Below are 56,145 nucleotides of genomic sequence, written 5' to 3' on the forward strand. Positions count from 1 at the left end.
TTCGGCCCGGTCGAGCAGCTCGTGGTACGTCAGCTCGACGCCGTTCTCGTCGATGACCGCCGGCCGGCCGGGGTCCCGGGCGGCTGCCTGGCGCAACTCGCCGCCCAGGCTCCATCCCCACGTCCGCAACGCGTTGAGCTGCGCGGCGACCCGGACGGGGCTGCCGGGGGTGAGCAGTCCACGACGGGTCAGCGTGGCGATGATGAACGGCAGGTCCATGCCGCAGACCTCCTCGGGGTGGTGCGCGGACGGGGCAGCGGATCTCCCCGTCCAGCAGGGCGTCTTCCTTGATCATGCACTGGGTGCGGCGGAAGGCCCAGTTCACGTCCGCGCGGGGTGATGAACACGGCACAGATCGTGGAATCCGGTGGCGGCGCGGTATGCGTGTGCCGCGGCCTCCTCGCCCGGCTCCGCCGAGGCGGGCCGGGCGAGCTGCGGGCCGGTCAGCGGATCTGCATCCCGGAGATCGCGCGGGAGATGACGAGTCGTTGGATCTCGGAGGTGCCCTCGAAGATGGTGTAGATCTTGGCGTCGCGGTACCAGCGCTCGACCGGGTGGTCCCGCAGGAAACCCGCACCGCCGAGCAGTTGCACCGCCTTCTCGGTGACCGACACCGCCACCTCGCCGGCCTTGAGCTTGGACATCGATCCCTCGCCCGCGGTGAACGGGCGGTTGTTGCGGCCCATCCACGAGGCGCGCCAGACCAGCAGTCGCGCCGCGTCGATCTCCATTCGCATGTCGGCGAGCGCGAACGCCACCGCCTGGTTCTCGATGATCGGCCGTCCGAACTGGACCCGGTCCTTCGCGTAGTCCAGGGCGTACTCGTAGGCGGCCCGCGCCACGCCGAGCGCCTGCGCGCCGACGGTGGGTCGGGTCAGCTCGAAGGTGCGCATCGCGGCCTGCCCGGTGGCCCGCTGACCGCTGCGGGCCCGGTCCAGGCGTGTCAGCAGGGCGTCCCGTCCGCCGAGCAGGCAGCGGCCGGGCACGCGTACCCCGTCGAGGAAGACGTCGGCGGTGTGGGACGCGCGGAGGCCGAGTTTGCGCAGCTTGCGGGTCGCGGCCAGGCCGGGGGTGCCGGGGGGTACGACGAACGCCGCCTGCCCCCGGGAGCCGAGCGTGGGGTCGACCGAGGCGGTGACCACGTGCACTCCGGCGATCCCGCCGTTCGTGGCGTACGCCTTCTGCCCGTTGAGCACCCACTCGTCGGTGGCCTCGTCGTAGACGGCCCGGGTGCGCATGGCGCCGACGTCGGACCCCGCCTCCGGCTCGCTCGAGCAGAACGCGGCGACGGCGGGCGAGTCGACGTCGCCGAAGCACTGCGGCACCCACTCGACCAGTTGGTCCGGGGTGCCCGCGCCGTAGATGGCGGCGACGGCGAGCGAGGTGCCGAAGATGGAGAGGCCGATGCCGGCGTCACCCCAGAAGAGTTCCTCGCTGGCGATCGGCAGCGAGAGCCCGGTCGGGTCGGCCCAGCAGGTGGCGAGGAACTCGAAGCCGTAGAGGCCGACCTTGGCGGCTTCCTTGATCACCGGCCACGGGGTTTCCTCGCGCTCGTCCCACTCGGCGGCGGCCGGGCGCACGACCTCGGCCGCGAAGCCGTGCACCCAGTCGCGTAGATCCCGCTGTTCCTCGTTCAGGTCGAGCGAGAACTCGGCCATGTCAGGCCTTGGGGATGTCGAACAGGTTGGCGATGTTGGCGGCGAGGCCGAGGTCGCCCTTCGCCTTCAGCTTGCCGGTCATGAACATCATCACCGGGTTGGCGCCACCGGAGACGATCTTCAGGAACTCGACCGGGCCCATGGTCAGGCTCAGCTTCGGGTCGTGCTGCGGGGTCTCGTTCACCACGCACTTGCCGTCGGCGATGGCCACCTCGTAGGTGTCGCTGCCGCCATCCGACCGACCGGTGATGATCCAGTGGATGACCGCGTTCGTGGAGCCGGCCCGGTCCGCGCGGAACAGCGACGGCATCCGGCCGAACACCTCGCCCAGGACCTTGCCACGCAGGTCACCGGACATCACCTGGGCGATCTTGTCGTCCGGGGTGGACTTGACCAGCTGGGCGAACTCCTTGGGGCCGACGTTGGCGAAGTTGGCCGGGTCGAAGTCAGTCATCAGGTGCGCCTTCCGGAAGATATGGCTACTCGTGCGTAACCCTACGCACGAGTAGGTATGCTCGCAAGGTGTCCACGCCGCCCGCCTTCAAGCGCCTGCCACGTGCCGTTCGTGAGCAGCAGATGCTTGACGCGGCCGTCAAGGTCTTCTCCCGGCGCGGCTACCACGCCGCCAGCATGGACGAGATCGCCGAGGATGCCGGCATCTCCAAGCCCATGGTGTACGCGTACCTCGGCACCAAGGAGGAACTCTTCGTGGCGTGTCTGCACCGGGAGGGCACCCGGATGATGCAGGCCATCGCCGGTGCCGCCGCCCCCGACCTGCCGGCAGACGTTCGACTCTGGCGCGGGTTGAAGGCGTTCTTCGGCTTCGTGGGCGCGTACCGCGACGGCTGGGCGGTGCTCTACCGGCAGGCGCGGGGTGAGCAGCCGTTCGCCGGTGAACTGGCCACCATGCGGGCCCGGTTGGTCGAGGTCGTCGCCGGGATGCTCGACCACGCCCTGCGCGCCGAGGGCCGGGAGATCACCGCCGTCGACCTGGAAGTCGTCGCGTACGCCCTGGTCGGCGCGACCGAGTCGCTTGCCGACTGGCTCGCGGACCACCCGGAGGCCGATCCGGAGAAGACCGCCACCCGGATGATGAACGTGGCCTGGCTGGGCGCCGGCCAACTCCTGCACGGCGCCGTCTGGCGTCCGGCCGCCGACTGACCGCCCCGAGGTCAGCGCACCGACCCGGCCGTCCAGGGTCAGCGCACCGACCCGGCCGTCCAGGGTCAGCGCACCGACCCGGCCGTCCAGGGTCAGCGCACCGACCCGGCCGCCCGAGGTCACGGCACCGGCACCCGGCTCGCCGGCTCGGTCGTCGACGCCGACTGCCCGGATCGGCGACGCCGGCCGAGCCAGCGGACCACCTCGACGATCGTCGTCACCCCCAGGGCGAGGCCCAGACCGAGCAGGAGCCCCCGCAGCGGGTCCTGCTCGAAGGCCATCCCGCCGAGGTAGCCCACCAGCCCGGAGTAGAGCCCCCACGAGCCGGCGGCGAGAGCGTCGAAGGCCAGGAACCGTCGGCGGGGATAGCGCACCGCGCCCATGGTGAGGGTGACCGCCGTCCGACCGCCCGGCACATAGCGGGCCACGGTGAGGATGAGACCGCCCCGGGTGGCGATCCCTCGACGGGCCCACTCGATGGCGGCCCTGCGCCGACCCTCGGGTGGTAGCCGGTCGAGTAGCCGGGTGCCACCGCCCCGGCCGATGGCGTACGAGATGTGGTCCCCGATCAGGGCACCGGACGCGGCCACCACGACCACCGCGGGGAGGTACGGCGCACCGGAGGCCGCGAACACCCCGGCGGTGATCACCGCCGTCTCGCTCGGCACCACCGGGAAGAAGCCGTCGAGCACCGCGATCGCGAAGATCGCCAGGTACACCCAGGGCGAGGACATCGTCTCGTGCAGCAGATCGAGCAGATCCATGCCCCCGATGCTGGTGCGAGCGGTGGCTCCCGCCATCGGCCAGTGGTCAGCGGGACGCCACTACTTAGGTCTGGATCGGCCCGGACGCCGGATCGGGGTCATCCCCCACCGCACCCGCATTCGACGGCGTGGGGCGATCCGAGCCGGCGGCGGAGTCCTACGCTCACCACGTGGCCCCCTGTGCCGTCGCCCTCCGGCGGGTCGTCGAGCGGTTCGCCCCGCTGCTGCTCGCCGTCCTGGTCGTCACGGCGGTGTGGGGCAGCGCGACAGGCGACCTGGGGGTCCGCTCGCCGCTGCCGGGCGCGGTCGCGCTGCTGATCGCGGTGGGCTCCGGCTGGGCCGCCAGCATGGTCCGGACCCGTCGCTGGCCGTTGTTCCTGGCCGCGGCGGTCGGCTGGTTGGTGCTCGCCGCCGCGGCCGCCGGAGTGGTCGCGTCGTACCAGGCGGGGTTGCGGTTGCGGGGTCGCCGGCTCGTCGGCTACCTCGTCGGTGCGGCGGTGGTGCTGGCCGGCGGGACGCTCGTCGGGTTGGCGGTGGGTGGCGTACGCCGGATCACCACCGCCACCACCGGCAACGTCGTGCTGCTTGCCGCAGGTCTGGTCGGGCTTCCGTTGGTGTTCGGTCTCTGGGTGCGGGCACGCCGGGACACGCTCGCCGCCCTGCGGGACCGGGCCGAGCGGCTGGAACGCGAGCAGGAGGCCCGCGCCGACCGGGTCCGCGCGGAGGAGCGGACCCGGATCGCCCGCGAGATGCACGACGTGGTCGCGCACCGGGTCTCGCTGATGGTGGTGCACGCCGGGGCGCTGGAGGTGACCGCTGTCGACCCGGCGACCGTCGAGGCGGCCGCGCTGATCCGGACGATCGGACGGGAGGCGCTCACCGACCTGCGCGAGGTGCTCGGAGTGCTGCGGCAGGCCGGTCCGGCAGTGCTGCCGGAGCGGGGGCTCGACGCGCTGGACGAGCTGATCGGGGAGTCCCGTGTCGCCGGGCTGCTGGTGCACCGGCGGGACGAGGGAGTTCCGTCGGCGTTGCCGGCGACGGTGGGGCGTACGGCGTACCGGGTGGTCCGGGAGGCGCTGACAAACGTGCGTAAGCACGCCGCCGACGCCGAGACGACAGTGTGTCTGCGCTACCTGCCCGACGGGCTGGAGGTGCGGGTCCGTAACGGCCCGTCCGAGGGCGGCCGGTCCCTGCCCGGTGCCGGACAGGGGTTGCTCGGGCTGCGCGAGCGGGTGGAGTTGCTCGGCGGGCGGTTGGAGGCGACGCCCGTGGACGGCGGCTTCCTGGTCCGCGCCCTGATCCCGGTGGCGGGTGTGGCGTGATCCGGGTGGTGGTTGTCGACGACGAACAACTGCTCCGCGCCGGGTTGCGGCTGATCCTGGAGGCGGCCGAGGACATCACGGTGGTGGGTGAGGCGGCGGACGGCGTCGGCGCGTTGGAGCAGGCCCAGCGGTTGCGTCCCGACGTGGTGCTGCTCGACGTGCGGATGCCGGGCGTCGACGGGCTGACCGTCGCGCCCGACGTGGTCGCCGCCGGACCCAAGGTGATCATGTTGACCACCTTCGACCTGGACGAGTACGTGCACCGGGCGCTGCGGGCCGGGGCGGTCGGCTTCCTGCTCAAGGACACCCCGCCCCGGGAGTTGGCCGCCGCCGTCCGCACGGTGGCCGCCGGGAACGCGATGCTCGCCCCGACTGTCACCCGGCGCCTGATCAGCTCGTTCGCCGAGCGTGGTCCGGCCCGCCGGGAGGCTGCTCGGGAGCGGCTGGCGACGCTCACGACGCGGGAGTGGGAGGTCGTCCGGGAGGTGGCCCGCGGGCACGGCAACGCGGAGATCGCCAGGCGGTTGACGATGAGCGAGGCCACCGTGAAGGCACACGTCAGTCGCGCGCTGGCCAAGCTTCAGGCCGGCAATCGGGTGCAGTTGGCCATCCTGGTGTACGACGCGGACCTGCTGTGAGCTGGCCGGAGGCAGGTCAGCGCCGGGAGGAGGCGTGGCGGCGTGCCCGTTGGCGTATCCAGCGGATGCCCTCGATGCCCAGCGTGACGAGCACCGAGAGGCCGAGCCCGGCGAGGACGCCCTTGATGGGGTGGCGCTCGAAGGCCAGCCCACCGAAGTAGCCGAGCAGCCCGCAGTACAGGGCCCAGGTGACCGTCGCGATCGCGTCGTAGAGCAGGAACGACCGGCGGGGATACCGGACCGCGCCCATGGTGAGGGTGACCGCCGTCCGGCCCCCCGGCAGGTAGCGGGAGGTGGTCAGGATCAGCCCGCCGCGCCGGTCCAGCGCGCGTCGGGCCCACTCGGAGCTGGCCCGCCGTCGGCTGCCGTCGGGAAACCCGGCGAGCCGGTTCGCGCCGCCGCCGCGCCCGATGGCGTACGAGATGTGGTCGCCGGCGCAGGCGCCCACCGCGGCGGCGGCGATCACCCCCGCCAGGTTGGGATTTCCGCCGGTGGAGAGGACGGCGGCGGTGATGACGGCCGCCTCGCCGGGTACGGCGGGAAAGAACGCGTCGACCGCGGTCAGCCCGAAGATCAGCAGGTACACCCATGGTGAGGTGACGAGCTGTCGGAGCAGGTCGAGCGCGGAGTCCATGCCCCCATGCTCGCCGGGCACGACCCGTCCCGGTGCCGAAGCGGCGGTATGACCTCCACCCTTCCCCGCGCCGATCTTGCACTTTCTGTCGGAACCAACCCCTGCAAAAGCCGCGAAGCGACAACCGAAAGTGCAAGATCGACGGGGTTGGGGCGGGGGTGGGGGTGGAGTTAGGCCGCGTGGACCAGGGTTGGTGGGGTGAGCAGTGGGCCGTGTGTCAGCTTGTCGTCGGCGGTGGGGCCGTGCGAGGTCAGGACCACGGGGGTGCCCAGCTCCGTGCTTATCGCCTCGGCCCAGTTGGGCGGTGGGTCGTCGTAGAGCGGGCGGGAGCGCAGCAGGCTGGCGGTGAGCGCGGCCTGCCGGTCCAGGTCGCCGGGTGGGCCGGGGGTGAGGCGGTCGGTCGTGTCGTAGCGGCGGCACATCCGCAGGCCGGGGTACGCGCGGTCGAGGTGCGTCAACGCCAGGCCGTCGACCCCGCCGGCCGCCGCGAGGGCGTACCTGTGGGCGACCGCGTCGAAGTGGCCGAACCGGAACCGGCCCTGCCACGGGTTCGTGGCGTTGTGCGCGTCGGTGAACGGCAGGCCCGGGTCCTCGGTCACCAACGGGCCAGCGCCGTGTCGGGTGGTGACCACGCGGAGCACCCCGACCCGGGTCACGTCGCCGGACCGGCCCGCCTCGGCGAGCAGGCCGTCCACGTTGGCGAAGGTGGTGGTGCTCCACGTGGTGTACGGGTGGAAGCCGTGCCACTCGTCGAGCAGCACCCCCTGCGCGCCCTCGAAGACGCAGGTCCCGGCGCGCAACGCCTCGGCCAGCCAGCTCCCGTCGACGATCGCGACCCGCCCGGCGAACCCGGTGAACGCGGGCAGGCAGTCCTCGACCGGTGGGGCGTCCAGCGGGCCCAGTTCGGCGGTCAGCCGGTCCCGCAGGACGGTCAGCCGGCGGCGCAGCAACGCCGGGCGGTGGCAGTCGCCGACCCGGGGCGCGTCGTCCGGGTGGGCGAGACCGTACGCGACGGCCTCGCCCACCCCCAGCCCGCAGGAGCCGTGCCGGTCGGCTCCCCGGGCGATCTCCCGGGCCCGGTTGGCGGCCCGGTGGTACGGGGTGGCCAGCAGCGCGTCGGAGTCGACGGTCAGCCGGTCGAGCGCGTCGGTCACCCCGACGGTGGCGAGATGGTCGGCCTCGGCGGCCAGCGCCAGCGGGTCCACCACCACGTGTCGCGACAGGTGCGTACGGACCCCGGGGCGGAACGTGCCGGCCCCGAACTGCGCGAACGTGTGGTGCCGCCCGTCGCGCAGCACGACGTTGTGCGCCGCCTGCGCGCCCCCGTTGAAGCGGACCACCGTGTGCACGTCTCGGGTGGCGCAGAGCCAGTCCACCACCGTGCCCTTGCCGGCGTCCCCGTAGCCGAGGTCGACCACCGCCACGTGCCTCACAGCCGGGTCACCCCACCTGAGGTGTCGGTGAAGGTGGGCAGCGTCGCCACCTCGGCTCGCCGGCCGCGACCGAGGCGGGCCAGGGCCTTCGACACCGTGCCGGTGGCGCTGGAGCCGGCGTGGTCCAGGTGGCGCAGGCCCTCGTCCAGGTCGATGGCCTGCTCGCCGAGGCCGATGGTGAGCGCGATGGTCTCGCAGACCGCGTCGAGGTCGTCGAGCACGACGGCGTTCTGCCCGAGCAGGTCCCGCCAGAAGTCGAGCACCTTGGCGTTGCCGGCGTAGTGGCTGCCGGCGGGGAGCAGGTAGTAGGTGTCCCAGCGGCGGGTCACCTCGTCGACGACCTGCCGCAGCGGCACGTCCTCGGCCAGGTCGTCGCCGATCAGGCGGGCCACCTCCCGGGCCTTCACCTGCTGGTACGCCAGCTCGTCGCCGATGATGAACAGGTAGCCGCGCCGGCCGCGCTTCTCCCAGTTGTCGGTGGCGGTGTGCCGGGCCATGAAGTACATGGCCAGCTCGTACGACTCGCTCATCTGCCCGCCGCCACCGCCCTCCAGGACGATCCGGCCGAGGTCGTCGTCCATCCGGTTGTCCGACTCGAACTGGCCGACCTGCAGCGGCACCCGATCGCAGGTGGCGTCGCCGATCGCACCGAACATGATCTGCGGGTCGCTGGCGTACCCCTGCCGTTGCAGCAGGCCGAGCAGTTGCGGCAGTTTGGTCTGCAGGACGCGCGGCACGTTGCGCATCGAGCCGGTCACGTCGAAGAGCACCGCGACGGGGGTCGAGCGCGGGTGCTCGTCGGAGTCGCGGCTCTCGCGCATCGCGTCGCGGGGGTCGAGCGCGGCGTGCACGGTGCGCGCCCCGCTGTCGCTGTAGGAGAACGCGCTGCGGCCGGTGGAGCGCCGGTAGCGGTCGGCGGCGTCGTACACGTCGGTGGACCAGATTCCACTGCCCATGACAGCTCCTTAGGGGGTGAGGGTGAAGGGGCGGAAGGTGCGTGGCCCGTAGAGCCGGTCCAGCACCTGGTCGAGTTCGCGGAGCAGGAGCCAGGCGTCGGCGGGCCGGGCGTCCAGGGACCGTTGCCGGCAGCCCTGCGCGAAGGTGTGCAGCTCGCGGGGCGCGCGCGGCCCCATCAGCCAGCTCATGCAGTGGCTGGCCATCGCGATGTCGGTGCCCGGACCGCAGGGCCGCTTCTGGAGGACCTCCTCCGGGTCCCAGCCGTGGCCGGGCACGAGCGCCGGGATCGTGCCCCCGACGGGTGCGGAGAAGCACCAGTCGATCAGCACCACGCCGTGGGCGTCCGGCTCGATCAGCACGTGTCGGGGCAGGACCGCGCCGTGCACCACGCCGGCCCGGTGGGCCAGGCCGAGCACCACGAGCAGCCGCCGCCAGATCCAGGCCGCGTCCCGGGCGTCCAGCCCGTCGGGGTACGCGCGCCGCACCTCGTCGAGGTCGTGCAGCCCGGGTGCGGTGGCGAGCACGTTGATCCGCCGCTCGGCGCCTGTCGCCGCGTCCCGGTGCGGGAACTCGTCGACGAGCCGGGGCACGTACGGCAGGTAGCGGGGGTCGCCGCGCTCGGCGATGGTGCGCAGCGCGTGTGCCTCGCGGGCCATCAGGTCGTTGTCGGTGGGCCGGCGGGGGAGCTTGAGCAGCCGATCGTGGCCGACGTCGTAGAGGTCGGCGAGGTCACCCGAGTGGGCGGGGGTGCCGAGTCGGTAGTCACCGAGGACGGTGACCTGCCGGGCCCGCCACCTGGTGGTGACGTGGATGTACGCGTCGAGGGCTTCGGCGCGTACCGCCGGGTCGGCCGGCAGGCGGTCGGGGTGCAGGGCCGCGACCAGCTCGCGGTATCGCCGGGCCGGCTGGTCCGTGCCGAACAGGTCGGCGTCGCTGTGGGCCGCCGTGACCAGACCGATGGCCGCCGCGGTTTTCATCGCACCGTCTCCTCGCGGGCGGGGCGCAGCAGCGCCGGGTGCAGCAGTCGGGCGTCGCCGGCCCGGTAGAGCCGGGCACGGGGGCCGCCGCGGGTGCCGCCGCGTTCGGTGCTGGTGCCGGTGCTCTCCACGAAGCCGGGCACGGAGAGCACCTTGCGGTGGAAGTTGCCGGCGTGCAGTGGGTGACCCCAGACCGTTTCGTAGACGGTGCGCAGCTCGCTGATCGTGAACTCGGCGTCGAGGAAGCGCGTGGAGAGTGGGGTGTATTCCAGCTTGGACCGGGCCCGCTCCAGCCCGTCGTCGATGATCCGGCCGTGGTCGAAGGCGAGCTGCCGGCTGGTCAGCGCGGTGACCGGCAGCCAGATCGCCGCGTCGGCGTCGGTGCCGGCGGCCGGGTCGGGCAGGTCGGGGGCGAACGCGAGGTGGGCGATCGAGACGACGCGCATCCGCGGGTCGCGCTCGGGGGCGCCATAGCTGCCCAACTGCTCCAGGTGTACGCGGCGCAGCCGGTCGCCGCCGAGCCCGGTCTCCTCGGCCAGCTCCCGTCGGGCGCCGCCGATCAGGTCCTCGTCGGGTTGGACGAAGCCGCCGGGCAGCGCCCAGTGCCCCGCGAAGGGCGGCTGCCCGCGCTGGATCAGCAGCAGGTGCAGTGCGCCGTCGCGGATGGTCAGCGCCACCACGTCGACGGTCACCGCGACCGACGGGTAGGCCCGTGGGTCGTACGCCTCCAGGAACTCCTGCTCGTTCATCGCGTCTCTCTCAGCTTGAGAACATCTCTCTCTGAGAACAACCTAACGCACGAGGACGCTCCTGCCAAGCCGAAACTCGTCAGCGCAGGAAACCCGCCAGGTGCGGACGCCCGCGCGAGTCGTGCAGGGCGAACCCGCCGTCCGGCAGCAGGGTGAAGTCCACGGTGCTCGGCAACGACACGGGCGCCTTGAAGGCCACCTCGACGGTGTAGGCGTCCGGCAACCGGTTCTCCATGGCGGCCAGGCAGCGGGCCTTGCTCCACATGCCGTGCGCGATCGGCCGTCGGAAGCCGAACAGCCGCGCACCGAGCAGCGAGGTGTGGATCGGGTTGTGATCCCCGGAGACCCGCGCGTACGTCGTACCGACGCGGGGTTCGACACGCCAGCGGGCCGTGGCGGTGGGTGCGGTGGGGCGTTCACCCCGCTCGCCCCCGCCAGGCTTGCGCTCCCGACCCAGGTACGTCGAGACGCCGCGCCAGACCGTCTCGCCGTCGACCGAGCCGACAAGCACCACGTCCACCTGCCGGCCCCGGTCGTGCGGGCGCAGGTTCTCCGCGTACGTCGTGAAGTCGAGGGTCTCGTCGGCGGCGATCGGGCGGTGCACGGTGATCCGGTTGCCGATGTGGACCAAGCCCGTCACCGGGATGGGAAACGCCGGCTCGGTCATCAGCCGCAGGGCCAGCGGGAAGCCCAGGACGTGCGGAAACGTCGCGGGCAGCAGGTCGCTGAGCCGAAAACCGCAGACCCGGTCGTACGCGGCCAGGTGCGCCCGGTCCACCCGTACCCCGCCCACGGCCAACTCGGCCGCCGGCAGGCCGGAGCCACGCCGCCCGCCGCCCAGACCCGGCAGCGCGCCGAGCACCGCCCGCCGGTGCAGCGCCCCGGACGCCGGCATTCGCGCCACCTCGATCCGGGTACGGCCACCGGACTCCGGCTGGAACGCCCTGGCCCGCGTCTCCGCCGACAGTGTCTCCGTCGGGCCGTCGATCAGCTCGTGCAGGGAAAGGTCGTCGTCCGGCTCTCTCCGCGCGCCCATCACGCCCCCAGCAGGCTCTGGCCGCAGACCCGGACCACGTTGCCGCTGACCGCACCGCTTGCCGGCCAGGCCAACCAACCGATCGTCTCGGCCACGTCCACCGGCAGGCCGCCCTGGGCCAGGCTGTTCATCCGTCGGCCCGCCTCGCGGACCACGAGCGGGATACGCGCGGTCAGTCGGGTCTCGATGAAGCCCGGGGCCACCGCGTTGACGCTGATCCCCCGCTCGCGCAGGGCCGGGGCGAGCGAGTCGACCAACCCGATCACGCCGGCCTTGCTCGTCGCGTAGTTGGTCTGCCCCCGGTTGCCGGCGATCCCGGCGATCGACGAGACCGCGACGATCCGCCCGCCGGCCGGGATCAGCCCGCGTTCCAGCAGCACGTCGTTGATCCGCTCCTGGCTGGACAGGTTGACGTCGATGACCTGGTCCCACCTGTCGGCGTCCATCCGGCCGAGTGTCCGGTCCCGGGTGATGCCGGCGTTGTGCACCACCACGTCGACCCGGCCGTGCCTGCTGGCCAGGTGGTCGGCGAGCCGGGTCGGCGCGTCCGGCGCGGTCAGGTCGAGCTGCACGGCCGTACCGCCGATGTCGTTCGCCACCGCGGCGAGGGCGTCCCCGGCGGCGGGGATGTCCAGCGCCACCACCTGCGCGCCGTCGCGGGCGAGCACCCTCGCGAGCGCCGCGCCGATGCCCCGGGCTGCGCCCGTGACAAGCACGACCTGGCTGTCCAGCGGGCGGTCCCAGTCGGCAGGTGCGCTCGCCGCGCCGAGGCCGACCCGGATGACCTGGCCCGACACGTACGCGGACCGGCCGGACAGCAGGAAGCGGAGTGTCGATTCGAGGCTGGTGAGTGTGTGGGGGTCCCCGTCGGCGCGGGTGACGGAGACGAGTTGCGCGGTGGTGCCCCGGCCGAACTCCTTGCCGATGCTGCGGACCAGCCCGTCCAGGGCGCGCTGGGCGGTCGCCTCGCGGGGCGTCGCGCACTCCTGCGGCGGGGTGCCGAGCACGATCACCCGGCCGCTGGGCAGCACCGCCCGAGCCCGTGGGTGGAAGAAGTCGTAGAGCTGGCGCAGGTCGGTCGAGTCGGTGATCCCGGTGGCGTCGTACACCAGGGCGCCGAACCGGTCCTGCGGCGCGGCGGTGGTGGTGGTGTCGCGCAGCTCGACCCCGGCGGTGGTCAGGATCGTGGCGAGCGACTCGGCGAGCCGGCCGCCCTTGGCCGCGCCGAGCAGGGCCGGCCCGGGCAGCAGCGGGTCGCCGGGGTGGTGCCGGCGCAGTCGGGGCGGGTCGGGCAGCCCGAGGCGCTTGACCAGCGCGCGGCCGGCGGCCGATTGGACGAAGCTCGCGTACCTGTCGGTCATGGGCGTAGCCTACTGGCGAGTAGGTTCGAGTGACACATCTCGGAGGAGACGGATCGTGCAGAGCATTCGGCGGGTCGCGGTCATCGGGGGCAATCGCATCCCCTTCGCCCGTTCCAACTCCCGCTACGCGGACGCGTCCAACTCGGACCTGCTCGGCGCCGCGCTGGACGGCCTGATCGCCCGCTACGGACTGGCCGGTCAGCGGGTCGGCGAGGTGGTGATCGGGGCGGTGCTCAAACACTCCCGTGACTTCAACCTCGCCCGCGAGACGGTGCTCGGCTCCCGGCTCGACCCGCACACCCCGGCGTACGACATCCAGCAGGCCTGCGGCACCGGCCTGGAGGCGGCGATCCTGGTCGCCAACAAGATCGCCCTCGGCCAACTCGACGTGGGCATCGCCGGCGGCGTCGACACCACGTCCGACGCGCCGCTCGCGGTCAACGAGGAGATGCGCCGCACGCTGATCAAACTCAACTCGGCCCGCACGCTCGGCGAACGGCTCAAGGTCGCGGCGAAGCTGCGCCCCTCGCAACCGTTCAAGCCGGAGATCCCGCGCAACGCCGAACCGCGTACCGGGCTGTCCATGGGTGACCACGCCGCCCGCACCGCGCTGCGCTGGCAGATCGACAGACGCTCCCAGGACGAGCTGGCGCTGCGCTCACACCAGCGGCTCGCCGCCGCGTACGAACGGAACTTCTTCGACGACCTGATGACGCCGTACCTGGGTTTGACCCGCGATGCGAACCTCCGCCCCGACACCAGCCTGGAGAAGCTCGGCAGACTCAAGCCGGCCTTTGGCACCCGCGGCCCGGACGCCGAGCACGCCACCATGACCGCCGGCAACTCGTCTCCGCTCACCGACGGCGCGTCCACGTTGCTGCTGGCCAGCGAGGAGTGGGCCGCCGCGCGCAACCTGCCGGTGCTGGCCTGGTTCAGCTGGTCGGAGACGGCCGCCGTCGACTTCGTGCACGGCGACGAGGGGCTGCTGATGGCCCCCGCCTACGCGGTGCCCCGGATGCTGGCCCGCGCCGGGCTGACGTTGCGGGACTTCGACTACTACGAGATCCACGAGGCGTTCGCCTCGCAGGTGCTGGCCACCCTCGCCGCCTGGGAGTCGCCGGAGTTCTGCAAGGACCGCCTCGGCCTGGACGCGCCGCTGGGCGCGATCGACACCGACCGGCTCAACGTGAACGGTTCGTCGCTGGCCGCCGGGCACCCGTTCGCCGCCACCGGCGGGCGGATCGTGGCGACCCTGGCCAAGCTGCTCGCCGAGAAGGGCAGCGGACGCGGGCTGATCTCGATCTGCGCGGCCGGCGGCCAGGGCGTGACCGCGATCCTGGAGCGCTGACCGCGCGGATCGCCCCTTATGGGAATGTCCGCCAGCAGGCGTTAACGGCTCGTTCAGGAGCCGGCCCGCTGGTGGAGGGTTTACCACGTGATGGTGATCCTTACCGCGCCCTGGGCGCGTCATCGATCGCTCCTGCGTGCGGAACGGGGCCGTAACACCATGGAGTCCGTCTTGCCACGGACGACCATCCTTTCGGTGGTCATCCCCATGTTCAACGAGACCGCTGTCATCCCGGCCCTGGTCGCCCGGCTGCGGCCGGTGCTGGACGCACTCGGCGTCGACTACGAGGTGGTCGCCGTCGACGACGGCAGCCGGGACGACACCGTGTCGGTGCTCTTCGACCACGCTCGGCACTGGCCGCAGCTGCGGGTGCTCCGGCTGCGGCGCAACAGCGGCCACCAGGCGGCGCTGACCGCCGGCCTCCACCGTGCCGTCGGCCGGTGGGTGGTCAGCCTCGACGCCGACCTTCAGGATCCACCGGAGACCATCGCCGAGATGCTCAGGGTGGCCCGCGAGAACGGTGTGGACGTGGTCTACGGCGTCCGCGCCGACCGCAGCACCGACACGGTCTTCAAGCGCAACACCGCCCGCGGCTACTACTGGGTGATGCGCCGGCTCGTCGGCGCCGACCTGCCCGCCCAGGCCGGTGACTTCCGATTGCTCAGCCGCGACGTCGTCGAGGTGCTGCGCCGACTGCCCGAACGCGCCCCGGTCTACCGGCTGCTGGTGCCGTCGCTCGGCTTCCCCAGCGCCGAGGTGCGCTACGACCGCGCGGCGCGCGCCGCCGGTGAGACGAAGTATCCGCTGCGTCGGATGGTGGCCCTGGCCTGGGAGAGCGCGGCGAACTTCTCCGCCGCGCCACTGCGGCTGGCCACCTGGCTGGGAATGTCGAGCTTCCTGCTCTGCCTCGCGCTCATCGTGTTCGGCGTCGTCGTCCACGTCTCCGGTGCCACGATCCCCGGCTGGACCTCGATGTTCGTCGCGGTGCTGCTGCTCAGCGGGGTGCAGTTGGTCTGCCTCGGCCTGCTGGGCGAGTACGTCGGGCGGATCTACGCCACCGTGCAGAACCGGCCGGCCTTCCACGTCGGGTTCGACTCACGGGACGAGGTGCCGGCCGCCGAGACGGTGGCGGAGAGCCGGGCCGACTTCGGACCGGTGGTCAACGCCCGTGGCTGACACCCTGCTGGCCGAGCGGATCGACACCCCGGCCCCGGCGGCACGTCGGAACGCCCTCCTACCGGTCCTCACCACGCTCCCGTGGGCGCTCGCCATCGCCGCCCTGCTCGTGGTCTGGGCACGCGGCGACGTGCCGGCCCCCGACCTTGCCCGGTTCTCCGCGTACTGGGTGTTCGCCCTGGTGCTCCCCGGAACCCTTGTGCACCGCGCACTGCGCGGTAGCCGGGGCAACCTTCCGGAGGATCTCGCCTACGGCGCGGCCACCGGCCTGCTGCTCGAGATCGTCGCCTGGGCGTTGGCCGCGGCGACCGGCCAGCAGTCCCTGCTGCGCTGGTGGCCGCTGCCGGTACTTGTCGCCTTCGCCGCCGTCCCCCGGCTACGCCGGCACTGGCGGCTCGGCGAGCGCCGTCCGATGCCGGTCGTGTGGCACTGGGCGATGGGCATGGCGCTGCTGGTGGTGGTGGCCTGGGGCTACATCCAGTGGCGGATGGTGCCGCTGCCACCGGTGTCCGGCGGTTACTACCAGGACCTGCTCTACCACCTGGGGCTGGTGCAGGAGCTGACCCGGGCGATGCCGTTCGAGTTGCCGCACGTCGCGGGGGAGGGGCTGCGTTACCACTACCTCTCCGACGCGCACATCGCCAGCGCCAGCATGGTCACCGACATCCCGCCGGCGACGGTGCTGCTGCGACTCTGGCTGGTGCCGGTGGTCGGCACGGCGGTGGTGCTCGCGGCCGGGCTCGCCCGCGACCTGAGCGGTGCCGTGTGGGCCGGGCCGGTGGTCGCCGTCGCGGGCTTCGTCGGGACGACAGTCACGCTCGGCTCGGCCGTGGGCGCGTCCGGTGAGATGCCGTTGTCGTACGCCAGCCCGTCGCAGACGTACGTGCTGGTGCCGTTGCTGTTGCTCGTCGGCCTCTGTGTCGACGTGGCGCGAGGGCGGTCCCTCGGCCTGGCCTGGGCGCTGGTCCCGGTGCTCGGCCTGGTCTGTGCGGGGGCGAAGTCCAGCGCGTTGCCCCCGCTGGTCGCCGGCCTGGGTCTCACCGCGGTCGTGTTCTGGTGGCGGGAGCGGCAAGTACCGCGACCCGCGTTGGTGGCGCTGGCCTGTCTCGTGGCGGCGATGGCGCTCGGCTTCCGGTTGTTCGCCGGCGGCGGGGCATCCACGCTGCGGGTGCAGGCGTTGGCCTTGCTGCACTTCATCGGCCCGTACTCCGAAACGCTCGGTGGTGGCGACGGAATCTGGCCGGATGCGCCGCTGCCGCCCGGCATCAACGACGGCGGCGCCCTCGGCTGGCTGCTGGCGTTCTCCGTGGTCGCCTGGTGGGTGCTGGGCCAGGCGCCACGATGGGTGGGTATGACCCTGCTGGCCGAGCGGGAGCACCGGGCCGACGCGGCCGTCTGGCTACTCGCCGGGACGGTGCTCGCCGGAGCCGCCACCACCTGGGTCTTCCAGCACCCGTCGATCAGCCAGATCTACTTCTGGATGGGTGTCATCCCGGTCGGCGCCGTGTTGACCGCCTGGTCGCTCGCCGCGGCCCGGGCACCCTGGCCGGCGCTGGCGGTAACCGCCGCGGCCGGTGCGCTGGCGGCCCTGGCCACGGCCGGCACGGTGCCGGGTATCGCGTGGCCGCGGATCGCCCGTCCCGGCACCCCCTACACCTCGACCATTGAGGGATGGCTGCGGGTGCTGGGCGCCTCGGCCGTCCGGTACGTGCTGTTCGTGGCGGTGGCCGCCGCGCTCGCCGTCGGGGTGGCAGCCCTGTGGCGGCGGCGCGTCCCGTCGCCCGGGGGTCGTCGGCGGGCGGCGACGATCGCGGTGGCCGGGGTCACCGCCGCGATGCTCGGTGCCAGCGGTGCCGTCGCCGTGGGCGGAGTCGTCCGCTCGGTGCTGACCGAGCCGGTGCCGGCGACCGGGCCGCAGCCGTACGCGCTGACCGTCGACGAGATGCGCGCGGCGTTGTGGCTGGACGAGCACGCCGCCGACGACGACGTGGTCGCGACAAACGTGCACTGTCGGCCGGTGCGGACCACCCCGCACTGCGATGCCCGGGCGTTCTGGGTGACCGGTCTGGGCGGCCACCGGACGGTGGTGGAGAGTTGGGGTTACACCGACGCGGTCGTGGCCGCGCACGGCGTCGACAACCTGGGGTACGCCCGACAGAGCTTCCCCGATCAGGAATTGCTCGCGCTCAACGACGGCGTGTTCACCGCGCCGACCGTCGCCGACCTCGACCGCCTCCGCACACGGCACCGGGTCCGGTGGTTGTTCGCCGACACCAGGGCGGGCACGGTGTCGCCGGAACTGGCCCGGCTGGCTCAGGTTCGGCTGGTCGCCGGCTCGGTCACCGTCTACGAGGTCAGCCGCCCCTGACCGCCTCGGCAGCCCGGCCCGGTCCCGGCGTCGACCAGCGGGTGCGGGACAATGAGGTACGTGACGACGATCCCCAACGTGCTGGCCAACCGGTACGCCTCGCCCGACCTGGTAGCCCTCTGGTCTCCGGAGGAGAAGGTCCGGATGGAGCGGCGGCTCTGGCTCGCCGTGCTCCGCGCCCAACGCGACCTGGGCGTGGCCGTGCCGGACGGTGTGGTCGAGGCGTACGAGCGGGTGCTCGACCAGGTAGACCTCGCCTCGATCGCGGAGCGGGAGCGGGTCACCCGGCACGACGTGAAGGCCCGGATCGAGGAGTTCAGCGCGCTCGCCGGGCACGAGCACGTGCACAAGGGGATGACCTCGCGGGACCTCACCGAGAACGTCGAGCAGCTTCAGGTGCGCGCCTCGCTGGAGCTGATCCGGGACCGGGTGGTGGCCACCCTCGCCCGGCTGGCGTGGCTGGCCCACGAGCATTCCGAGGTGGTCCTGACCGGCCGCTCGCACAACGTGGCGGCGCAGGCCACCACGCTGGGCAAGCGCTTCGCGTCGGCGGCGGAGGAACTGCTCATCGCGTACGAGCGGCTGGAGGAGTTGATCGCCCGCTACCCGCTGCGCGGGATCAAGGGCCCGGTGGGCACGGCGGCCGACCAGTTGGACCTCTTCGACGGCGACGCCGACAGGGTGGCCGAGTTGGAGCGGCGGGTCGCCGAGCACCTCGGCTTCTCCCGGGTGCTGGACAGCGTCGGGCAGGTCTACCCGCGTTCGCTGGACTTCGACGTGCTGGCCGCGCTGGCGCAGACCGCCGCGGCGCCGTCGTCGCTGGCCACCACGATCCGGCTGATGGTCGGCCAGGAGTTGGCCACCGAGGGCTTCAAGCCGGGTCAGGTCGGCTCCAGCGCGATGCCGCACAAGATGAACACCCGCTCGTCCGAGCGGGTGAACGGCTTCGCGGTGATCATCCGGGGTTACCTGTCGATGGTCGGCGAGTTGGCCGGTGACCAGTGGAACGAGGGGGACGTGTCCTGCTCGGTGGTCCGCCGGGTGGCCCTGCCGGATGCGTTCTTCGCCGCCGACGGGCTGTTCCAGACGTTCCTCACCGTGCTCGACGAGTTCGGCGCGTACCCGGCGGTGATCAACCGGGAGTTGGAGCGGTTCCTGCCGTTCCTGGCCACCACGAAGATCCTGGTGGCGGCGGTCCGGCGCGGCGTCGGCCGGGAGGTCGCCCACGAGGTGATCAAGGAGCACGCGGTCGCGGTGGCCCTCGCGATGCGCGAGCAGGGCTCGCCGGAGAACGACCTGTTCGACAGGTTGGCGGCCGACGGCCGGCTGGGCCTGTCCCGCACCGACATCGACACGCTCGTCGCCGACCGCTCCGCCTTCGTCGGCGCCGCCGCCGCACAGGTAGAAGCGATCACCCGCCGAATCACGAAGGTAGTCCAAACCCACCCAAACGCCGCAACCTACTCCCCACCCCCAATCCTCTAACCCCTGCCCCTTCCCCCACCCACCCCCACCCCTCCCTCCCCCTGCCTCCCGTTGATCATGGAGTTATTGCCACGACACGCCGAGGTGGCGGGCAATAACCTCATGATCAACGGGAGGCAGGGTGGGCAGGGGTGGGTGGGTGGGTTAGTCGCCGGTTGCGGTTTCGGCGGATGTGCGGAGGTTGGGGGCGCTCGCCGGTTCGGCGATTCCGCCCGGCGATTCCGTGAAGCCCGCGACCTCCGCGGTCTCCGCCGCGACCGCCGGCTGGTCGGCCGGCATGACCTCGGGCATCTTGGGTACGGCGACCACCGCCGTTCCGTACGCGCAGATCTCCATCCACATCTCGCCGCAGTCGCGGCTGTCGAAGCGCATGCCGATCACCGCGTTCGCGCCGAGCCGCAGGGCCTCCTCGCCGAGCCGCGACACCGAGTCGGTACGCCAGCGGGTCAGGTTGTCCGGGGCCATCGGGTCGTACGCGCCGCCGCGCAGGTTCTTGACCCCCTCGCGGTACGGGTTGCGGGTCCGGGCCATCGAGGACACGACCTCACCGAGGATCTGGCGGATCTCGTAGCCGGGCAGTTGCTCTGTCGTCACGACCAGCACGGTTCCGATGCTGTCAGGAGTGGCCTGACCCGATCGGGTGCATTGTTCACCTGATCGGATGCTGCAAAACAGCGCGGCGCGGACGGCCGACCCGGGGCCGACCATCCGCGCCGCCCGGGGTGTTAACCGTCAGACACCGGCCACCGAGGTGATCCAGGCCCGGTTGTACGCAACGCTGCCGTAGTTCTGGATGCGGTAGCCGTCGGCGGTGGAGGCGACGCCGACCTGCTGGCCGTTGTAGAACTGGGGACCGCCCGAGTCGCCCCGCCAGGGGTTGCCGCTGATCTCGGTGCTGCGGATGGCCTGCCCGCCGTACGCGTCGGTGACGCTGTTGCTTGTCACCCGCACGGTGGCGGCGGATGCGCATCGGGTGGGCTCCTTGGGCGGGCGGACCCGGGGTCGCCGGGTGCGGGAGGGCGGCAGCGGGGGTTCCCGTCACCGCTTGAATCGACTTGCATCGATGTACGATAGGGCCCGAGGTCATCGTTATCAAGATTGTGATCGGGATTGATCAATGTAACGATTCGGCTACCGGAAGCGCCGTATATGTCCTGCTGAGGCCGCCTGTCGCGCTCCCCGGGCCACCCTGGGTGCCGGTAATGTCGATCACTGCCTGAACTGCACCCGGCCGGTGCGCCCGTGGCGATATCTGCCAGGTACGCTGGCTGCGCTCGCCCGTTGTGGGTCGGCACCCAACTGCGTACACAGTCAGGAGTGCCCAGTGCCTCGCGTCGTCGTCGACGTCATGCTCAAGCCCGAGATCCTTGATCCGCAGGGCCAGGCCGTCGCAAACGCGCTGCCCCGGCTCGGCGTCGGTGACGTCGCCTCGGTTCGGATCGGCAGGCGGATCGAGATCGAGTTCACAGGTGAACCGGACCTGGATCGCGCTCGGGAGATCGCCGACAAGTTGCTCGCCAACCCGGTCATCGAGGACTTCACCATTCGCCTGGTCGAGGCCGACGAGACCGCGGACGCCCGCTCGTGACCGCCCGGGTCGGTGTCGTCACCTTCCCTGGCTCGCTCGACGACGGGGACGCGGCCCGGGCCGTCCGGATCGCCGGCGCCGAGCCGGTCCGGCTCTGGCACGGTGACCCGGACCTGCACGGGGTGGACGCGGTCGTGCTGCCCGGCGGCTTCTCCTACGGTGACTACCTCCGCTGCGGCGCCATCGCCCGGTTCGCCCCGGTGATGGAGACGATCGTGGACGCCGCCCAGGGCGGCCTGCCGGTGCTCGGCATCTGCAACGGCTTCCAGATCCTGTGCGAGGCGCACCTGCTGCCCGGTGCGCTCACCCGCAACCAGCACCTGCACTTCCGCAACCGGGACCAGGTCCTGCGCATCGAGTCGGCCGGCACCGCGTGGACAAACGCGTTCCAGCCCGGCCAGGAGGTGCTCATCCCGGTCAAGAACGGCGAGGGCTGCTACGTCGCGGACACCGCGACGCTGGAGCAGCTCGAAGCCGAGGGCCGGGTGGTCGCCCGGTACGTCGGCGGCAACCCCAACGGGTCGCAGCGGGACATCGCCGCGATCACCAACGCCGCGGGCAACGTGGTCGGCATCATGCCGCACCCCGAGCACGCGGTGGAGGCGCTCACCGGTCCTTCGTTGGACGGCCTCGGCTTCTTCACGTCGGTCCTCAAGCACCTGGTGGGGGCGCCGGCATGACCGGCGACACGATCATCGGTCTGCTCAACCGCATCTCTGGCGGGCACGAGCGCAGCGAGGAGAGGTCATGACCACCCATCCGGACCCGGTACGCGACACGCCCGAGGCGTACTCCGCCCCGGCGCAGCCGGCCGAGCCGAGCCCGGCGCAGCCGGCCGCTCCGGCCCCGCTGGCCACCGCCGTGTGGACCGAGGGCGTCGACACCGTGCCGCGTGCCGGTGGCACCCCGGGCGAGCTCCAGCCGTACACCGAGCTTGGCCTGCGTGACGACGAGTACGACCGGATCCGGCAGATCCTCGGCCGCCGGCCCACGCAGTCCGAGCTGGCGATGTACTCGATCATGTGGAGCGAGCACTGCTCCTACAAGTCGAGCAAGGTGCACCTGCGTCAGTTCGGTGAGAAGGCCCCGCACAGCGACCGGATGCTCGCCGGCATCGGCGAGAACGCCGGCGTCGTGCAGGTCTCCGACGAGCTGGCGGTCACCTTCAAGGTCGAGTCGCACAACCACCCGAGCTTCGTGGAGCCGTACCAGGGCGCCGCGACAGGTGTCGGCGGCATCGTCCGGGACATCCTGGCCATGGGCGCCCGCCCGGTCGCGGTGATGGACCCGCTGCGCTTCGGTGCCGCGGACCACCCGGACACCGCCCGGGTGCTCACCGGCGTGGTCGCCGGCGTCGGCGGCTACGGCAACTGCCTGGGCCTGCCCAACATCGGCGGCGAGCTGGTCTTCGACCCCTCCTACCAGGGCAATCCGCTGCTCAACGCGCTCTGCCTGGGCGTGCTGCCGGTCAGCCGGCTGCAGAACAAGGCCGCCGCCGGCCCGGGCAACGTTGTCGTCCTGATGGGCGCCAAGACCGGCCGCGACGGCATCGGCGGCGTCTCGGTGCTGGCCAGCGCCACCTTCGACGAGGGCAGCGAGGCCCGCCGGCCCGCCGTGCAGGTCGGTGACCCGTTCACCGAGAAGCTACTGATCGAGGCGTGCCTCGAGCTGTACGACGGCCAACTTGTCGTCGGCATCCAGGACCTCGGTGGCGCCGGTCTGACCTGCGCGCTCACCGAGACCGCCGCCGCTGCCGGCACCGGCATGCGGGTCTGGCTGGAGCGGGTGCCGCTGCGCGAGCCGTCGATGGACCCGCACGAGATCCTGGCCAGCGAGTCCCAGGAGCGGATGCTGCTGGTCGTCGAGCCGGAGAAGCTCGACGCGGTGCTCAAGACCTGCGAGAAGTGGGGCGTCCTCGCCACCGCGATCGGCGAGGTCACCGCACCGGAGCCGGACGGCCGCCCCGGTCGACTGACGATCACCTGGCAGGACCACCTGGTCGTCGACGTGCCGCCGGGTTCGCTCGTCGACGACGGCCCGGTCTACGCCCGGCCGATGCGCGAGCCGGCCGACCTGATCCTGCTCCAGGCCGACCGGGCCGAGACGCTGCCCCGCCCGGCCGACCCGGAGGCGCTGCGGGAGACCGTGCTGCGCATGATCGCGTCGCCGAACCTGGCCGACAAGACCTGGGTCACCGAGCAGTACGACCGCTATGTGCTGGGCAACACGGTGCTCGCCCAGCCGGAGGACGGCGGCGTGATCCGGATCGACGAGCGGACCGGTCTCGGTGTGGCGCTGTCGTTGGACGGCAACGGCCGGTACGCCCGACTGGACCCGTACAACGGCACCAAGCTGGCCCTGGCCGAGGCGTACCGGAACGTGGCGGTGACCGGCGCGAAGCCGATCGCCGTGACCAACTGCCTCAACTTCGGCTCCCCGGAGGACCCGGGCGTGATGTGGCAGTTCGCCGAGGCCGTGCGCGGCCTGGCGGACGGTTGCCTGGAGCTGGGCATTCCGGTGACCGGCGGCAACGTCAGCTTCTACAACCAGACCGGTGCGGCGGCCATCCACCCGACCCCCGTGGTCGGTGTGCTTGGTGTGCTGGACAACGTCGCCGACCGGGTGCCGATGGGCTTCGTCCCGCGTGCCGGTGGCGACCACGACCAGCTCTACCTGCTCGGCGAGACGAACGTGGAGCTGTCCGGCTCGGAGTGGGCCTGGGTGACGCACGAGCACCTCGGTGGTATCCCGCCGCAGGTCGACCTGCTCCGGGAGAAGGCGCTGGCCGACCTGTTGGCCGAGGCGGCCCGGGTGGGTCACCTGGCCTCCGCGCACGACCTCTCCGACGGCGGTCTCGCCCAGAGCCTGGTCGAGTCCTGCCTGCGGCGCGGCGTCGGTGCCCGGGTCGCGGTGCCGGAGCAGTTCGCCGAGGGTTCGATGCCGTTCGTCTACCTGTTCAGCGAGTCCGCCACGCGGGCGTTGGTGTCGGTGCCGCGCGGCCACGACAAGGCGTTCGCGGCGCTCTGCGCCGAGCGGGGGGTGCCGTTCGAGTTGATCGGTGTCACCGACCCGTCCGGTGGCGCACTCGAGGTGCACGGTCAGTTCCGGATCGACCTGGACGAGCTGCGCAGGGCGCACACCGAGACGTTGCCGCGCCTCTTCGGGGGTTCGGCGGCCGTCGAGGTGCCCGCGCCGGCCGCCGGCGTGGCGGGCGCGGTCGAGGCCGTCCCCCTGCCGGTCGCCCAGGCCGAGCGGATCGACCCGGCTGAGGTGCTCTCCGAGCCGATCGCCACTTCGGGGCCTTCCCCGCAGACCGGCGCTGTCGAGCCGATCGGTCCGGCACAGCCCGGGCGGTCGTCCGAGTCTGACACCGGTGTCACCGAACCGTCGCCTGACGAGCGCTGAGGCGTTGGCGGCCGCTGTCTACGGCCAACCCGGTTCCGGTGCCCGGTTCGACTGGGGGCTGACCGGGGCGGCCGAGCTCGGCCGGGTCTGCGCGGCGCTGGTGGTGGTGGACGTGTTGTCGTTCACCACCGCCGTGGAGGTGGCGGTCGCCCGGGGCATGCGGGTGCACCCGTTCCCGTGGGGTGAGCAGGCCGCCGAGTACGCCGTGCGCGTCGGCGCGGTCGCCGCGGTGGGCCGACGGCGGGTGAGCGCGGACCATCCGTGGTCGCTCTCGCCCGCCGCACTGAGCACCGCACCGGTGGTCGCGGATCTGGTCCTACCCTCGCCCAACGGCTCCGCCATCAGCGCCGCCGCGAGTGCCACCGGCCTGCCGGTGGTCGCGGCGTGCCTGCGTAACGCACGGGCCGTCGGGGGTTGGCTACGCCGCCAGGGGTACGGCACGGTGGGCGCTCCGATCGGCGTGATCGCCTCGGGGGAACGATGGCCGGACGGGTCGCTGCGCCCGTCGGTGGAGGACCAACTCGGTGCCGCCTCGGTGCTCGACGCCCTCTCCGGCGTTCCGGGCGGGCTGTCCGTGGAGGCCGCCATGGCACTTGCCGCACTGGCGAGCACTCCGGACGTGCCCGCCGCGGTGCGGGGGAGCGTTTCCGGGCGGGAGCTGACTGAGAGCGGCTTTGCCGAGGACGTGAACATCGCCGTCCAGGTCGGCGTGTCGGACGTCGTGCCGGTGCTTAACCAGGGTGTCTTCTCCGCCGCCTGAGCGACGCTCAACCCGCGCCGGGCCGTGCCGTGCCGGGCCGCGCGCTGGGCCGTGCCTTTGGTGATCGACTCGGGTTGCACGAAGTCGGGGTGTCCAGGCATGCGGGACACCGCGACTTCATTGACCACGAGTGGATCCTGAATGCGAAACGGCCACCCGGAGATCCGGGTGGCCGTTTCCGTGCGCTGTGGTCGGTCAGTCGTCCAGCCAGTCGAGACGTCGGCCGCCCCGGTCGGTCGGCGGCGGGGTCTCCGGGCGGGGGCGACCGGCGGCCGGTTGGCCGTAGGCGCCGCCCTGCTCGTAGCCCCGGTCGTCGTAGCCGCCGCGCTGCTGCGGTGCAGGCTCCTGGCCGTAGGCGCCGCCCTGCTCGTATCCGCCGGCCGGTTGGCCGTAGGCGCCGCCCTGCTCGTAGCCCCGGTCGTCGTAGCCGCCGCGCTGCTGCGGTGCAGGCTCCTGGCCGTAGGCGCCGCCCTGCTCGTATCCGCCGGCCGGTTGGCCGTAGCCCTGCTCGTAGCCACCGGCCTGCTGGCCGCCGTACCCGGAGGTCGGCTCGGCGGCCCGGCCGCCGTACGGGGCCTGGTCGGGCTGGCCGTACCCCTGGCCCTGCTCCGGCTGGTAGACGCCTGTGGCGTACGGGTCGGCCGGTGCCGGGTACTGGGTGCTGTCGCCGGTGTACCGGCCGGTCGGCTCGTCGTACCGCTCGCCGTAGGCGGCTCCACCAGCGGGAGCCGGCGGGTAGGCGGCGGTCCCCCCACCCTGGGCGGGGTAGTCGCGGCTGCCGTAGCCACCGCCGGAGGCCGGCGCGTTGCCGTAACCGCCACCGGACGCGGGCGCGTTGCCGTAGCCGCCAGCCGGGGCGGGAGCGCCGCCGTAACCAGCACCGGAACCGGGCGCCGCACCGTAGCCGTCACCGGCGCCGTAGCCGCCCTCGGCGCCTGCCGGGGTGCCGTAGCCGCCACCGGAGGCGGGGGCGTTGCCGTAGCCGCCACCCGACGCGGGGGCGTTGCCGTAGCCGCCACCGGACGCGGGAGCGTTGCCGTAACCGCCCGCCCCGTAGCCGCCAGGTGCGGGCTCGTCGCCGTAGCCGGCGCCGCCCCAACCCTGCTGCCCCGCGCCGCCGTAGGCCTGTGCCGGCGCGCCGTACGGGTCCGGTGGGACGTCGTCGACCACCGGGCGGTGCATCATCGTCGGCGCCTCGCTCAGCGCGGCACCGCCGACCATCGTCGGGTCCGCCCCGCCGACGGGCCGGCCACCGGCCATCCGGGTCTGGTCGTCGGGGCCCCGGAAACCGCCCCGCGACGGCGGCACCACAGCGCCGCCACCGGCCGCGGCCGGGGCGTCGTCGTCGCCGCCGTTCTCCTTGCGCTTCATCCAGAGCAGGACGATCGTGCCCACGCCGGCGGCCACCAGCAGACCACCGAGAAGGATGATCAGGTACGAGCCCGCGCCGTTGCCGCCTTCGTCGGTCTTCGAGGCGTTCGCCGGAGGGCCCGCGCTGGCGCCGTCGGTGGGCTGGTCGGCCGCGCCCTCATCGGCCGGGTCCTCGCTGGGAGTGGCCTCGGCGGTGGTGGACGGCGTGACGCTTGGCGACACCTCGACCTTGAGCGCGAGGCTGATCCGTTGTCCGGTGATGGCCTGCCCGGCAGCGGCGTTCAGGGTCTTGCGGGCCTGCACGTTGTCGAACGTGGCACCCAGGTCGAGCCGACCCGGTGTGATCGGGTTGCCCGAGCTGCCGGTGATACGGAAGTTGCCGCTGCCGTCGCTCGTGGTGTCGAAGCGCTTGCCGGTGCTGTCCAGCAGGATGACCACCGCGTTCGGCACCGCCTTGCTGTCGGCCTGGCTGACCACCTTGCCGGAGACCGACTGCACGGTCTGCGTCTGCGGCGGTGGTGGCGCGGCGGCTGCCTTGACGGTGACCCGGAGCGTGCGGGAGTTACCGTCTCCCGAGACCGTGATCTTCGCCGAGCTTCCGTTGGCCGCGGGCGCGCTGGCCCCTGCCGTCAGGGTCAACGTCACCGACTTCGGCTCGGTCGAGTCGCCGAAGTTGATCGGTCCGCAACCCCCGCAGGTGACGCCGTCGGGCAGGTCGGTGACGTCGATGTCCGCGGACTTCTCGTCCTGGTCCGGTCGGACGACCACGTTGACGGTGCTGCTCTTGCCCGCGTCGATCGTGACCGAGTTGTCGGCTGTGCTGATCTTGGCGGCCATTGCTGGTGTGGCGGGGACGGCGAGCAGAGCGCCGGCAACCAGCGCTACGACCACACCGGCCCGCTGGTTCCAGGCACGTCGGTGTGTTGACACGTCCACCGCCTTCCGGGCTGACTTCCCTCTGACCGGCGGGGCGCCGGGCCGGGGATCATCACGGTTCGAATACGCCGTCGGCAACTATGCCTTGTCCGACTGGATCGGCGCGACCCAGGGCCAACGTCAGGTGCTCGGCCGGTGGGTCGTATCGTCCCTTCGTGTCCTCTCCGCACATTAAGTCCGCTGCCGTTGCGGCCGCGTTGTCGGCGCTCGACGAGGGGCGTACACCCGAACGGCCGGTGTTCCGAGAGGCGGTCCGGTCGCTGTTGGCCATCCTCGCGGAGCGCGCCCCCGGCCGATCGGTGGAGGTGCGCGTACCACCATACGGGGCGATCCAGTGCGTACCCGGACCTCGACACACCAGGGGAAACCCGTCAAACGTGGTCGAGATGGCCGCCGACACCTGGTTGGAGCTGGCCACCGGGCGGATCGGGTGGGCGGAGGCGGTCGCCGAGGGTCGCGTCCAGATGAGTGGTGTCCGGGCGGACCTCTCGGCCTATCTGCCCCTCTGATCGTCCGATGTCCCACTCCCCGTGACGCTCAGCATGGAAGACGTGACTATCTGTGTCGATGGCGATTCGCGTACACTGTCAGGCGATGAGAGTGGTCCCGGCAGACGAGTGTGGATCCACCCGTGATCCCGCCCAGCCGGTCCAGACCAGCATGAGGGAGCGGTAGGTGCCCCGAGGCGACGGCCGGCTGAGCCACGACCTTGACCCCCAACGACCTGGCCCCCAAGACGCCTGTGGTGTCTTCGGCGTCTGGGCGCCCGGCGAAGAGGTCGCGAACCTGACCTACTTCGGCCTCTACGCCCTGCAGCACCGCGGCCAGGAGGCGGCGGGCATCGCGGTGAGCGATGGCTCGGGTGTGGTGGTCTACAAGGACCTCGGCCTGGTGGCCCAGGTCTTCGACGAGCCCACCCTGGCGAGCCTGCGCGGCCACCTGGCCATCGGGCACGCCCGTTACTCCACGACCGGCGCGTCCAACTGGGAGAACGCCCAGCCGACGATCCGGTCCACCACCTCCGGCACGACCATCGCGTTGGCCCACAACGGCAACCTGGTCAACACCGCCGAGCTGGAGAAGGAGGTCGCCGAGCGCGGCCTCGTCGCGGACGGTTCGACGAACGACACCTCGCTGGTGACGATGCTGCTCGCCGGCCGACCGGATCTGTCGGTCGAGGCGGCCGCACTGGAGGTGCTGCCGCAGCTGCGCGGCGCGTTCAGTTTCGTCTTCATGGACGAGTCGACCCTCTACGCGGCCCGCGATCCGCACGGCGTCCGCCCGCTGGTGCTCGGCCGCCTGGAGCGCGGGTGGGTGGTGGCCAGCGAGACGGCCGCACTGGACATCGTCGGCGCGAGCGTGGTCCGTGAGGTCGAGCCGGGCGAGCTGATCGCGATCGACGAGAACGGGCTGCGCTCGACCCGGTTCGCCGCGCCCGAGCCGAAGGGCTGCCTCTTCGAGTACGTCTACATCGCCCGCCCGGACGCCACGATCGCCGGGCGCAACGTCCACGCGGCGCGCGTGCAGATCGGTCGACAGTTGGCCAAGGAACACCCGGTCGAGGCCGACCTGGTGATCCCGGTGCCGGAGTCCGGCACCCCGGCCGCGATCGGCTACGCGGAGGCGTCCGGCATCACCTACGGTGCCGGCCTCATGAAGAACCCGTACGTGGGTCGCACGTTCATCCAGCCGTCGCAGACCCTGCGTCAGCTCGGCATCCGCCTCAAGCTCAACCCGCTGCGGGAGAACGTCCGGGGCAAGCGGTTGGTGGTCGTGGACGACTCGATCGTCCGGGGCAACACCCAGCGCGCCATCGTCCGGATGCTGCGTGAGGCGGGGGCGCTTGAGGTGCACGTCCGGATCTCCTCCCCGCCCGTGAGTTGGCCGTGCTTCTACGGCATCGACTTCGCCACCCGGGCGGAGCTGCTGGCCAACGGGTTGGACAACGACGGCATCCGGCGCTCCATCGGCGCCGACACGCTGGGTTACGTTTCCCTTCCTGGCCTGATCGCCGCAACCGAGCAGCCGAAGACCCGGCTGTGTCGGGCATGTTTCGATGGGGAGTACCCGATCGAGTTGCCGGCCGGCAACCTGATCGGCAAGCACGTGCTCGAAGGGGTGGGTCGACGGGTCGCGAACTCGACGCCGGAAGCCCCGCACACAAACGGCACGTCCGTCGCCACTCCGGGTGGCGTTACCGCAAACCGCCCGTAGCACCAACCGGCGCGGCCCGGCCACCGTCGGCGCGGCACCGAGAACCAAAGGGGAGAACCGTGACGCACGTGTCCGAGCGCAACGGCGCAGGAAGCAGCCCGACCGGCGCCGGCGGCGACCGACAGCCCTGGACTGCCGGCACCAGCCGGCAGGCCCGCAAGCGTTCGGTTTCGTACGCCGACGCCGGAGTCTCCATCGACGCGGGCGACCGCGCGGTGGAGCTGCTCAAGTCGAAGGTGCGTCAGACCCGCCGCCCCGAGGTGATGGGTGACCTCGGTGGGTTCGCCGGCCTGTTCCGCCTGGACACGAAGAAGTACAAGAGCCCGATCCTGGCGTCCTCCACCGACGGCGTGGGCACCAAGCTGGTGATCGCTCAGCAGATGGACATTCACGACACGGTCGGCATCGACCTGGTCGCCATGGTCGTGGACGACCTGGTGGCCTGCGGTGCCGAGCCGCTCTTCCTGCTCGACTACATCGCCACCGGCGAGGTCGTGCCGGACAAGGTCGCCGAGATCGGCGCGGGCATCGCCGACGGCTGCCGCTACGCCGGCTGCGCGCTGCTGGGCGGGGAGACCGCCGAGCACCCCGGCGTCCTGCGCCCCGACGAGTACGACATCTCCGCGACCGGCGTCGGCGTGGTCGAGGAAGCCGACATCCTCAGCCCGGAGCGGGTCGAGGTGGGCGACGTGGTGATCGCCATGCGCTCGTCCGGCCTGCACTCCAACGGCTACTCGCTGGTCCGGCACGTGCTGCTCGGCGCCGCCCGGATGCGACTGGACATCGTGATCGACGACTTCGGCCGGCAGCGGACCCTGGGCGAGGAGTTGCTCACCCCGACCAAGATCTACGCCAAGGACTGCCTCAAGCTGATCGCCGAGGCGGAGGTGCGGGCGCTGTCCCACATCACCGGCGGTGGCATCCCCGGCAACCTGGTCCGGGTGCTGCCGGAGCACGTCGACGCCGTGGTCAACCGGTCCACCTGGAAGCCGCAGCCGATCTTCGACCTGATCCAGTCGAAGGGTCGCATCGACGACCAGGACATGGAGTCGACCTTCAACATGGGCGTCGGCATGTTCGCGATCGTCTCGGCCGAGGACGCTGACCGCGCGCTGGCCACCCTGACCGGCCGTGGAGTCGAGGCGTGGCAGGCCGGCGAGATCATCGAGGGCACCGGCAACGTGCAGATGGTCGGTCAGCACACCCGCGGTTGATCACGCGCTGGTGATCGTACGGGCACCTGATCAGGGCTTCACCCGAGTGGCCAATGCCGCCTAGCCTGAAGGGCTCAGGCTAGGCGGAGGAGGGCGATGGCTGCTCGGGGACAGACGTTCAGCGGGATGCGCGGTCTGGCGGCCGTCCCGTCGTACGTCGTCATGCAGCCGACCACCCTCTGCAACCTCGACTGCACATACTGCTACCTGCCGTTTCGGGCCACCGACCAGCGGATGCCGGTGGCGGTGGCCGCGGCGGTCGCGGCGGCGGTCAACCCCTGGGCGGCCGCGGGCCGGTTCTCGGTCGTCTGGCACGGCGGGGAGCCGCTGGCGGCCGGCCGGGAGCACCTGGCCGACCTGATGGCCCCGTTCGGGCCCGAGGTCGAGCATCACGTGCAGACGAACGCCACCCTGATCGACGACGAGTGGTGTGACTTCTTCACCCGGCACGAGATGCGGGTGAGCGTGAGCGTCGACGGGCCCCGGGCGCGCAACGGTGACCGGGTCAACCGGGGCGGCCAGCCGGCGTACGACCGGATCCTGCGGGGTGTCGCCGCGTTGCGTCGGCACGGCCTGCCGTTCTCCGCGCTGGCCGTGGTGTCCCGGCCGGAGCCGGGGCTCGCCACCGAGCTGTACGACTACTTCCTCGACCTGGGGTGCGACGTGTTGGGCGTCAACATCGAGGAGACCGAGGGGGTCAACACCCGCGACAACAGCCACGACCCGGCGGCGGTGACCGGCTTCTGGGCCGAGTTGGTCGCGGCCTGGCGTCGGGAGCCCCGGATCCACCTGCGCGAGATCGAGTGGTCGCTGCGCTACGCCGCGGCCGTGCTCGACAACTCGGCGGACGGGGTGCTGCCCCGCCAACTCGACCCCATCCCGACGATCGGCCACGACGGCTCGGTGATCGTGCTGTCCCCGGAGCTGGCCGGCTTCAGCGACCCTCGCTACGGCGACTTCAGCAGCGGCAACGTGCTGCAGGCCCCGCTGGCGGAGATTCTCGCCGGCGCGGCGGCGACGCCGTGGGTCGGGGAGTTTCTGGCCGGGGTGGAGGCGTGCCGGGTCTCCTGCCCATACTTCGGCTTCTGCGGTGGCGGCCATGCCGCCAACCGTTACTTCGAGCTGGGGCGTTTTGACGGTACCGAGACCGAGCACTGCCGCAACAGCAAGATCCGCCTATTGGAGGGAGTGTTGGAGCATGCCCGAGACCACAGGTCACCGGCGCCCTGAGCGCGAAGCGGACGACGGCGTCACCGAACGGGTGCGGGAGGCGGGTCCCGCGCTCGTCGCGCTGCTGCAGGAGGCCGAAGACGCGCGGAGGCTGCGCTCCGAGGTTTCGGGAAGCGACGGCGCCAGCGCGGTCTGCGCCTGGAACCACTTCGAGAACATCCCGACGTTCTACAACTGGAACAATCGCCCACGCTGAGTCGAGCCACGACCGGGGGCCTGTCGAGCGACCGGATTGACTCCGGTCGGGGTCAGGCCCCTGATCGTCGGCTACTACACCTGCACGGAACGTGCGTGAGCACGCGGACTTACCGCGTGCTCAGTTGCGTCGAGAGGTCAGCGGGTCGGACGGACCCAGGGATCCGGGTCGTCCTCCGCGTGATCCTCATCATCGTCGTCGACGGACTCTTTCGAGTCGTCGTCGAAGTGGTGCTCAGACTTACCAGCACCCGCCAGTTCGCGCTGCAAGGCGGTGAGGTCGGTGTTCGGGGAGTGGTACTTCAACTCCCGCGCCACCTTCGTCTGCTTGGCCTTAGCACGGCCGCGCCCCATGGCTCGACCCCCTCGCACAGAATGCGGGGCAGCCCGAAGGCGGGCCCCGATGACGTCAGGCATCTCTCGTGGCTCTTACGGTACATGGGGATGCCATCGTTCGGCACCTCGGGTTACCGTCAGCCGGCTCTGCGCGTCGCGTCGATCCGGCCGTCACCCAGTGTACCGGGTAAGGAGCGGAACGGTTAGCACCCGTGACACCGGACAAACCGCATCAAAGTTGACCCGACTTCAGCTTACCCAGCCGAGCCGGCCACGGAGGCCCGGAGGCGGATCCCGTCGACCCGCCTCCGGGAACGCTCAGCGCAGGTGGATCCCGCGCAGCCGGCCGATGTCGGCCATCCGTCGCTCCGCCAGCCGGTCGGCGGCCACCGCCGGCGGCACGCCCTCGGCGTCAGCCAGGCGCAGGATCTCGCGCGTGGTGTCGTAGATCCGGGTCGCCCGCAGCTTCGCCCGGTCGAAGTTGAAGCCCTCGATCTCGTCGGCCACCTGGATGACGCCGCCCGCGTTGACGACGTAGTCGGGCGTGTAGAGGATGCCCCGGTCGGCGAGCAGCTTCTCGATGCCCGGGTGGGCGAGCTGGTTGTTCGCCGCGCCGGCCACCACCTTGGCGCGCAGCGCCGGCACGGTCTCGTCGTTCAGGGCGCCACCCAGCGCGCAGGGGGCGTACACGTCGATGTCCGCGGCGGCCAGCGCGCTGACGTCGTCCAGGAGGGTGACCTGCGGGTGGTTGGTGCGCACCCACGCCAGCGCCTTCGGGTTGACGTCGGTGGCGACCACCTCGGCGCCGTCGTCGAGCAGGTGCCCGGTGAGGTACTTGCCGACCTTGCCCAGCCCGGCCACCCCGACCCGTCGGCCCCGCAGGCTCGGCGTGCCCCAGACGTGCTCGGCGGCCGCCCGCATGCCCTGGAAGACGCCCCAGGCGGTGAGGATCGACGAGTCGCCGGCTCCGCCGTGCTCCACGCTGCGCCCGGTCACGTAGCGGGTCTCCCGGGCCACGACGTCCATGTCCGCCACGTACGTGCCCACGTCGCAGGCGGTGTAGTAGCGACCGCCGAGCGATTCCACGAAGCGACCGTACGCGCGCAGCAGCGCCTCGCTCTTGATCTGCTCCGGGTCACCCCAGATGACGGCCTTGCCACCGCCCAGGTCCAGCCCGGCGAGCGCGTTCTTGTACGCCATCCCGCGCGACAGGTCGAGCACGTCGGCGAGGGCGTCCTCCTCGCTGTCGTACGGGTAGAAGCGGGTGCCGCCGAGCGCCGGCCCCAGCGCGGTGGAGTAGATCCCGATGATCGCCTTCAGGCCGCTCTGCTTGTCCTGGCAGAACACGACCTGTTCGTGACCTGTCGATATCGGGTCGTCGGTGCTCGCGAATACACCCATTGTTGGCTCCTGGAGTGGTGTGCGCCCTTGTGGGACGCGGACCTGCTGGACGCCGGCGGGATGCTGCCGGTGTGATCGAGCCTAGTATCGGCCGCCGTACGAGTGCTCGACGCGCCGCCGCCGTCCCACGTTGCGGCGCGCGTGGTCCGGCCGCTGACCGCGCACGGGTGCGGTTCGTGGGAGGATCGCGCCGTGCCGTCGCTCTTCGCTTCTTACCTGCGCGTGTACGAACCGTTGACCGCCTTCGACCGAGACCGGCAGAGCTACTGGCGCCGTTATGTCTCGGAGGGGCGGGCGGTGGCCCCGGTCGAGGGTCCCGGCCGGCAGCGGACGGCGGTGATCGAGGCGCTGGGTGCCGGCTGGACCCGGCTGCCGGACCTGCCGGAGGAGGCGTACGTCCTGGAGACGGACGACAGCCTGCTGGTCTGCCCGTGGAACCTGCGGATCCGGGTCGCTGAGGCGGCGCTCAGCGCCCGGGACGGGGTGCCCTCGGTGCTGGCCGACGCCTTCGTGCCGCCGGTGCTCGCCGGGCAGGCGAGGGCGGTGATCGACGACTGGCGCAGCGGGGCCCGGGTGTTGGAGCACGGGGTGCCCCGGGTGCACGAGCAGATCGCCACGTGGGGCGTGCCGCTGCGCTGGTTCGTGCTCTTCGAGCCGGCCGAGCGGGACCTGGTGACCCAGCCGGGCCGGCGGTGGTTGCGCTACCGCACGGAGATCTCCAAGGCCCGCCGACGGTCGTCCCGGGCGCTGTCCGTGCTGCGCAAGTCGGTGGGCGAGGCGCCGATCACCGAGGCGGTGGAGGAGGCGGCTCGCTGGCTGGAGGAGTTCCATCCTCGGTCGGTTGTCGAACTGGACTACGGGGGCCTTGTCGACCTGCTCTCCGACGAGACTCTCGCGGCGGACGACTCGCCCGAGCTGGTCGCCGCCGGCCTGGCGGGGCTCTCGCGGGGTGAGGCCGAGGAGGCGTCCGCCGCGTACGACACGTTGGTGGCCCGGTGGCGTGCTGTGCAGCTGCTGGAGCGGTGCAACTAGGACAAATGGTCATAGGAGCGCTCCCAAGGTGAGGTGTGCTCGTAGTTGACGCATCACGAACCGTGATCATGAGTCCGAATAAGGTAGATTCTGCCGTGTAAAAGTCGTAAAAATCGGGCATGGTTCATCCGTCCGTCTAGGGACCTTCATCCGTTCGGCCCATGTCGGACATCGGGGACTAGCCGGACCATGGGAGACGCGTCGGCCGGCGGGACCCCGGCCGATGTCTATACATGTGGAGGAGTGACCGATGGCATCGCGAACGCACGAACCAGAGCCGCTACTCACGCCGGCCGAGGTGGCGTCGATGTTCCGTGTCGACCCGAAGACGGTGACCCGGTGGGCCAAGGCGGGCAAGCTCAGCGCCATCCGCACCCTGGGTGGTCACCGTCGATACCGCGAGTCGGAGGTCAGGGCGCTGTTGCAGGGTCAGATCCCGCAGCAGCGGCAGGGCGACTGAGCGGCATAAGTTTTTCCGGTCAGGGGCGGTGGATCTCGATCCGCCGCCCCTTTCCATGACCGGGGGCGAGGTCCGACCGACCTCAGCGCCGGCCCTCGGCCAGCGTCAGCGCCGGCTCTCGACCGGCGTCACCCGGATGCCGACAGTGCCGCCCTCGCCGCGGCGCAGCCGGCTGCCGAGCAGGCTCAACCGGCCGATCACCCGGTATTTGTGCTTGAGCAGGTCGCGAATGCGACCGGTGTCTCCGCTGCCGCAGATCGTCGCGTGCGCCGGCACCTCCGCGCCATGCGGCCGGCCCCGCACGTCGCACGGCGCCAGGGTCACCTCGCCGTTGTTGCGGATCCGTTTGACCTTGCCCGAGTCGGCTCGGGTCCAGACCGCCAACGCCTCACCGTCACGGACCGCCCAGACCGGGGTCGGCACCGCTCGACCGTCCTTGCGGAAGGTCGTGAGCAGCAGATACTTCTCGGCGGACAGCCGGTCCAACACGGTCACGCCCGCCAGGATACGACCGCTGCGGGCCACCCAGTGGCCGGATAGCGTGAACGTCGTGACGGGTGAGCCTCAAATCGGTGACGTGATCGGCGAACTGCTGCGGGACACGCTTGCCGTGGCCACCGGGGTGGGCCCTCGACCGCTCGTCGGCGGCCGACTACCCCGGCCGGTCATCGAGATCATCGAGCGGGACGACGGTCTGATCAATGGCGCTCCGGCCGCGCACTACCTGGACGGGCCGCAGGAGTGGCAGCCGTACGACCACCGGGCCGTGGACCGGGCGCGCGGCGAGACACTGGACATCGGCACCGGCGCCGGCCGGATCGCGCTGCTGTTGCAGGAGCGCGGCGTACCGGTCACCGGGCTGGACACCTCCGCGGGCGCGCTCGCGGTCAGCCGGCGTCGTGGCGTCCGGCGGCTGGTGCACGGCACCGTCGACACCCACGTCGCCGACGGTCGGCGGTACGACACGTTTCTGCTGCTCGGCAACAACCTCGGGCTGTTCGAGGGCCCGCAACGTGCCCCCGGGTTCCTGGCCGCGCTCGCCGCGCTGGCCCGACCGGGAGCGCAGATCATCGCGCACGGCACCGACCCGTACGGCACCCGCGACCCGCTGCACACCAGCTACCACGAGCGCAACCGCCGTCGGGGCCGGCTCGGGGGTCAGCTCCGGCTCCGGCTGCGCTACCGCGAGCTGAGCACCGAATGGTTCGACTACCTGGTGTGCTCGGCCGACGAGTTCGCCGCGCTCGTGCACGGCACCGGCTGGCAGCTCACCGATGTGGACGACCGGGACGCTCCCTACTACCTGGCCACCCTGCGCCTCGCCGAGTGAGCGACGGCCCCTGCGCCAGCGAGCGCAGGGGCCGTCGTACCGCTCAGACCTGGACGGTCGGGGGGAGCTGCTCGGGCGGGAGGCCGCCGTCGCCGTCGACCACCTCGTCCGGCTGGCCGTCCTCGTCGATGTCGACCATGGTGATGTCCACCTTGCCGTCACCGTCGGTGTCGAACTGGAACAGGTCGGCCTTGCCGTCGCCGTCGGTGTCCACCACCCACACATCGGTCTTGCCGTCGTTGTTGGTGTCCGCGCGCAGCAGCTCGACCCGCTCGTCGCCCCGGGTCTCCACGATCGCGGAGTCGGTGGCGCTCTCCGGTGCCTGGCTCATGTCGACTGGTCCTTCCCTCGATTGTCGGGCCGTCATTACCCGATCCCGCGCTCCCCCAAGCATGGGCCGGATCTTCCGGCTGTCTAGGGTCGCAGCATGAGGGAGCGGAGCGGGCGAAACAGCCGGCTCGGTGTGGCGGGGACCCCGCGCGCCGGCCGGCGGGACAGGGAGGCGTGATGAGCGAACGTTTCGTGGTCGTCGGCGCCGGCACCATGGGGCTCGGCATCGCGTACGTGGCGGCCGGGGCCGGGCACACGGTCGAACTCGTCGAGGTGGACCCGGAGCGGGGCAGGGCCGCGCTGAACCGGCTCGCCGAGCTGTGGGAACGAGCCGTGCAACGCGGGAAGCTCAGCGCCGACGAGGCCGCCGCGCACCGGCAGCGGGTCACGTTGCGCCCGACGCTCGCCGAGGTCGCCCCGGCCCCCGAGGTGATCGTGGAGGCGGTGCCGGAGCGGCTCGACCTGAAGCGGGCGGTGCTGCGCGACGCCGCGGCGCTGCGCCCGGCGCTGCTGGCCAGCAACACCTCGAGCATCGCCATCGGCGAGCTGGCGGCCGGGCTGGACGCGCCCGAGCGTTTCCTCGGCCTGCACTTCTTCAACCCGGTCTGGGCGATGGCCCTCCTGGAGGTCGTGGTCGGCCCGGCCACCGCCGAGGAGACCACCGCCGCGGCCGTCGCGCTCGCCGGCCGGCTGGGCAAGGACCCCGTCGTCGTACGCGACCTGCCCGGCTTCGCCACCTCCCGACTCGGGGTCACCCTCGGGCTGGAGGCGATCCGGATGGTCGCCGACGGGGTGGCCAGCCCCGCCGACATCGACAAGGCGATGGTGCTCGGCTACCGACACCCGATCGGCCCGCTGGAACTCACCGACCTGGTCGGCCTCGACGTGCGGCTGGACATCGCCCGTACCCTCCAGGCCGCCTACGGGGACCGCTTCGCGCCGCCGCCGCTGCTCGTGCGGATGGTGGACGAGGGGCGGCTGGGTAAGAAGTCGGGGCACGGCTTCTACGTGTGGAACGACGGGGTCAAGCAGTGAGCGCGAGGAGTGAGCTCGCGAGCCCCGCAGTCGCGAACGGAAGGCGGGCGCAGTGAGCGGGCTGCGGATCGAGGAGCGGCCGGACCGGCTGGTGGTGACCCTGGACCGGCCGGAGAAGCGCAACGCCATCGACGCCGACCTGATCGCCGAGCTGCACCAGGTCTGCGCCGAGTTGGAGGCGCGCCCCCGGCTGCTGCTGCTCACCGGTGGCACGGCCGGCATCTTCGCCGGTGGCGCCGACATCGCCCAGCTCCGGGAGCGGGGCCGCACGGACGCCCTGGCCGCGATCAATTCCGCCGCCTTCGCGCGGATCCGGGCGTTGCCGATGCCCACGGTGGCCGCCGTCGACGGCCCGGCGCTGGGCGGTGGCGCGGAACTGGCGTACTCCTGTGATCTGCGGGTGTGCACGGCGCGGGCGGTCTTCGGTCAGCCGGAGGTGCGGTTGGGGATCCTGGCCGGCGCGGGCGCGACGCACCGGCTGCCCGCGTTGATCGGTGAGGGCCGGGCCAAGGAACTGCTCTTCACCGGCCGCCGCGTGGACGCCGCAGAGGCGCTGCGCATCGGTCTGGTGAACCGGGTGGTGGACGAGCCCGACGAGCTGCTCACGGTGGCGCACGCGGTGCTCGACGAGATCGCCCTGGGCTCCCCGCTGGCGCTGCGGCTGACCAAGCTGGCAGTGGACGCGCCGGCCGCCGCGCACCCACATCTCGACCTGGTCAGCCAGGCGGTGCTCTTCGAGGACGAGGAGAAGCACCGGCGGATGACCGAGTTCCTGGAGCGCCGCCGGCCGCGCTGACTCCCGGAAACGAAACGGCCGCACCGACGCTCGCGCCGGTGCGGCCGTTTCTCGCCTGTGGTGTTACTGCCGGATCTGCACTCCGCTGTCGGCCAGCGAACGGATCACCGAGGCCGACTCGACGAAGCCGATGATCAGTACGGCGTCCGCGCCGAAGTCCTTGATCTCCTTGGCGCCAGCGGTGAAGTCCACCGGGGGAGCCTTGGCGTCGGCGGGCGGCTCGTAGTTGAGCAGCTTGAGGCGGTCGCTCGTGATGCCGGCCTTCTCCAACTCGTCACGGACGGTGCCCTGCAGGCCCTCACCGTAGGAGTCCTTGCGGGCGACGATGACGATCTTCTGCGATCCGTCGCGGAGGATGACATCGGCAAGCGCCCGGCCCTGGAGGCTGTCCGGCGGCGCGGTGCGGAAGTAGAGGCCCCCGTCGTCCACGTCGGTCAGGCTGCTGTCGGTGTTGGACGGGGAGAAGAGGATCTTCCCGGCCTGCACCACGTCCGGCAGCACAGCCCGGGAGATGCCCGAACCGCCCGCGCCGATGATCACGCTGACGCCCCCGGCCACGTGCCTGGCCACCGTCGCCTTGGCCACCGCCGGGTTGGTGCCGTCGTCGCCCTCCACCCACGTCACCGGCTTGCCCAGCGCGCCACCGGCGGCGTTGATCTCCCGGATCGCCAGCGCGGCGCCGGCCGCCATCGGCGGGTAGGCGATCGACAGGTCACCGGTCTTCGGCAACAGGCCGCCCAGGATCAGCGGCGGCTGGTCCGGGTCCACGGTCGGCCGCTGCTTCTTCGGCTTCGGCGGCGTCTTGGTGCTCGCCGCCGACTCGATGCCCGCGCCGACGAACTCGGTCTTGCCGTCGTTGATCTGCTGCCCGTCGAAGGTCAGCGTGGCGTAACTCGCGGTGGCCGGCTCACCCTTGTCGGTGAAGCCCGCTCGGGTCAGCGAGACGCCGCGGTACTCGACGTCCTGCCCGTTGCGGGCCAGCGCCAGGCAACTAGCTGGGTCCTCGCAGCGCTGACCGTCATTGGTCACGGCGACGATCTGCTTCGCGATCGCCGCCGGGTCGGTGCTGCCGGCCAGTTGGGCGGCGAGCACGGCGACAACCACCGCGTCGTACGTCTCGGCGGAGTACACGTAGTCCGTCAGCGCCGGATTGACGGCCTTCAGTCGGCTCTTGAAATCGTCGGGCAGCGGTACGAGTGGCGTGGTGCCCTTCATCCCGTCGACGAGACTTGCGCGATCCTTCAACTCCGCGGGGTAGGAGTTGAGCATGTTGCCGTCCGTGCCATAGAGGCGCACCTGTTGGGCGCTTGACTCCTTGGCCTTGTCATCCCCGCAAGCGCTTGTGGCGAGCAGGATCGTCGCGCAGGCAGCCAGTGAGGCTACCCGCGAGCGGCGTGATACGAACATGGTCGTCCTTCCTCCGGCGAAGGTCCGCTGCGCACATTAGCGTGCCGAGGCCATCGGCGGGACCGTGGAGGTGGCGTAAAGCGCAGGTAGCTCGCATTGAACACGGACAGTGACGAGCGCCGGGGTCGCTTGACCGCCCGTCCTACTGTGCGCTGCGTGACCGACCTACCACAGCAGACGTTCGACGACGCGACCGCCGTGCTCCGCTCGGCGCTGACCGGAGATGGGGACGCGGTGGTGGGAGCATTCGACGCGGTCGTCGACCGAGCTGGCCTCAGCGGCGCGTACGGGGTGGCCTGGTGCCTGGCCGCGACGATGGTCGGCGACGCGCCAGCCGCCAGCGGGGCAGCGCTCGACTTCCCGGGCATCGATCAGGCCGACTACGACACCCGCTGGGTGGCCCGCTTCGTCAGCGCGTACGCCAATCGGGACGAACCGACCGGAGAGGCGCTGTTCGGCGCAGCGGCGGCCGACGGGCTGCTCCCGGACTGCCTGCTCACCCTCGCCGGCTCGACGATCGCCACCCTGCGCAGCCGCGCCGAGTGACACCCGTCGGGTCGCGACGTCCGGCGGGACGGACGCCGCGCCCGCGCGGCGTGACTCAGAACGCGTGGTACGCGATCAGCGGCTCGTACTCGTACCGCAGGTTCTCGAAGCGGACCTGGAAGTTCACGCCGTCCCGGACGTTCGTCGCCACCGTGGTCCAGCCCGAGTTGGGCGGGAGATTGACTGTCGTAGAGGACTGATCATCGATCGTGACGATGATAGCGATCGATCGATTGCGGCGCGGCCCGGGTGGTGTCCGACCCGTGTGATAGCTCTGTAGTCATGTCCGAGGCCATGCTGAGCAAGGTGCGTAAGCTGCTCGCCCAGGCCGAGGACCCGGCCTGCACGCCCGCCGAGGCGGAGGCGTTCACCGCCAAGGCGACCGAGTTGATCGCCCGCTACGGCGTGGACCGGGCGCTGCTCGCCGTCCGTGATCCGACCACCGACCCGGTCGGCGATCGGGTCCTGGACGTCGTCGCCCCGTACGCCCGCGACAAGGTCGGCCTGCTCGCCGCGGTCGCCGAACCACTGCGCTGCCGCTGCGTCCGCCGCCGGCAGGACAACGGCTTCGCGCTGCACCTGTTCGGCTTCGCCAGCGATCTGGAACGGGTGGACCTGCTCTTCACCTCACTGCTCGTGCAGGCGGCGCACGGCCTGGCCGCCACCGCGGTACCGGCCGACGACCATCCCGCCGCCTTCCGCCGGTCGTGGCTCGCCGGTTTCGCGGAGGTGATCGGAGGCCGGCTCTGGGCGGCGGAGACGGCCGCGGCCAGCGAGTCGGGGGCCCCGTCGGTGGCGCTGGTGTTGGCGGACCGGTCCGACCGGGTGCAGCGGCGGCTCGCCGAGCAGTACCCACGGCTGCGCACCGCACCGCCACGCAGGTTGGGCGGCACCGGCTTCGGGTCGGGTGCGGAGGCCGGCCGCCACGCGGACCTGGGTGGTCGGGACCTCGGCGGCACCACCAGACCGGCACGGCAACTCGGCCACTGACGGCCGCGTGACCCTCAGGGCCGGTGCCCAGGCCGCTGCTGACCGCCGGTGGCTCGGTGGTCGAGGGCTCGGGCTCTGACGACCCTTGGGGCGACGGTCAGGCGGGGGTGGTGGGCTGGTGGCGTGACACCGTCGCGACGTAGCGGGTGAGCAACTCGTGCCAGCCGGCGGTGAGGGCCTCGCGATATCCCTCGGCTGCCTCGCCGTGCCTGTCGAAGTGTCGATGCTCCAGCTCGACCCGGGTGCGCTCCGGCCCCTCGGCCTGGAACAGCACCTCGACCTCGCTCGCGCGCGCCGGATCCGGCACCGGCGCCCGGTCGGGGCCGATCTGCCAGACGAAGACCAACCGGCGCGGCGGGTCCCAGGTGAGCACCCGACCCCAGTCGGCGCGGAAGCCGTACGGGCCGATCTCGTAGAGCATCCCGCCAGCCCGCGACTCCATGCCCAACTCGGCGAGGGCATCCGGGCCGGACCAGGTGTATTCGGTGACCCACCAGTCGGTCAGCTCGTCGGTGAAGACCGCGAACGCGCGCTCGGCGGAGACCGGGACGTGGAGGCTGCACCGTAAGGAGAACCGGTCGACGTCCTGCCGGATGTCGGCCGGATCAGTCTCTTCCTGTCCCATAGGACCGGACCATACCGTCTGATGCCCGCGTGTGCAGCTTCGTGCCCTGCCCGCTTTCCGGACAGGCCGTTGTCGATCCGCCACGGACGGGATGCCCGGCCGGAAAGCGGGTAACCGCGCCGAACGGCACGGACGACCGGGCCGGTGTGCAGGCGGGCGGGAGAGCATGAGCGAGAGCGCGCAGCAGCGGGAGCCGGGCCGGGTGGACCCGGACGTCCTGCTCGACATTCCGAAGGTCTCCGTCGACTCGATCCGGCTGGCGGTCGACGGCCTGGACGCCGACCTGTCGCTGCGGGCCCGGGTGGCCAACCTGATCCAGGTCGACGCCGGCGTACGGGTGCACCTGAGCGGTGGCGAGCTGGACATCAACGGGGTGCACGCCGAGGCGCAGCTACGCGTGCGGTTGGAGCAGTTGACCAGGATCCTCGGGCGAGCGCTCGACACCCTCGACCACAACCCCCAGATCATCGAGGCGCTCGCGCGGACGGCTGTCACCACCCTCGACGACGTGAACCGCGGCGCGGAGCAGTCGGCCCAGGGGGCCGGGGCGGTCGAGGCGTCGGCGCGCCGCTCCGGCGGCGGACCCGGCGGGTCGGACCAGCAGGTGGGCTCCGCCGGCACCGTCGTCGGCCCGGTCCGAGCGGAAGCTGATCGGTCGGGTGGCGATCGATCCGGCGGCGATCGGTCGGGTGGCGATCGGTCGGGTGGCGACCAAGGCGGTGCCGGTCGGCTGGGTATTGGTCGGCCGGGAGCGGGTCGGCCGGGTTCGGGGCCACCTGCGGGAGGCCCTGAGCCGCACGCTGGTGGCCCGGGACCCAGCGCCGGGGGACCCGGGTTCCGAGCCGGTGGCAGTGGGCCAGGCGACAAGCCACGACGGGAGTCCGACGGTACGCAGGGCCACCACCCGACAGGCCGGCGACACGGGGAGCGGCACCACCCGGATGGGCAGCGACCGGCAGGTCCGGGCGATGGGCAGCGGCCGTCGGGGTCGGGCGATGGGCAGCGGTCGTCGGGGTCGGGCCGGGGCACCGAGGGCTGGGCGGAGTCGTCGTCGGGGTCGGATCGGGGCGCCGAGGGCCCGGCGCGGTCGTCGTCCGGGCAAGCCCGCAACCGACCCGGTCAGCCGTCCGCCACCGGGCCGAGCCCGTCCGCCACCGGGCCAAGCCCGTCCGGTGCTGGTGACGGCGGTAGTGGCCCCCTGGGTGGGGCGCAGGCCGCGGCGCAGAGCGCGGCTCAGCTCGCCGAGCAGGCGGGGGAGACGCTGCGACAGGCCGGGCGCAGCGTGTGGGAGGCGATCCAGAGCGGCATGGCCCAGCATCGCCAGCAGGGGCGCGACGACTGAACGGCCGGGCAGCCGGACCCGACGCCAACTCGTGATCGACTCGGGTTTGGCAATCCCGTGGCATCCCGCGCACTCGGACACCGCGATATCCGGGAAGTCGAGTGGATCACATTTCGGCGGGCCGGCGGGAAAGGCGCCAGAACAGCAAGATCCCCACCTGCGTTTCCGCTGGTGGGGACCTCTGTAGCCCGGCGAAAGGCTATGTGGCCAGGGGCGGGGTCGAACCGCCGACCTTCCGATTTTCAGTCGGACGCTCGTACCAACTGAGCTACCTGGCCGTGTCGCTCGGCCCATGTTACCCAACAACCGGACGAACCGGCGGCAGGGAGACATGCTCCGATACGCAGAACGCCGCGCGAGGCGCGGCGTCTAGCGCTGCGGTCCTGACGGGACTTGAACCCGCGACCTCCGCCTTGACAGGGCGGCGAGCACTCCAACTGCTCCACAGGACCTAGCTTGTGTTGCTCCGGCTTGCGCCGGTCGTGCCCCCAACGGGATTCGAACCCGTGCTACCGCCTTGAAAGGGCGGCGTCCTGGGCCGCTAGACGATGAGGGCGGCCCCGCCATCATTGCACATTTGCAACTTCAAGCGGACTTGCTCCCATCCGGCCCCGCCGGAGGCTTGGAAAGCATACGTGATGCCTGGTCGGTCAACAAAATCGGTATCGGCAGGGGCTTGGATCGGGTCGTAACCGCAGGTCAACGATGATCTAGTGGAGCTGGGCGACGCCGAAGCGCTGCTTCAGGTCCGCGATCAGACCGGGGCAGGCGGCGAGCGTCGCAGCCCGGTCGCCGCCCCCGTCGTGCAGCAGCACGATGGCTCCCGGGCGCGCGGCGGCGTGGACCCGCTTGCCGATCGTGGCCGCGCTCGGCTTGTCCCAGTCCTGTGGGTCGACCGACCAGTGCAGGGGGCGCATGCCGAGATCCTTCGCCACCCCGAGCACCTCCGACGTCCACCGGCCGCCTGGCTGCCGGTAGAAGGACACCTTCGCCCCGGGTGCCGCCGCCTGGATGGCCCTGTTGGTGCGGTCCAGGTCGGCCCTGATCTCGGCGACCGGTCGCCGTGCCAGGTCGAGGTCGTGCCGCCAACTGTGATTGCAGAGCTGGTGTCCCTCGCGGACGATCCGGCGGACCAGCTCCGGGTGACGCTGCACCTCGCGACCGACGACGCAGAAGGTGGCCGTCACCTTTGAGGCCCGCAGTTGGTCGAGCACCTTTGGCGTCCAGGCCGGGTTCGGCCCGTCGTCGAAGGTCAGGACCACCGGGCGCGCGCCGGTGTTGCGCCGCAGGCCGGCGGGGAGCTTGGCCGGCAGCGGCCGCAGCGGAGCCTTGGGCGGCTTGGCGACGGTGGGGTGCGGCGACGGCTTGGGTGTGATCGATTCCACCGGCTGCGGTGAGCCGGCGGCTGCGATGGTGCGGTCCGGTTGGGCACAACCGGACAAGACCAGCGCCATGGCGAGAACGGACGCCAGAACGGCGCGGGCTTGCATCTGCTTGCTCCCGGAGGGGTCGGGGGTAGGCGGAAACCCCGACGGTAGTTCACGCCGTCTCTCGGGCGACAGTGCGGTCAGTCACGCCTCGACTGGTCCAGTGAGTCACGGACCGCGACGGCGAGCGAGACGGCCTCGGCCAGGTCGATCGGCCGCACCACCCCGGCCGGCAGGGTGTCGGCGCGCCAACCGGGGCCGGCGGCGAGCACCAGCAGCGGGCGGCGGGGTGCCGCCAGCAGCGCGCTGAGCTGACCCGGGTCGGCGGTGGCCCGGGTGTGCGACCAGAGCACCACGGCGGCCGGTCCGGTCCGGTTGACCGCCTCCAGGAGGGCGGCGACCGGCACCCGGGCGCCGAGCGTCCGGTAGCTGACCCCGGCCTCCGCGAGCGCGGCGGCCAACGCCTCCAGCGGCAGGGTGTGCTGCTCCTCGTCCGCGCAGGAGAGCAGGATGCGGGCCGGCCCGGTGGGAACCGTGGCCCGACTGGCCGCCGCGAGCGCCTCCGAGATGCAGCGGGACACCAGGTGTTCCACCTCGATGAGGCCCGCGGTGGCGGCGTGGCGTTCGCCGATGCCGGCGAGGACCGGGCGCAGCAGGCCCTCCCAGGTGGCGATGACCCCGCCAGCCGCCAGGGCGTGCGCGATGGTCTCGCTGATCGCCGCGGCGTCCAACCGCATGGCGGCGCGGGCCAACCCGCGGGCTGCCGGTCCGGCGCGGCCCACCGGGATGGAGCCGCCGCCGTCCCGGCCCGGTCGCTGGATCCGGGTGGGGGCGACGGTGTCGGTGGGCAGCGGATCCGGTGTCTGGCGGGCCCAGCGGGCCGCCTCGGCGGGGCTCACCCCCTCGGCGGTGAGCCGTCGCATGATCTCGAGGCGGGCCAGGTCGCTGGGCGTGTACCGGCGGTGGTGACCGGGGATGTGCTCGCTGGGCCCGAGCCCGTAGCGCTGATGCCAGGTGCGCAGGGTCGTCACCGCGACCCCCAGCCGGCGTGCGACCGCGCCCGCGCTCAGCGCCTCATCGACCACCCGACCGCTCCGCCGTGTCATCCGCCGACGATCCGGGCGGGGTCACGGCCGGATCGGGTACGCCCGACGCGGCGCCCGAGGGGTGCAGTAGCCGGTTCACCACCCCGCCCAGCCAGGGCGCGTACGACCGCGGGTCGAGGTCCAGCTCGGCTTCGAGTGCGGCGGGGTCGGCCCACCGCAACTCGGCGACCTCGTCCGGGTCCGGCAGCAGTGGGGCCGCCGGCAGGAAATCGCCCCGCAGCACGTGGTCGTACTCGAATTCGACCCGACCGGTGGCCGGGTCCTCGGCGTAGTAGACGTAGACGCCGACCTCGGTCAACTCGACCGGGCCCGCGCCCAACTCCTCACGCAGCCGCCGGTTGGCCGCCTCGGCGAGCGACTCGCCCGGCCGGGGGTGGCCGCAGCAGGAGTTGGCCCAGCGCAGCGGGAACCGGGTCTTGACGGCGGCCCGGCGTTGGAGCAGCACCTGGCCGTCCGGGTCCACCAGCAGCACCGAGAAGGCCCGGTGCAACTGCCCCGGGGGCTGGTGTGCGGCCGCGACAGTCAACTCGCCGTGGGCCTTGCCGGTCTCGTCGACCAGCTCGACCAGGTGCTCCTCGCGGCTTGTCATCGGCCTTCCCCAGTGATCCGGCCAGCGGCGAGCTTGCCGGAGATGAGCACCATCGGCACGCCCACCCCGGGCTGGGTGCCGGAGCCGACGAAGACCACGTTCGGCAGGTCGCGGTGCAGGTTCGACGGGCGGAACGGGCCGGTCTGGAAGAGGGTGTGCGCGGCGGCGAACGGGGTGCCGGCGGCCATCCCCTGCTCCTCCCACTCGGCGGGGGTGATCGTCCGCAGCACCTCGACCCCGGCGCCGAAACCGACGTAGCCGCGCTCCTCCAGGGTGCCGATCAGCTGGTCGCCGTAGCGCTGGGTCAGGTCGCCGCGCCAGTCGAACGGGGCCCGGTGCAGGTTGGGCACCGGGGCGAGCACGTAGTAGGTGTGCCGGTCCGGTGGGGCCACGGTGGGGTCGGTCCGACTCGGGTTGGTCACCAACAGCGACGGGTCGGTCATCAACTCGCCCCGCCGGATGACCTCATCGAAGGTGCCCTTCCACGCGCGTCCGAAATGGATGTTGTGATGGGCGATCTTCGCATAGGCCTGTCGGGACCCGACGTGCAATACGACGCAGGACGGCGAGTACGTGAGACGACGCCGTGGCGCGGCGGGGAGCAGGTCCCGATAGGCGATCGGGAGGTCGGGGTTGAGCACCACGACGTCCGCCCGCACCAGCTCTCCGTCGGCGGTGAGCACACCTGTGGCACGGCCGTTCACCGTCTCTACCCGGGTCACCGTCGTGTCGTACCGGATCTGCACGCCGTGCTTCTCGGCGGCGCCCGCCATGGCCTTGGAGACGGCGTGGATGCCGCCGCGCGGGAAGTAGACCCCGGCCACCGAGTCGAGGTACGCGATGACCGCGTAGATGGCGAGCGCGTCGTGCGGCGCGAGGCCCGCGTACATGGCCTGGAAGGAGAAGATCCGCTGGGTACGCGGGTCCCGGAAGAATTGGTTGATCTTCGTCTGGAGGCGTCGGAAGGCCCCGCCGCCGAGCAGCTTGAGGAGGTTGCCGGTGATCAGGTCGGTGGGCGCGTCCAGGTTGCGTTCGATGAAGTCGGTCCGCTCCAGCCGCCACAGCTCCCGGGCGTACTCGACGAAGCGCAGGTAACCGTCGGCCTCGCGCGGCCCGCAGACCCGGGAGATCTCGGCGGCCATCCGCGTGGTGTCGGTGAGTACGTCCAGGGTCGAGCCGTCGGGGTAGTACGCCCGGTAGGCCGGATCGAGCGGGGTCAGGTCGAGCCAGTCGCGCAGTTCCTCGCCGACCGCGCCGAGCGCCTCGGCGATCAGGTCGGGCATGGTGAGCACGGTCGGGCCGGTGTCGAACTCATAGCCGTCCACGGCGAGCCGGCCGGCCCGCCCGCCGGGCACCGGCTCACGCTCCAGCACGGTGACCTGTCGCCCGCTGCCCGCCAGGTGCAGCGCGCAGGCGAGCCCGCCCAGGCCGGCCCCGACGACCACCACCCGGTCCGTCCGTCCTGTCACCGTCCGCACGTGACCACCTCCTCGTCCAAGTCGCTCATCAGGCCCGCCGGTTGGCAGCGGCGGTGGCCAGCCCGGTCAGCGCGGTCCGCGCCGTCTCGTCCACGGGTGCGGCGTCGAGCGCGGCCAGCGCGTCGCCGACCCGCTCGGCGATCATCTGCTCCACCCGGGTCACCGCGCCAGTCTCGGCGACCAGCTCGGCGAGGGTGTCGACCGGTCCGTCGGCGGCCCGCTCCAACGCCGTGAGCTGGGCCGGTGTGGCCAGCTCACGGGCCAGCATGAGCAGCGCGGTCGGCTTGCCGGTGCGCAGGTCGTCACCGGCCGGCTTGCCGGTGGCCGCCGGGTCGCCGTAGACGCCGAGCAGGTCGTCGCGGAGCTGGAACGCCTCGCCGACGGCCAGGCCATAGCGGGTGTAGGCGGAGACCAGCGGGTCGTCGGCGGGCACCCCGGCCAGGCAGGCGCCGAAGAGCAGTGGGCGCTGGACCGTGTAGCTGGCGGTCTTGTAGCGGGCCACCCGCAGCGCCCGGTCGACCGACCAACTCGCCGGGTCGTTCTCGCCGAGCACGTCGAGATATTGCCCGGCCACCGTCTCCACCCGCATCTGGTCGTAGCAGCGCCGCACCTCGAACAGTCGGGCCGACGGCACCGTGGCGTGGGCCAGCAACTGGTCGGCCCAGACCATGCAGAGGTCGCCGATGAGCACGGCCACGGCCTCGCCGAACCGCCCGGGATCACCGCGGTGGCCGGCCTGGACGTGCTGGTCGGCGAGCGCGACGTGTGCGGTGGGCCGGCCGCGACGGGTGGTGGAGGCGTCCATCACGTCGTCGTGCACCAGGGCGAAGGTGTGCAGCAACTCCAGCGCGGCGAGCGCGGGCAGCACGGGCGACAGGGCCTCGGCGCCGCCGACCGCCCCGCGCCAACCCCAGTAGGCGAACGTGGGCCGGATCCGCTTGCCGCCGAGGAGGACTGCCTCTCGCGCGGAGGCGGCGAAGGAGCCCATCGAGGTGTCGATCTCGGTGAGGGAGTCGACCTCGGCGTCGAGGAAGGCCGTCAGGGTCTCGTCGACCGCCGTGACCAGCTCATGGGTGTACGCGGCCAGCACGGCCCGGACCGGGTCGTCCCGGTCGGCCTGCGCTGCCGCCGCCATACGAGTCGCATTGCCCGCAACTGCGTCGTTGGCCATGCGGCTGAGCGTACCCTAGGCTACGAGTTGCGTCGATTGGTGCGTCGATAAATGAGGGAGGGCCGGTGGAAACTGATCTCACCGCTGCCTATGACCGGTGCCGTGAGCTGCACAAACGTCACGGCCGCACCTACTATCTCGCCACCCGACTGCTGCCCGCATGGAAACGACGACATGTGCACGCCCTCTACGGGTTCACCCGCTACGCGGACGAGATCGTCGACCGCACCGAGGACCTGCCGCCGGCCGAGCGGGCCGTCCGCCTCGACGACTGGGCCAGCCAGTTCGTCGCCGGCCTGCGCGGCGCGTCGGTCGCCGACCCGCTGCTGCCGGCCGTGCTGCACACGATCGCCGTCTTCGATCTCGACCGGGACGACTTTGCGTCGTTTCTGAAGAGCATGGCGATGGATCTGACCGTCACCGCGTACCCGACCTACGACCACCTGCTCGACTACATGGAGGGCTCGGCGGCGGTCATCGGCACCATGATGCTGCCGATCCTGGGCAGCTCCGACCCGGCGGCGGCACGGGAGCCGGCCCGGCAGCTCGGGTTCGCCTTCCAACTCACCAACTTCATCCGGGACGTCGCGGAGGACCTCGACCGGGGCCGCACCTACCTGCCGGACGAGGATCTGGCGAAGTTCGGGGTCACCCGCGACGAACTGGTCGAGGCCCGCGCCCGGGGCCGCGGCACGCCCCGGACCCGTGAGCTGATCGAGTACGAGGTGACCCGCGCCCAGGCGCACTACGCGGCCGCCGCGCCGGGCATCACCATGCTGGCGCCGGCCTCGCAGGCCTGCATGCGCACCGCGTACGCCCTCTACGGCGGCATCCTCGACGAGGTCGCCGCGCAGGACTACGACGTCTTCGCCCGGCGCGCCGTGGTGCCGCAGCGGCGACGGATGGCGGTGGCCGCACGCGCCCTGCTCACCTCGACCGGTACGCCGGTCACCATCCCCGGGCCGACCGTCGACCCGGAGGCCCGGTGACCGCCGGCACCGCCATCGTGCTCCTCACCCGCGACCTGCGGGTACACGACCACCCGGCGCTGGCCACCACCTGCGCGGCCTTCGACCGGGTGGTCCCGCTGTACGTGCTCGACCCGGAGTTGGCCGACCTGTCCGCCAACCGCACCCGGTTCCTGCACCAGGCCCTCGCCGACCTTCGCGCCGAGCTGCGCGAGCGCGGCGGCGACCTGGTGGTACGCCACGGTGACCCGGTGGCCGAGACGATCCGGCTGGCCGGCGAGGTCGGTGCCACAGCCGTCGCGCTCTCCGCCGACGTCAGCAACTACGCCCGCCGTCGGGAGCGGCGGCTGCGCGCCGAGTGTGAGCGCCACCGGCTGCACCTGCGATCGTTTCCCGGGCTGACCGTGGTCGAGCCCGGCGCGTTGCGGCCCGGTGGCGGCGGTGACCACTACCGGGTGTTCAGCCCGTACCACCGGGCCTGGGCGGCCAACCGGTGGCGCGAGGAGTTGGCCGCGCCGCGCCGGGTGACGTTGCCCGGCGGTGTGCGCGTGGGCAGCCTGCCGAAGCCGCCGGCCGGGGACTCGCCGGACGCGGCGGCCGGCGGCGAGCGGGTCGCCCGGCAGCGGCTCACCGACTGGCTGCCCGACCTGGACCGCTACGGCGACCAGCACGACGACATGGCCGGCGACGACACCTCCCGACTCAGCCCGTACCTGCGCTTCGGCTGCGTGTCCCCGCTGGCGGTGGCCAACCGCGCCGGGGACCGGTCCGGGCCGTTCGTCCGGCAGATCTGCTGGCGGGACTTCTACTACCAGGTCACCGCCGCCTTCCCGGAGATCTCCACCGCGGCGTACCGGCGGGGTGCCACCGAGCAGTGGCGCTACGACGACGACGCGCTGGCCGCCTGGACCGAGGGACGGACCGGGATGCCGATCGTCGACGCCGGGATGCGGCAGATGCGTACGCAGGGCTGGATGCACAACCGGGCCCGGTTGATCACCGCCGGCTACCTGACCAAGCACCTCGGGCAGGACTGGCGTGCGGGGGTGAAGGTGTTCTTCCGCTGGCTGCTCGACGGCGACGTGGCAAACAACTCCGGCAACTGGCAGTGGGTCGCCGGCACCGGCAACGACACGAAGCCGTACCGGGGGTTCAACCCGGTCCGGCAGGCCGAACGGTACGACCCGGCCGGCGACTACGTGCGCCGGTGGGTGCCGGAGCTGGCGACCGTGCAGGGCAAGGCCATCCACCAGCCCTGGAGGTTGCCCGAGCAGCTCCGGCGCGGCCTGGACTATCCGCCGCCGCTCGCGGTGCCGGGCACCGACCCCGTCTGGCTGCGCTGATCAGAGCACCGAGTGCAGCGCCTCGGCCAGTTCGTCGACCCGGTCGTGCTCGGCGAGCTGCGCCGTGGCGTACGCGATGGTGTAGCCGCGCTCCGGGTCGGCCCACGCGCTGCTGCCGCCGAGGCCACCCATGCCCCAACTGCCGTCCGGCTCCCACTGCATGCCCAGCGTCCAGCGGGCCTGGCGGTCCAGCACCAGGTCCGGCCCGTCGTACTGGACCCGGGTCGCCTCCGCCACCAGTTCCGCGCCGAACAGCCGGACGCCGTCCAGGGTGCCGCCGGCGAGCAGGCCGGCGTAGAGGCGGGCCAGGCCGGACGCGGTCGCGTGCAGGTTGACGGCCGGCATCTCGGCGCCCCGCCACAGCGGGCTGTTCAGCACGGCCACGTCCAGTCCACCGGCCGGGTTGCCCATCGCCCGCGCCCGCAGCGAGCCCGGCTCGCCGAGCTTCCGAACCGGCCACCCCGGGTCGCCGTAGCGCATCTCGGCGCAGCGGCGCTGGTCCGCCTCGGCCAGCCCGAAACCGAGGTCGAGCCGCCACGGACCGGCGATCTCCTCGGCCAGGAACCGGCCCACCGACCGCCCGTCGACCCTACGGACCAGCTCACCCACCAGGTGCCCGTACGTCCAGGCGTGCTCGCCGGCCACCGAGCCCGGCGACCACTCGGGGTCGGCGGCGGCCAGGTCGCCGGCGAGCAGCGCCCAGTCGGCGACCGCGGTGGCGGGCCGGGGCACCGGAAAGGTCGGCAGCCCGGCGGTGTGCGACAACACCTGGCGCACGGTGGCGGGGGTGCGGAACTCGGGCCAGTACCGCTCGACGGGCGCGTCGAGGTCCACCCGCTCCCGGTCGACGAGCATCAGCAGACAGAGCGCGGCCACCGGCTTGCCGACCGAGTAGACGTTGGCACGTGTGTCCGGCCGCCACGGTTCGCCGTCCGGCCCGGCGCCGGCCCGGAAACCGCCGACCAGGTCGACGACCGGCTGTCCGTCGTACCAGATGGTGAGGCCGGCGCCGGTCTCCCGGCCGGAGGTGAACAGGTCGTGGAAACAGTCCCGGACCGGAGCGAAGCGTGCGTGCATCCCGTCACCGTAGGCGCCCCGGACCGGTGAGCGCGCCGACTTTTCGTCCGCCCCGGTGGTTGCGGCGGTGTCGCTGGGGGATGCTGTTGCGGTGGCGGAGCCGGAGTTGGTGGATGTTGTGGTGGTGGGACTCGGGGTCGGCGGCGAGGAGGTCGCCGAGCGACTCGCCGAGGCCGGCCTGAGTGTCGTCGGCGTCGAGCGGGACCTGGTCGGTGGGGAGTGCCCGTACTGGGGCTGCATTCCCAGCAAGATGATGATCAGGGCCGCCAACGCGCTCGCCGAGGCCCGTCGGGTCGACGGCCTGGCCGGGACGGCGCAGGTCCAGCCGGACTGGGCGCCGGTGGCGAAGCGGATCCGCGAGGAGGCCACCGACACCTGGGACGACACGGTCGCGGCCGACCGGTTCACGGGCCTGGGCGGTCGGTTGGTGCGCGGCAGCGGCCGGTTCGACGGCCCGCGCCGGGTCCGCGTCGGTGACCAGGTGTTCGAGGCCCGGCACGGGGTCGTGGTGGGCACCGGCACCCGTCCGTCGGTGCCGCCGATCGACGGCCTGGCCGACACCCCGTACTGGACCAACCACCAGGCGATCGAGGCCGACCAACTGCCGGAGTCCCTGCTGGTGCTCGGCGGCGGCGCGATCGGGCTGGAACTGGCCCAGGTCTTCGCCCGCTTCGGGGTACGCGTCACCGTCGTGGAGGCACTCGACCGGGTGCTGGCCGTCGAGGAGCCGGAAGCGTCCGACGTCGCCGCCGCGGCGCTGCGCGCCGACGGCGTGGAGATCCACACGGGGGTACGCGCCGAGCGGGTCGCGCACGACGGGACCCGGTTCACCCTGCACGGTGGCGGCGGCGTCGAGTTCACCGCCGACCGGCTGCTGGTGGTCACCGGGCGCAAGGCCCACCTGGAAGAACTCGGGTTGGACACGATAGGCGTGGACGCCGGCCAGCGTTACCTGCCGGTCGACGACCGTCTGCACGTCACCGACGACGTCTGGGCGGTCGGCGACGTGACCGGCGAGGGCGCCTTCACCCACATCGCCATGTACCAGGCGGGCATCGTAATCGCCGACATCCTGGCCCGCGCCCGACAGGCAGCCGCGGGAGCGGACGCCAGCGGCACGTCAAGCGTGGTCGGTGGCGCGATGGGTGCGTCCAGCTCACTGGCCGCAAGCGGGTCGAGCGGCTCGGCCGGCACCGTCCCGCGAGCCGACTACCGTGCGCTTCCCCGGGTGACCTTCACCGATCCCGAGGTGGGCGCGGTCGGGCTCACCGAGCGGCAGGCCCGCGAGCGGGGCATCAACGTGCAGGTCGGTTTCACGAAGCTCGGCAGCTCCACCCGAGGTTGGATCCACCGGGTCGGCGACGACGGTTTCATCAAGCTCGTCGCGGACGCCGACCAGGGCGTGCTGATCGGCGCGACGTCGGTCGGCCCGGCCGGCGGCGAGGTGCTCTCCGCACTCGTGGTGGCGGTGCACGCGGCGGTGCCGCTGAGTCAGCTCCGGCACATGATCTACGCCTACCCGACCTTCCACCGCGCCATCGAGTCCGCACTACGCGACCTGTCCTGACGCCCGTGCCGTGCCGTGCCGGGCCGCGCCGCGCCGTGCCGCGCCGGGCCGCGCCGCGCCGCGCCGGGCCGTGCCGTGCCGCGCTGGGCGGCGCCGGGCCGCGCCGCGCCGTTCGCGGGTGATCCACTCGACTTCATGAAAGTCGCGGTGTCCGGGGCCCCTCGACACCGCGACTTCCTGAAAGCCGAGTCGATCAAGGAAGAATGCGGCAGCTAGCCGGCAAACGGCAAGCATTTTGCTGTTCATTTCTTTCAGTGTGGTGACGTACGATTGCGACCGTGACCAAGCGGTTGACTGAAGTTGCCAAGAAGGCGGGCGTCAGCGAGGCCACCGTCAGTCGGGTGCTCAACGGCCGTGACGGGGTTTCCGAGTCGACCCGGACCGCCGTGCTGACCGCGCTCGACGTGCTCGGTTACGAGCGGCCGACCAAGCTGCGTGGCGAACGCGCCCGGCTGGTCGGGCTGGTGTTGCCCGAGTTGCAGAACCCGATCTTCCCGGCGCTGGCCGAGGTCGTCACCGGGACGCTCGCCCAGCGTGGTTACACCCCGGCTCTCTGCGCCCGGACCATCGGCGGGGTGTCCGAGATGGACTACGTGGAGATGCTCCTCGACCATCAGGTCTCCGGGGTGATCTTCGCTGGTGGCTCGTACGCGCTCGCCGACGCACGACACGACCACTACCGTCGACTGACCGACCGGGGCCTTCCCGTCGTGCTCGTCAACGCGGGCGTGGACGAGCTGGGGTTCCCACGTGTCTCCACCGACGACGCGGTCGCGGTCGAGCAGGCGTACGGGCACCTGCGCTCGCTCGGGCACGAACGGATCGGGATGGTGCTCGGCCCGGAGGGGCACGTGCCGTCCCGACGCAAGTTGGACGCGATGATCCGGGCCGCGGGCTGGGACGAGGCCGACGCCGAGTGTGTCGAGCGGTCCAGCTTCTCGATGGAGGGTGCGCGGGTCGCCGCGACGAAACTTGTCGAGCGGGGCGTGACAGGCATCATCTGCGCAAGTGACGTCCTGGCGTTGGGCACGATCCGGGCGGCCCGGCGGTTGGGGCGCTCGGTGCCGGCGGACGTGTCGGTGGTGGGCTTCGACGACTCGGCGTTCATGACGTGCACCGACCCGCCGCTGACCACAGTGCGGCAGCCGATCGAGACGATGGGGCAGGCTGCCGTTGACCTGCTGGTCACCCAGATCGAGGGTGCCGGCGTGCTGCACGACGAGTTGCTGTTCGAGCCCGAGCTGGTGGTCCGCGGCTCGACCGCCCCCGCCCCCGGTCGTTAGCGACCACCGCCCCCGTTCCACCCGACGCTTCGGCCGTCGACCGCTCCAGGCGGTCGGCGGCCGTTTTCGTCGCTGCGTACGGCGAGCAGCATCGACCTGCCCGAATGGCCCGCCATAAGGGATCAAAAGCCGTCATATCCGGCTGCTTTCACGAGCTTGCCAACATCTGCCGTAATCACGTCGTGTCCTTTCGGAACAGGGTCGATACCTTGCCGAAATGAGTCCTCCTCGCTACAGTGACTCCACTCACACCTGGCTCCGACGCAGCTACTGGGCGTCAGGTCGTATCACCGCAGATCAGCGAAGGTCATTGGAGTCACCCGTTCCCGAAGGGATGGACAGATGTCCGTACCGCAATACCGAAAGGCTGCGGCGGTTGCGCTCGTGGCCGGCCTGGGGCTCAGTCTCACGGCGTGCTCCACGAAGAGCGACGACAAGGACACGACCGCCGGCGGCAAGGTCACCATCACGGTCGACTGCCAGCCGGTCGGCGCCCAGAAAGAGCTGTTGAAGAACTGGAACGACG

54 protein-coding genes, 3 tRNA genes and 1 pseudogene (2 of these 58 running past the window's edge) are annotated in these 56,145 nt (G+C 72.0%); 29 read left to right on the forward strand and 29 right to left on the reverse strand.

Features of this window, described 5'->3' with window-relative positions:
- From ACGFH8_RS08715 to ACGFH8_RS08725, 3 genes are all read right to left on the reverse strand, one after another.
- Positions 1-219, reverse strand: the start of a protein-coding gene (locus ACGFH8_RS08715; protein WP_393365336.1) for an AMP-binding protein. 1,344 nt of this gene lie to the left of the window's left edge; 219 of the gene's 1,563 nt are visible here — the first part of the coding sequence; its start codon is at positions 217-219; the stop codon falls past the left edge of the window.
- A 224-nt stretch (positions 220-443) separates the two neighbouring features.
- Positions 444-1,658, reverse strand: coding sequence for an acyl-CoA dehydrogenase family protein (locus ACGFH8_RS08720; protein ID WP_393365337.1), 1,215 nt, complete (start codon positions 1,656-1,658; stop codon positions 444-446).
- A 1-nt stretch (position 1,659) separates the two neighbouring features.
- Positions 1,660-2,112: an SCP2 sterol-binding domain-containing protein gene (locus ACGFH8_RS08725; protein WP_393365339.1), complete on the reverse strand. Its 453-nt coding sequence runs from the start codon at positions 2,110-2,112 to the stop codon at positions 1,660-1,662.
- 68 nt (positions 2,113-2,180) lie between these two features.
- Between ACGFH8_RS08725 and ACGFH8_RS08730 the strand changes: the two genes are divergently transcribed.
- The gene (locus tag ACGFH8_RS08730) at positions 2,181-2,819 is read left to right on the forward strand and encodes a TetR/AcrR family transcriptional regulator (protein ID WP_393365341.1); all 639 of its coding nucleotides are present in this window, start codon (positions 2,181-2,183) and stop codon (positions 2,817-2,819) included.
- 119 nt (positions 2,820-2,938) lie between these two features.
- Here the strand turns inward: ACGFH8_RS08730 and ACGFH8_RS08735 are convergent, their stop codons facing one another.
- Positions 2,939-3,583, reverse strand: a complete 645-nt coding sequence (locus ACGFH8_RS08735; RefSeq protein WP_393365343.1) for a DedA family protein — start codon at positions 3,581-3,583, stop codon at positions 2,939-2,941.
- A gap of 170 nt (positions 3,584-3,753) precedes the next feature.
- Between ACGFH8_RS08735 and ACGFH8_RS08740 the strand changes: the two genes are divergently transcribed.
- Positions 3,754-4,905, forward strand: a complete 1,152-nt coding sequence (locus tag ACGFH8_RS08740; RefSeq protein ID WP_393365345.1) for a sensor histidine kinase — start codon at positions 3,754-3,756, stop codon at positions 4,903-4,905.
- The gene (locus ACGFH8_RS08745; RefSeq protein ID WP_393365346.1) at positions 4,902-5,543 is read left to right on the forward strand and encodes a response regulator; all 642 of its coding nucleotides are present in this window, start codon (positions 4,902-4,904) and stop codon (positions 5,541-5,543) included. The genes ACGFH8_RS08740 and ACGFH8_RS08745 overlap by 4 nt, the downstream gene beginning before the upstream one ends.
- 16 nt (positions 5,544-5,559) lie before the next feature.
- Here ACGFH8_RS08745 and ACGFH8_RS08750 read toward each other — a convergent pair whose 3' ends face one another.
- From ACGFH8_RS08750 to ACGFH8_RS08780, 7 genes are all read right to left on the reverse strand, one after another.
- Positions 5,560-6,177 carry a DedA family protein gene (locus ACGFH8_RS08750; protein WP_393365348.1) on the reverse strand — a complete coding sequence of 206 codons (618 nt, stop codon included), beginning with the start codon at positions 6,175-6,177 and terminating at the stop codon, positions 5,560-5,562.
- 170 nt (positions 6,178-6,347) lie between these two features.
- Positions 6,348-7,610 carry an adenylosuccinate synthetase gene (locus ACGFH8_RS08755; RefSeq protein ID WP_393365350.1) on the reverse strand — a complete coding sequence of 421 codons (1,263 nt, stop codon included), beginning with the start codon at positions 7,608-7,610 and terminating at the stop codon, positions 6,348-6,350.
- A complete protein-coding gene (locus ACGFH8_RS08760; RefSeq protein ID WP_393365352.1) occupies positions 7,607-8,566 on the reverse strand; it encodes a hypothetical protein in 960 nt (319 codons plus the stop codon). Before ACGFH8_RS08760 ends, ACGFH8_RS08755 begins: the two co-directional genes overlap by 4 nt.
- 9 nt (positions 8,567-8,575) lie before the next feature.
- Positions 8,576-9,544 (reverse strand): serine/threonine protein kinase, encoded by a 969-nt coding sequence (locus ACGFH8_RS08765; RefSeq protein ID WP_393365354.1) that lies wholly within the window; start codon positions 9,542-9,544, stop codon positions 8,576-8,578.
- Positions 9,541-10,293, reverse strand: coding sequence for an NUDIX domain-containing protein (locus tag ACGFH8_RS08770; protein WP_393365356.1), 753 nt, complete (start codon positions 10,291-10,293; stop codon positions 9,541-9,543). Before ACGFH8_RS08770 ends, ACGFH8_RS08765 begins: the two co-directional genes overlap by 4 nt.
- A 79-nt stretch (positions 10,294-10,372) precedes the next feature.
- Positions 10,373-11,188 carry a MaoC/PaaZ C-terminal domain-containing protein gene (locus tag ACGFH8_RS08775; protein WP_393367029.1) on the reverse strand — a complete coding sequence of 272 codons (816 nt, stop codon included), beginning with the start codon at positions 11,186-11,188 and terminating at the stop codon, positions 10,373-10,375.
- A 140-nt stretch (positions 11,189-11,328) separates the two neighbouring features.
- Positions 11,329-12,690, reverse strand: coding sequence for a 3-oxoacyl-ACP reductase (locus tag ACGFH8_RS08780; RefSeq protein WP_393365358.1), 1,362 nt, complete (start codon positions 12,688-12,690; stop codon positions 11,329-11,331).
- Between the two features lie 55 nt (positions 12,691-12,745).
- Here ACGFH8_RS08780 and ACGFH8_RS08785 point away from each other — a divergent pair, with 55 nt between their 5' ends.
- From ACGFH8_RS08785 to purB, 4 genes are all read left to right on the forward strand, one after another.
- Positions 12,746-14,038 (forward strand): acetyl-CoA C-acetyltransferase, encoded by a 1,293-nt coding sequence (locus ACGFH8_RS08785; protein WP_393365360.1) that lies wholly within the window; start codon positions 12,746-12,748, stop codon positions 14,036-14,038.
- 195 nt (positions 14,039-14,233) lie between these two features.
- Positions 14,234-15,214 (forward strand): glycosyltransferase family 2 protein, encoded by a 981-nt coding sequence (locus ACGFH8_RS08790; RefSeq protein WP_393365361.1) that lies wholly within the window; start codon positions 14,234-14,236, stop codon positions 15,212-15,214.
- On the forward strand, positions 15,207-17,582 hold the full coding sequence (locus ACGFH8_RS08795) for a hypothetical protein (protein ID WP_393365363.1): 2,376 nt from the start codon (positions 15,207-15,209) through the stop codon (positions 17,580-17,582). The genes ACGFH8_RS08790 and ACGFH8_RS08795 overlap by 8 nt, the downstream gene beginning before the upstream one ends.
- Before the next feature lie 60 nt (positions 17,583-17,642).
- Complete coding sequence (gene purB / locus ACGFH8_RS08800) at positions 17,643-19,067, forward strand: adenylosuccinate lyase (protein ID WP_393365364.1); 1,425 nt, start codon at positions 17,643-17,645, stop codon at positions 19,065-19,067.
- A gap of 144 nt (positions 19,068-19,211) precedes the next feature.
- On the opposite strand, the gene ACGFH8_RS08805 is transcribed toward purB, so the two are convergent.
- The gene (locus tag ACGFH8_RS08805) at positions 19,212-19,775 is read right to left on the reverse strand and encodes a YbjQ family protein (protein ID WP_393365366.1); all 564 of its coding nucleotides are present in this window, start codon (positions 19,773-19,775) and stop codon (positions 19,212-19,214) included.
- 24 nt (positions 19,776-19,799) lie between these two features.
- A pseudogene (locus ACGFH8_RS08810) lies at positions 19,800-20,024 on the reverse strand (trypsin-like serine protease); the annotation flags it as partial.
- Positions 20,025-20,391: 367 nt separating this feature from the next.
- Between ACGFH8_RS08810 and purS the strand changes: the two are divergent.
- From purS to ACGFH8_RS08830, 4 genes are all read left to right on the forward strand, one after another.
- Positions 20,392-20,655, forward strand: coding sequence for a phosphoribosylformylglycinamidine synthase subunit PurS (gene purS, locus ACGFH8_RS08815; protein WP_184180400.1), 264 nt, complete (start codon positions 20,392-20,394; stop codon positions 20,653-20,655).
- Entirely contained in the window at positions 20,652-21,335 is a 684-nt protein-coding gene (gene purQ, locus ACGFH8_RS08820; protein ID WP_393365368.1) for a phosphoribosylformylglycinamidine synthase subunit PurQ, read from the forward strand. The genes purS and purQ overlap by 4 nt, the downstream gene beginning before the upstream one ends.
- A 67-nt stretch (positions 21,336-21,402) precedes the next feature.
- Positions 21,403-24,060 (forward strand): phosphoribosylformylglycinamidine synthase subunit PurL, encoded by a 2,658-nt coding sequence (gene purL / locus ACGFH8_RS08825; RefSeq protein ID WP_393365369.1) that lies wholly within the window; start codon positions 21,403-21,405, stop codon positions 24,058-24,060.
- On the forward strand, positions 24,029-24,820 hold the full coding sequence (locus tag ACGFH8_RS08830) for a 2-phosphosulfolactate phosphatase (protein WP_393365371.1): 792 nt from the start codon (positions 24,029-24,031) through the stop codon (positions 24,818-24,820). Before purL ends, ACGFH8_RS08830 begins: the two co-directional genes overlap by 32 nt.
- 195 nt (positions 24,821-25,015) lie before the next feature.
- On the opposite strand, the gene ACGFH8_RS08835 is transcribed toward ACGFH8_RS08830, so the two are convergent.
- Positions 25,016-27,121, reverse strand: coding sequence for a hypothetical protein (locus ACGFH8_RS08835; RefSeq protein ID WP_393365373.1), 2,106 nt, complete (start codon positions 27,119-27,121; stop codon positions 25,016-25,018).
- Positions 27,122-27,282: 161 nt separating this feature from the next.
- Here ACGFH8_RS08835 and ACGFH8_RS08840 point away from each other — a divergent pair, with 161 nt between their 5' ends.
- From ACGFH8_RS08840 to amcA, 5 genes are all read left to right on the forward strand, one after another.
- Positions 27,283-27,636, forward strand: a complete 354-nt coding sequence (locus ACGFH8_RS08840; protein ID WP_393365375.1) for a sterol carrier family protein — start codon at positions 27,283-27,285, stop codon at positions 27,634-27,636.
- Positions 27,637-27,802: 166 nt separating this feature from the next.
- The gene (gene purF, locus ACGFH8_RS08845; protein WP_393365377.1) at positions 27,803-29,341 is read left to right on the forward strand and encodes an amidophosphoribosyltransferase; all 1,539 of its coding nucleotides are present in this window, start codon (positions 27,803-27,805) and stop codon (positions 29,339-29,341) included.
- A gap of 59 nt (positions 29,342-29,400) precedes the next feature.
- Positions 29,401-30,555, forward strand: coding sequence for a phosphoribosylformylglycinamidine cyclo-ligase (purM, locus tag ACGFH8_RS08850; RefSeq protein ID WP_393365379.1), 1,155 nt, complete (start codon positions 29,401-29,403; stop codon positions 30,553-30,555).
- Positions 30,556-30,681: 126 nt separating this feature from the next.
- The gene (gene amcB, locus ACGFH8_RS08855; protein WP_393367031.1) at positions 30,682-31,785 is read left to right on the forward strand and encodes a cyclophane-forming radical SAM peptide maturase AmcB; all 1,104 of its coding nucleotides are present in this window, start codon (positions 30,682-30,684) and stop codon (positions 31,783-31,785) included.
- On the forward strand, positions 31,754-31,981 hold the full coding sequence (gene amcA, locus ACGFH8_RS08860; RefSeq protein WP_393365381.1) for a multiple cyclophane-containing RiPP AmcA: 228 nt from the start codon (positions 31,754-31,756) through the stop codon (positions 31,979-31,981). The genes amcB and amcA overlap by 32 nt, the downstream gene beginning before the upstream one ends.
- Positions 31,982-32,118: 137 nt before the next feature.
- Here amcA and ACGFH8_RS08865 read toward each other — a convergent pair whose 3' ends face one another.
- Together ACGFH8_RS08865 and ACGFH8_RS08870 are read right to left on the reverse strand one after the other, a co-directional pair.
- Positions 32,119-32,334, reverse strand: a complete 216-nt coding sequence (locus tag ACGFH8_RS08865) for a DUF3073 domain-containing protein (protein ID WP_393365383.1) — start codon at positions 32,332-32,334, stop codon at positions 32,119-32,121.
- 300 nt (positions 32,335-32,634) lie between these two features.
- Entirely contained in the window at positions 32,635-33,717 is a 1,083-nt protein-coding gene (locus tag ACGFH8_RS08870) for a Glu/Leu/Phe/Val dehydrogenase (RefSeq protein WP_393365385.1), read from the reverse strand.
- Between the two features lie 192 nt (positions 33,718-33,909).
- Here ACGFH8_RS08870 and ACGFH8_RS08875 point away from each other — a divergent pair, with 192 nt between their 5' ends.
- Complete coding sequence (locus tag ACGFH8_RS08875; protein ID WP_393365386.1) at positions 33,910-34,749, forward strand: hypothetical protein; 840 nt, start codon at positions 33,910-33,912, stop codon at positions 34,747-34,749.
- Between the two features lie 250 nt (positions 34,750-34,999).
- Positions 35,000-35,209, forward strand: a complete 210-nt coding sequence (locus ACGFH8_RS08880) for a BldC family transcriptional regulator (RefSeq protein WP_007073996.1) — start codon at positions 35,000-35,002, stop codon at positions 35,207-35,209.
- A 105-nt stretch (positions 35,210-35,314) separates the two neighbouring features.
- Here the strand turns inward: ACGFH8_RS08880 and ACGFH8_RS08885 are convergent, their stop codons facing one another.
- Positions 35,315-35,704, reverse strand: coding sequence for a PPOX class F420-dependent oxidoreductase (locus ACGFH8_RS08885; RefSeq protein WP_393365388.1), 390 nt, complete (start codon positions 35,702-35,704; stop codon positions 35,315-35,317).
- A 55-nt stretch (positions 35,705-35,759) separates the two neighbouring features.
- Here ACGFH8_RS08885 and ACGFH8_RS08890 point away from each other — a divergent pair, with 55 nt between their 5' ends.
- Positions 35,760-36,539 carry a class I SAM-dependent methyltransferase gene (locus tag ACGFH8_RS08890; RefSeq protein WP_393365390.1) on the forward strand — a complete coding sequence of 260 codons (780 nt, stop codon included), beginning with the start codon at positions 35,760-35,762 and terminating at the stop codon, positions 36,537-36,539.
- Between the two features lie 43 nt (positions 36,540-36,582).
- Here ACGFH8_RS08890 and ACGFH8_RS08895 read toward each other — a convergent pair whose 3' ends face one another.
- Positions 36,583-36,870, reverse strand: a complete 288-nt coding sequence (locus tag ACGFH8_RS08895) for a hypothetical protein (RefSeq protein WP_393365392.1) — start codon at positions 36,868-36,870, stop codon at positions 36,583-36,585.
- A gap of 176 nt (positions 36,871-37,046) precedes the next feature.
- On the opposite strand from ACGFH8_RS08895, the gene ACGFH8_RS08900 reads away from it, so the two are divergent.
- Positions 37,047-37,904, forward strand: a complete 858-nt coding sequence (locus ACGFH8_RS08900; protein ID WP_393365394.1) for a 3-hydroxyacyl-CoA dehydrogenase family protein — start codon at positions 37,047-37,049, stop codon at positions 37,902-37,904.
- Between the two features lie 52 nt (positions 37,905-37,956).
- Positions 37,957-38,700, forward strand: a complete 744-nt coding sequence (locus ACGFH8_RS08905) for an enoyl-CoA hydratase/isomerase family protein (protein WP_393365396.1) — start codon at positions 37,957-37,959, stop codon at positions 38,698-38,700.
- A gap of 63 nt (positions 38,701-38,763) precedes the next feature.
- Here ACGFH8_RS08905 and ACGFH8_RS08910 read toward each other — a convergent pair whose 3' ends face one another.
- Positions 38,764-40,107 carry an ABC transporter substrate-binding protein gene (locus ACGFH8_RS08910; protein ID WP_393365398.1) on the reverse strand — a complete coding sequence of 448 codons (1,344 nt, stop codon included), beginning with the start codon at positions 40,105-40,107 and terminating at the stop codon, positions 38,764-38,766.
- Between the two features lie 156 nt (positions 40,108-40,263).
- Here ACGFH8_RS08910 and ACGFH8_RS08915 point away from each other — a divergent pair, with 156 nt between their 5' ends.
- Together ACGFH8_RS08915 and ACGFH8_RS08920 are read left to right on the forward strand one after the other, a co-directional pair.
- Entirely contained in the window at positions 40,264-40,653 is a 390-nt protein-coding gene (locus ACGFH8_RS08915) for a hypothetical protein (RefSeq protein ID WP_387189626.1), read from the forward strand.
- 282 nt (positions 40,654-40,935) lie between these two features.
- The gene (locus ACGFH8_RS08920; RefSeq protein ID WP_393365400.1) at positions 40,936-41,643 is read left to right on the forward strand and encodes a DUF2786 domain-containing protein; all 708 of its coding nucleotides are present in this window, start codon (positions 40,936-40,938) and stop codon (positions 41,641-41,643) included.
- Between the two features lie 97 nt (positions 41,644-41,740).
- Here the strand turns inward: ACGFH8_RS08920 and ACGFH8_RS08925 are convergent, their stop codons facing one another.
- Complete coding sequence (locus tag ACGFH8_RS08925) at positions 41,741-42,268, reverse strand: SRPBCC family protein (RefSeq protein WP_393365402.1); 528 nt, start codon at positions 42,266-42,268, stop codon at positions 41,741-41,743.
- A gap of 166 nt (positions 42,269-42,434) precedes the next feature.
- Between ACGFH8_RS08925 and ACGFH8_RS08930 the strand changes: the two genes are divergently transcribed.
- Positions 42,435-43,610 carry a hypothetical protein gene (locus ACGFH8_RS08930; RefSeq protein WP_393365404.1) on the forward strand — a complete coding sequence of 392 codons (1,176 nt, stop codon included), beginning with the start codon at positions 42,435-42,437 and terminating at the stop codon, positions 43,608-43,610.
- A gap of 204 nt (positions 43,611-43,814) precedes the next feature.
- Here ACGFH8_RS08930 and ACGFH8_RS08935 read toward each other — a convergent pair.
- The 8 genes from ACGFH8_RS08935 to ACGFH8_RS08970 all read right to left on the reverse strand — a co-directional run bounded on the left by ACGFH8_RS08935 (position 43,815) and on the right by ACGFH8_RS08970 (position 49,381).
- Positions 43,815-43,888, reverse strand: a tRNA-Phe gene (locus ACGFH8_RS08935).
- Positions 43,889-43,988: 100 nt separating this feature from the next.
- Positions 43,989-44,062 (reverse strand) — tRNA-Asp (locus ACGFH8_RS08940).
- Positions 44,063-44,093: 31 nt separating this feature from the next.
- Positions 44,094-44,166, reverse strand: a tRNA-Glu gene (locus ACGFH8_RS08945).
- Positions 44,167-44,320: 154 nt separating this feature from the next.
- Positions 44,321-45,064 carry a polysaccharide deacetylase family protein gene (locus tag ACGFH8_RS08950; protein WP_393365406.1) on the reverse strand — a complete coding sequence of 248 codons (744 nt, stop codon included), beginning with the start codon at positions 45,062-45,064 and terminating at the stop codon, positions 44,321-44,323.
- Positions 45,065-45,177: 113 nt separating this feature from the next.
- On the reverse strand, positions 45,178-46,122 hold the full coding sequence (locus tag ACGFH8_RS08955; protein ID WP_393367033.1) for a MerR family transcriptional regulator: 945 nt from the start codon (positions 46,120-46,122) through the stop codon (positions 45,178-45,180).
- Positions 46,112-46,732, reverse strand: a complete 621-nt coding sequence (idi, locus tag ACGFH8_RS08960; protein WP_393365408.1) for an isopentenyl-diphosphate Delta-isomerase — start codon at positions 46,730-46,732, stop codon at positions 46,112-46,114. The genes ACGFH8_RS08955 and idi overlap by 11 nt, the downstream gene beginning before the upstream one ends.
- The gene (gene crtI, locus ACGFH8_RS08965) at positions 46,729-48,210 is read right to left on the reverse strand and encodes a phytoene desaturase family protein (RefSeq protein WP_393365410.1); all 1,482 of its coding nucleotides are present in this window, start codon (positions 48,208-48,210) and stop codon (positions 46,729-46,731) included. Before crtI ends, idi begins: the two co-directional genes overlap by 4 nt.
- A gap of 28 nt (positions 48,211-48,238) precedes the next feature.
- The gene (locus ACGFH8_RS08970; RefSeq protein WP_393365412.1) at positions 48,239-49,381 is read right to left on the reverse strand and encodes a polyprenyl synthetase family protein; all 1,143 of its coding nucleotides are present in this window, start codon (positions 49,379-49,381) and stop codon (positions 48,239-48,241) included.
- Between the two features lie 65 nt (positions 49,382-49,446).
- Between ACGFH8_RS08970 and ACGFH8_RS08975 the strand changes: the two genes are divergently transcribed.
- Together ACGFH8_RS08975 and ACGFH8_RS08980 are read left to right on the forward strand one after the other, a co-directional pair.
- Positions 49,447-50,370, forward strand: coding sequence for a phytoene/squalene synthase family protein (locus ACGFH8_RS08975; protein ID WP_393365414.1), 924 nt, complete (start codon positions 49,447-49,449; stop codon positions 50,368-50,370).
- The gene (locus ACGFH8_RS08980) at positions 50,367-51,692 is read left to right on the forward strand and encodes a cryptochrome/photolyase family protein (RefSeq protein ID WP_393365416.1); all 1,326 of its coding nucleotides are present in this window, start codon (positions 50,367-50,369) and stop codon (positions 51,690-51,692) included. The genes ACGFH8_RS08975 and ACGFH8_RS08980 overlap by 4 nt, the downstream gene beginning before the upstream one ends.
- On the opposite strand, the gene ACGFH8_RS08985 is transcribed toward ACGFH8_RS08980, so the two are convergent.
- A complete protein-coding gene (locus tag ACGFH8_RS08985; protein WP_393365417.1) occupies positions 51,693-52,769 on the reverse strand; it encodes a serine hydrolase domain-containing protein in 1,077 nt (358 codons plus the stop codon). It abuts the gene before it with no gap.
- Between the two features lie 91 nt (positions 52,770-52,860).
- Between ACGFH8_RS08985 and ACGFH8_RS08990 the strand changes: the two genes are divergently transcribed.
- From ACGFH8_RS08990 to ACGFH8_RS09000, 3 genes are all read left to right on the forward strand, one after another.
- A complete protein-coding gene (locus ACGFH8_RS08990) occupies positions 52,861-54,336 on the forward strand; it encodes a dihydrolipoyl dehydrogenase family protein (RefSeq protein ID WP_393365419.1) in 1,476 nt (491 codons plus the stop codon).
- A gap of 278 nt (positions 54,337-54,614) precedes the next feature.
- The gene (locus tag ACGFH8_RS08995) at positions 54,615-55,619 is read left to right on the forward strand and encodes a LacI family DNA-binding transcriptional regulator (RefSeq protein ID WP_393365421.1); all 1,005 of its coding nucleotides are present in this window, start codon (positions 54,615-54,617) and stop codon (positions 55,617-55,619) included.
- Between the two features lie 342 nt (positions 55,620-55,961).
- Positions 55,962-56,145: the 5' portion of an ABC transporter substrate-binding protein gene (locus ACGFH8_RS09000; RefSeq protein WP_393365423.1), read on the forward strand. It continues 1,196 nt past the right edge of the window; the window shows 184 of its 1,380 coding nt (coding positions 1-184); the start codon lies at positions 55,962-55,964; its stop codon lies beyond the right edge, outside the window.

The sequence above is a fragment of the Micromonospora sp. NPDC049175 genome (assembly GCF_043197345.1).
Lineage (GTDB): Bacteria > Actinomycetota > Actinomycetes > Mycobacteriales > Micromonosporaceae > Micromonospora.

What these genes read in the sequence shown, in the direction of transcription:
- ACGFH8_RS08870 (WP_393365385.1), bottom strand. Translation starts at nt 33,717, where the DNA reads ATGGGTGTATTCGCGAGCACCGACGACCCGATATCGACAGGTCACGAA.
- ACGFH8_RS08910 (WP_393365398.1), bottom strand. Translation starts at nt 40,107, where the DNA reads ATGTTCGTATCACGCCGCTCGCGGGTAGCCTCACTGGCTGCCTGCGCG.
- ACGFH8_RS08720 (WP_393365337.1), bottom strand. Translation starts at nt 1,658, where the DNA reads ATGGCCGAGTTCTCGCTCGACCTGAACGAGGAACAGCGGGATCTACGC.
- ACGFH8_RS08725 (WP_393365339.1), bottom strand. Translation starts at nt 2,112, where the DNA reads ATGACTGACTTCGACCCGGCCAACTTCGCCAACGTCGGCCCCAAGGAG.
- ACGFH8_RS08760 (WP_393365352.1), bottom strand. Translation starts at nt 8,566, where the DNA reads ATGGGCAGTGGAATCTGGTCCACCGACGTGTACGACGCCGCCGACCGC.
- ACGFH8_RS08735 (WP_393365343.1), bottom strand. Translation starts at nt 3,583, where the DNA reads ATGGATCTGCTCGATCTGCTGCACGAGACGATGTCCTCGCCCTGGGTG.
- ACGFH8_RS08865 (WP_393365383.1), bottom strand. Translation starts at nt 32,334, where the DNA reads ATGGGGCGCGGCCGTGCTAAGGCCAAGCAGACGAAGGTGGCGCGGGAG.
- ACGFH8_RS08920 (WP_393365400.1), top strand. Translation starts at nt 40,936, where the DNA reads ATGTCCGAGGCCATGCTGAGCAAGGTGCGTAAGCTGCTCGCCCAGGCC.
- ACGFH8_RS08750 (WP_393365348.1), bottom strand. Translation starts at nt 6,177, where the DNA reads ATGGACTCCGCGCTCGACCTGCTCCGACAGCTCGTCACCTCACCATGG.
- ACGFH8_RS08765 (WP_393365354.1), bottom strand. Translation starts at nt 9,544, where the DNA reads ATGAAAACCGCGGCGGCCATCGGTCTGGTCACGGCGGCCCACAGCGAC.
- ACGFH8_RS08780 (WP_393365358.1), bottom strand. Translation starts at nt 12,690, where the DNA reads ATGACCGACAGGTACGCGAGCTTCGTCCAATCGGCCGCCGGCCGCGCG.
- ACGFH8_RS08930 (WP_393365404.1), top strand. Translation starts at nt 42,435, where the DNA reads ATGAGCGAGAGCGCGCAGCAGCGGGAGCCGGGCCGGGTGGACCCGGAC.
- ACGFH8_RS08970 (WP_393365412.1), bottom strand. Translation starts at nt 49,381, where the DNA reads ATGGCCAACGACGCAGTTGCGGGCAATGCGACTCGTATGGCGGCGGCA.
- ACGFH8_RS08900 (WP_393365394.1), top strand. Translation starts at nt 37,047, where the DNA reads ATGAGCGAACGTTTCGTGGTCGTCGGCGCCGGCACCATGGGGCTCGGC.
- idi (WP_393365408.1), bottom strand. Translation starts at nt 46,732, where the DNA reads ATGACAAGCCGCGAGGAGCACCTGGTCGAGCTGGTCGACGAGACCGGC.
- purL (WP_393365369.1), top strand. Translation starts at nt 21,403, where the DNA reads ATGACCACCCATCCGGACCCGGTACGCGACACGCCCGAGGCGTACTCC.
- amcB (WP_393367031.1), top strand. Translation starts at nt 30,682, where the DNA reads ATGCGCGGTCTGGCGGCCGTCCCGTCGTACGTCGTCATGCAGCCGACC.
- ACGFH8_RS08985 (WP_393365417.1), bottom strand. Translation starts at nt 52,769, where the DNA reads ATGCACGCACGCTTCGCTCCGGTCCGGGACTGTTTCCACGACCTGTTC.
- ACGFH8_RS08880 (WP_007073996.1), top strand. Translation starts at nt 35,000, where the DNA reads ATGGCATCGCGAACGCACGAACCAGAGCCGCTACTCACGCCGGCCGAG.
- ACGFH8_RS08805 (WP_393365366.1), bottom strand. Translation starts at nt 19,775, where the DNA reads ATGGTCGGCCCCGGGTCGGCCGTCCGCGCCGCGCTGTTTTGCAGCATC.
- ACGFH8_RS08775 (WP_393367029.1), bottom strand. Translation starts at nt 11,188, where the DNA reads ATGCCGGCGTCCGGGGCGCTGCACCGGCGGGCGGTGCTCGGCGCGCTG.
- ACGFH8_RS08770 (WP_393365356.1), bottom strand. Translation starts at nt 10,293, where the DNA reads ATGAACGAGCAGGAGTTCCTGGAGGCGTACGACCCACGGGCCTACCCG.
- amcA (WP_393365381.1), top strand. Translation starts at nt 31,754, where the DNA reads ATGCCCGAGACCACAGGTCACCGGCGCCCTGAGCGCGAAGCGGACGAC.
- ACGFH8_RS08950 (WP_393365406.1), bottom strand. Translation starts at nt 45,064, where the DNA reads ATGGCGCTGGTCTTGTCCGGTTGTGCCCAACCGGACCGCACCATCGCA.
- ACGFH8_RS08925 (WP_393365402.1), bottom strand. Translation starts at nt 42,268, where the DNA reads ATGGGACAGGAAGAGACTGATCCGGCCGACATCCGGCAGGACGTCGAC.
- ACGFH8_RS08895 (WP_393365392.1), bottom strand. Translation starts at nt 36,870, where the DNA reads ATGAGCCAGGCACCGGAGAGCGCCACCGACTCCGCGATCGTGGAGACC.